The sequence below is a fragment of the Pigmentiphaga sp. GD03639 genome, from assembly GCF_029845405.1.
In the GTDB taxonomy this organism is placed as follows: Bacteria; Pseudomonadota; Gammaproteobacteria; order Burkholderiales; family Burkholderiaceae_B; genus Pigmentiphaga; species Pigmentiphaga daeguensis.
Map to the genome: position 1 here is coordinate 56,402 of NZ_JAOCLR010000009.1, position 55,164 is coordinate 111,565.

Consider the following 55,164-nt stretch of genomic DNA (forward strand, 5'->3'; position numbering starts at 1 on the left):
CCGGTGGCGGTCGAGAACAAGCCCGGCGCGGGCGGCATCATCGGCGCGGCGGCGGTAGCCCGTGCGGCGCCCGATGGCTACACCCTGCTGCTGTCCACCACCAGCACCCATTCCCTGGCCGCCGCCATCAAGTCCTCGCTGCCCTACGATCCCGAGAAGAGCTTCGCGCCCATCGTCGAGATCGCCAACGGCAAGAGCGTGCTGCTGGTATCCAGCGCTTCGGGCATCCAGGACGTGGCCTCGCTGGTCAAGCTGATGAAAAGCCGCGGCGCCGACAACAATTTCGGTTCGGCCGGCGTGGGCACCCTGGCGCACCTGAACGGCGAGGCCTTCAAGCGCGCCGCCGGCGTCGAGATGACGCACATTCCCTACAAGGGCATGTCGCTGGCCGTGCAGGACCTGATAGGCGGCCAGTTGACGATGATGTTCGACAGCGCCGTGTCCGCGCTGGCGGTGCTCAAGGGCGGACGCATCCGCGCGCTGGCCGTGGCCGGGCGCAAGCGCACGCCGGTGCTGCCGGAGGTGCCGACGCTGATCGAGGCCGGCGTGCCGGGCTTCGACATGGAAGCCTATTTCGGCCTGTGGGCGCCGGCGGGCACGCCCGCGCCCATCGTCGAGCGGCTCAACGGCGTGCTCAACGCCGCGATCGCGTCGCCCGACCTGCGCACCGAGATCACCAGCCTGGCGGCCGACCCCGCGGGCGGCACCAGCGCGGCCTTCGCCGAACGCGTCGCGCGCGACCGGCGCAAGTGGAAACAGATCATCACCGATGCGGGCATCACCCCCGAATGATGCACCGTCCCATTCTTTCTTTCAGGAGCTTCCGTTGAGCAACACCTCCCTCCATCCCATCGCACGCCGCCTCTACACGGCGCTGGTCCTGCCGCTGCGGGACGACCTCGGCATCGACGAGCCGGGCCTGCGCCGGCTGGTGCGCTATTACCTGCAACAACCGAGGTTCGCCGCCGAGGGCGGCCTCATCGCCAATCCCGAGGCGGGCGAAGCCTTCTACCTGACCCGCGAGGAAAAGCGGCGGGTGCTGGAAATCGTGATGGAGGAAGCCGCGGGCCGGATGCCGGTGCTGGCCGGCACCTTCGCCTGGACCACCGCGGAGACCGTGCAGACGGCGCTCGACGCGAAGGCGCTGGGTGCCCAGGGCATCTTCGTGGTGCCGCCGGCCGGTTCCATGGACGTGGCCATCGCCTGGGACTCGGTCCGCTATCCGGAGGTGTGGCTGGACCAGATCAAGGCGCAGGACGAGGCCGTGGACCTGCCCATCTTCACCCACCCCATCACCAACGCGTCGCAGCCCTGGGGACTGGGCCTGCCCCTGGAACCCACGCTGAAATTCTGCCGTGAGGTGCCCAACATCGTGGGCTGGAAGACGACCTACGCCTACCAGGGCCACCGCATCCTTGCGCGGGCCATGCGCGACCAGGCGCCCGGCGTCGCGCTGCTGTGCTCGAGCGCGCATTTCTTCCACGAGTACCTGGCCAGCGGCAATTTCGACGGCACCATCAGCGGCTCGTGGAACTATGCGCTGGAGCCCATGCTGGACCACATCGAGGCGATGCGCGCCAATGACCTCGTCGCCGCGCGCCGCATCTGGGACGCGGGCCTGGCGCGCCTGCACGAATACATCTACGCCGAGCCCGGCCGGCTGCACGTGCGCTACAAGATCGCGACCTGGCTGCGGGGCCTGATCGAGTCGCCGCGCATGCGTCCGCCCATGCCCGAGCCGCGCGTCGAAGAGATCCGCCGCATCGACCAGTTGCTGCGCGGGGCGGGCATCGAGGTGGTCCGGGAGCAGACCCGGATGGACGCCGCCGGGAGGCAGGCATGATGGGCGCGCGCCGCATCGCGGCGCTGGCGCTGGCCGCGTTGTTGCCGATGGCGGGTCTTCACGCCCAGGAATATCCGGCCAAGCCTGTCAAGATCGTGGTGCCCTTTCCGCCGGGTGGTTCGACCGACGTGGCGGCCCGCATTCTCGCGGCCAGGCTGGCCGACGAGTTCCGCCAGCCGGTCTATGTCGAGAACAAGCCCGGCGCCGGCACCACGATCGGCGCCGCCTACGTCGCTTCCTCCGCGCCCGACGGCTACACCTTGTACGTGACGGGGCCGATCACCCACGCCAGTTCGCAGGCGCTCTACAGGAAGCTGCCCTACGACGCGCTGCGCGGTTTCGCGCCGGTCGGCAACATGACCGTCTCGCCGTTCATCGTGGTGGTCCATCCCGCCTCGCCGGCGAAGTCGCTGAAGGACCTGCTGGAGGCGGCGCGCAGGCAGCCGGGGCGGCTGAGCTATGCCTCCAGCGGCAACGGCGCCGCGCCCCACCTGGTAACCGAAATCATCGCGCGCTCCGCCGGCGTGTCGTTCACGCACGTGCCGTTCAAGGGCGTGGGGCCGGCGGTGGTCGCGCTGTTGGGCAACCAGGTGGACTTCATGATCGCCGACGTCGCCGTCGTGCCGCAGATCCGCGAGGGCAAGCTGCGCGCGCTGGCGCTGACGACGGCGGCCGAGTCGGCGCTGGTGCCGGGCGTGCCGTCCATGGCGGAGGCCGGCATGCCGGGCGTCGACGTGCCGAGCGGCCTGGCCCTGTTCGCCCCGGCGGGGACGCCGGAGGCGACCGTCGCGCGCATCAATGCGGCGATGAACCGCGCGTTGCGGGATGCGGACGTCATGCAGAAATTCGCCATGCAGGGCTTCGAGATCCAGACCGGCACGCCGGCCGACCTGGCGGCCATGATGGCCCGGGAGGTCGAGCGCTACGGGCAGATCGTGCGGCAGACGGGCATCCGCATCGATTGATGCGGGCCGCGCCGGATCAGGGGCGGCGCAGGCAGGCCAGCGCCGCGGCCGACAAGAGCAGGGCGGCCCCGCCGTAGACCAGCACGGCGGGGGCGGCCGGCAGCAGCAGGCCGGCCAGCATCGGCCCCGTGCCTGCGCCGATGTCGCGCCAGACCGCGCGCGAGGCCAGTGCCTGGATGCGTTCGTTGCCGGGGTGGCGATGCGCGACGATGGGGGCCAGCAGCGGCAGTTGCAGGGCGCGCAGCACGACGATGAGGAAGGCGCAGGCCCACAGCCAGCCGGCGCCGAAACCCACCAGCGCGGCCGAGGTGGCCAGCGACAGGACCACCAGCATGCGTTCGGCGCCCAGGCGGTCGGCGATGCGCCCGCCCAGCGGGCTGAGCAGGATCTCCGACAGGTAGCGCAGCGCCATCAGCACGCCGGCCGCCAGCAGGGCCCAGTCGGGCAGTGCGTCCTGCGCGAGCAGCGACAGGCCGATGATGAACAGGCCGTCCAGCGTCAGCCCTTCCATGAAGGACCAGGCATCCAGGCTGCCTGGTGGCCGTATGCGGCGCGCGGGCTGCGGCGCGCTCCGGGGCCGGCGGTGGGCGGGCAGGCGGCGCGCTAGCGGCAGGGCCAGCAGGGCGAGGGCGGCCAGAATGAAGAAGATGAAGCGCGGTCCGGCCAGGTCCGCCAGCCATGCGCCCGCCGGCAGGGCCAGCATGGGGCCCGCGGCGATCAGGGCGCGCGAGCGGCCGGTGCGCTGCGCCGATCCGGACAGGCTGGCGGTGGCCAGCGCCAGGGTGGACAGGTTCAGCGCCGCGTAGGACAGGCCCCACAGCAGCCGGACGGCCAGCAGCAGCCAGAAGCCCGGGAACAGCGCATAGCCCAGCGCGCAGCAGGCCGAGGCCAGCGCCGCCAGCGTGCAGACGGCGCGATCGCCGCGCTCGGCGTACAGCCTGGCGACCCAGCCATAGCCGGCTATCCGGACCAGCCGATTGGCGGCCAGCAACACACCGGCCTGCGCCAGGCTTATGCCGAATTGGCCCGCGTGGACGGGAAGCAGCAGATAGAGGACGGTATCGGCGGGCAGGCACAGGCCCAGGACGATGGAGGCGTCGCGCGAATGGCGATCGGCGGTGGCGGTGTCGGGATCGGACATAGGCCGACATGGTGACGTTCGCGTGACAGGGCGACAAACGATTTAAACTGGCGCGACACGTGAGAAAATTGCACGCATGCTCCATCGTCCGCCGCCTCTCAATGCCGTCCGGGCCTTCGTCGCCGCCGCCCGCCACCTGAGTTTCACCCGCGCCGGGCAGGAACTGGGCGTGACCCATGGCGCGGTCAGCCGCCAGGTCCGCCAGTTGGAGGACTACCTGGGCGTGGAACTGTTCGAGCGCCGGACGCGGCAGATCGTGCTGACGGCGGCGGGCGCGCAGTTCCTGGCCGACACCGCGCCCGCGCTGGCCAGCATCTCGGCGGCCGCCGAAGTCTTCGTCGGGCGCGGCGCGCCGCGGGTGGTCCGGATCAACGTGCGTCCTAGCTTCGCCGTGCGCTGGCTGATTCCGCGCCTGCCGGATTTCGTGGCTCGCCATCCTCAGGTCAAGCCGGAAGTCGTGACCAGCACCCTGGCGCCGGAGAGGGCGCTCGAAAGCTTCGACGTGGCCATCCGGCGCGGCCGCCGCGGCTGGCCCCCGTCGATCGAGGCGCGCGCCTTCATGCAGGACGAAGGCCTGGTCGTGGCAGCGCCGGAGCTGTTGCGGGCACGGCCGATCGGGCGTCCCGCCGACCTGGCCGGACATGTCCTGCTGTATTCCCGTTCCCGCCGCGCGGACTGGGAGGCGTGGTTCACGCAGGTCGGCCGGCCGCGTGCGCGGCAGCAGCAGACGCTGCAGTTCGATCACCTGCATTTCGTGATGCAGGCGGCGCTGGATGGATTGGGGCTGGCGCTGGCTCCGGTGTCGCTGCTGGGCCACGACCTGGCCAGGGGCCGCCTGGCGGCGCCCCTGCCGGACCTGCGGCTGGCGCTGGACCGCTACTACTACGGCATCGCGCCCGACGCGGGGCCCGCCGCCCAGTCGTTCGTCGCCTGGCTGCAGGATGTGGCGCAGGCCGAGCAGCGGCAACTATTGAAGCGGGCGGGGATCGCCGCCAGTTGAGCCGGCCGGTCAGGCGCGCGCGACCTCGGTATCGATCTTGATCGTGGTGGTGGTCATCAGCTTGTGGACGGGGCAGCGGTCGGCCACGGCGTGCAGCTCGGCCACCTGTTCGTCGGTCAGGTCGCCGCTGAGCGCCAGGCGGGCGGTCAACCGGTATTCCCCGCGCCGCTCGTCCTTGTCGTCGCGCACGATTTCCACCTCGACGCCGTCCAGGGGGATGTTCTTGCCCTTGGCGTACACCATCAGCGTCAGCGCCTTGCAGCCGCCCAGCGCGGCGTCGAAGTAGTCGTGCGGGGACGGGCCTTCGCCCTTGGGGACCGGCATGTCCAGAGGCACGTCGTGGGCGCCCAGGGAGATGGTGTAGCGCATGCCGCCGGGCATGTTCGATTTGACGTGTACGCTCATGATTGCTCCGTGGCCGGGGAAGCGAGTGGGGATTCGGGCGTTTCGCGGTAGGCCCGCCAGGCATCGTGCCCGCCCAGCAGCGCCCAGGTATTGGTATAGCCCGCCGCGCGCAGCTTGGTCGCCAGCAAGGCCGCCGAGACTTCGTTGGGGCAGGCGCAGTACACCACGATGTCGGTGTCGTAGGGACCGAGCTGCAACTGGTCGAGGGGCGCGTGCACGTCGACGGCGATGGCGCCCGGCAGGGGATCTTCGGGCTGGGGCCGCACATCCAGCAGCACCGGCCGCCGGCCCTCGCGTTCCCAGGACGCGAGTTCGTCCACGGGCAGGCGGGGGACGGTGCGCAGGTACTTGATGACCCGCCACCGCTGGACCAGCCGATAGGCGATGTACAGCGCCAGCAGCGTGCCCAGGAACAGCAGGCCCATCTGGCCGTACTGGTCGATGGCCAGCAGGATGTCCGCCACCACGGGATGGAACAGCGCGCCCAGCAGCACCGCCGAGCCGCCCCAGATCAGCGTGCCGGCGATCTCGTAGCCGACGAAGGTGCGATAGGGCGCGCGGGTCAGGCCGGCCATCACGGTGCTCAGGGCGCCGGCGCCGGGCAGGAACTTGGCCACCAGCAGCAGGCGCGGCCCCACCTGCAGGTAGCGGCTCTGGGTCTGGCGTATGCAGGAGTCCTGCGACAGGGAGATGCGGCAGATGGTGCTGAGCAGCCGTGCGCCGTGGCGCTGGCCGGCCGCGTACCAGGCGCTGTCGGCGATCAGGCTGGCCGCCACGGTGCCGGCCAGGATCAGCGGCCACGAAAGCTGGTCCTGCGCGGCCAGCGCGCCGGCCACGACCAGCAGCGGATAGGCGGGTATGGGCAGCCCCGCCTGTTCCAGCAGCACGTTGAAGAAGACCAGCCATGCCCCGTAGAGCACGAGCAGCGTCTGTAGATCGGCCAAGTGGGCCTCCCGGATGATTCTCTAGGAGAGGATAGGGGCGTTCGCGGCCGAAACAAGCCCAAGGACCGTGGGGGATTTCGGCCCGCGCCGGCCCACCATACCACAGGCCACGGGCGGCATTCCCGGCCGCCCGGCGGTTCATTCGGCGGTGATGTTCGCCGCCTTCACCACGTCCGCCCAGCGCTGGGCATCCTTGGCGACGAGCTTGCCGAATTCGGCCGGCGAGGAGGTGGCCGGCACCATGCCCTGCGCCTCGAATGCCGAAGCGGTGGCGGGCGATTGCAGCGCCTGCGAGATCTCCTTGTTCATGCGGGCGATGATCTCGGGCGGCGTGCCCTTGGGCGCGAAGACGCCGTACCACATGTCCACGTTGCCGCCCTGGATGCCCGCTTCTTCCAGGGTGGGGACGCCGGGCAACTGGGCCAGGCGTTTCGCGCTGCCGGTGGCGATGGCCTTGAGCTTGCCGCCCTTGATCTGCGGCAGGGCCACGTGCACGGGCAGGAACATCGCGTCTATGCGTCCGCCCAGGATGTCGGTGACGGCGCCCGCCGTGCCCTTGTAGGGCACGTGCATCATCTGGGCGCCGGTCTGTTGCAGGAACAGCGCCATGGACAGGTGGTGGGGCGTGCCCACGCCGGGGGTCGCGTAGGTCAGCTTGCCGGGCTCGGCCTTGGCCGCGGCCACCAGTTCGGCCACGGTCGCGGGCTTGCGCGAGGCGGGCGACACCAGCAGCAGCGTGCCCCACGAGGTCAGCGCCACGGGGTCGAAGTCGGCCACCGGGTCGTAGGGCAGCGACTTGTACAGGCTGCGGTTCATGACCAGGGTATTGACCTGCACCATGAAGGTGTAGCCGTCGGGGGCGGCGCGGGCGGCGCGCTCGCTGCCGATGTTGCCGCTGGCGCCGGCCACGTTCTCGACCACGATGGGCTGGCCCAGGGTCTTGCCGAGCTGGGTGGAGAGCTGGCGGGCGACGAGGTCGATGCCGGTGGCGGGGGTGTAGGGGACGATGAAGGTGATGGGGCGGTCGGGCCAGGCGTAGGCGCTGGCGCACGAGCAGGCCAGGGCAAGGGCGCCCAGCGCGCGCAGGGGTCTCGGCATCTCGATGTCTCCTTGGTGTGGTCTCCTGGCAGTATGCGGAAAGCGATATGCTTTGGAAAATGAATTTTTATTCTCATCCATATCCAGCACGATATGGCTGAGGTGACGCTTTCGTTCCCGGTTTCCGCCCATGGATTGGACCCACCGCCTGCGGCTGCGCAATCTCCAGATGCTGCTCAGCCTTGCCCAGACCCGCAACATCAGCCATTCGGCCGCCGCGCTCAACACCACGCAGCCCGCGCTGTCGAAGTGGCTGCGCGAGCTGGAGGACGACATCGGGCTGCCGCTGTTCGAGCGGCATGCGCGCGGGCTGCGGCCCACGTCCTATGGCGAGGCGCTGATTGCCCATGCCCGGCGCATCGAGGCCCAGCTTGACCGTGCCCACAGTGACATGGAAGCCATGCGCGAAGGGGGGAGCGGGCAGGTGTTGATCGGCACCTCGGGCGCGGCGGCGCCGGACACGGTCCCCCTGGCGATGCTGGCGCTGCTGCGGCGCATGCCGCAGGCCCGGATACGCGTGGTGGAAAGCACCATGGACCAACTGATGGAGCAACTGGCGCGCGGCGACCTGGACATCGTGGTGGGGCGTTCGGCGCCCGAGCTGCACGATCCGGCGATCCGGTCGGAGGCGCTGTACCTGGAGCCCATCCATTTCGTGGTTCGGCCGCTGCATCCGTTGTTCGAGGCAAGCGAGCCGACCTGGGATGCGGTGGCGCGGTATCGGTGGATCCTGTGGCCCAGGGGCACGCCCATACGCAATGCGCTGGACGCGGCGCTGGCGGCGGCGGGACGCAGCCTGCCCGTCGATTACGTGGAGTCGAACTCGGCCACGTTGAACATGACGCTGCTGGCCCACAGCGACATGGTGGGGGTGGCGTCGCACCGGGCGGCGATGCGGCTGGTGACGATGAACGCGGTGCGGATCGTGCCGCTGCGCTTGTCGGGGTTCGGGTCGGTGGAGATGTATTGGCGCAACGACGGGTTGCGGCCGGCGGGAGTGGAAGCGGCGTTGGAATGCCTGAGGGAGGTGGTGCGGGGGCAGGGGAGTCCTTGATGGAACGCGGCCCCTCCAGGATGCGGTGGATCCGGCTCCGCCGGTCCACCCGCATCGCCCCCTGGGGGGCGCGCGTCAGCGCGTAGGGGGGGGCCCCTTCTTTTCTTTTTCTTCTTTCACGCGGTAGACCAGGACGGCGACGTGGGCCAGGGACAGGACCTTGGCGGTGACGCTGCCCAGCAGCAGGCGCGAGAGGCCGCTGCGGCCGTGGCTGCCGATGAAGATCAGGTCGCAGCCGGTTTCGGCGGCGGCCTGGACGATGCCGTCGGCGACGTTGAAGTTGGAGACGGACAGGGCGGTGCTCTTGACGCCGGCGGTGTCGGCGCGGCTGGTGACGGCATCCAGGTACTTGGCGGCCTGTTCGGCCGAGGCCTTCTCGTACGCGTCGTCGGTGATCGCGTAGGCGGCGGCCATGCCGTCGAAGCCGATGGTGGCGGCGAAGGGCTGGGTGACGTGCAGGGCGACGATTTCCGCGTTCACGGAGCGGGCGAAGCTGACGCCGGCGTTCGCGGCCTGGGCGGACAGCGGCGAGCCATCGGTGGGGATCAGGATTTTCTTGAACATGACGTTTTCTCCTTGAAGATCACGAAGATGACAGCTCGAGCGCCGATGTGGCGGCGCGGGCGTTTTCGTTACGCGCAGTACACCACATCTTGAGCGGCTATGTCTTGATCGGCGTCAAGCCAGTACCTTGCGCAGGAAGGCCGAGATGTCTCCGAGCTCCGGCGCACAGACCGAGTGGGGCATCGGGTAGGCATGCCATTCGACGTCGTAGCCTTCCTGCCGCAGCAGGTCGCGCGAGGCCGTGGCACGGTCGAGCATGACGATGGGGTCGGCCGTGCCGTGGCCCATGAAGATGGGCGTGCTGGCGTTGGCGGGGCTGCGTTCCGAGGCGAAGGTGGCGGCCAGGGGCAGGTAGCCGGACAGGGCCACCAGGCCGGCCAGTTTCTCGCGCAGGCGCAGGCCGGTGTGCAGGGTCATCGCGCAGCCCTGCGAGAAGCCGGCCAGCACGATGTGTTCGGTGGCGATGCCGCGCTGGTTCTCGCGCGCGATCAGGTTCTCGACCAGGCGCTGCGAGGCGCGGATGCCGGCATCGTCCTCGCGCCGGACGAGGTCGCTGACGATGATGTCGTACCAGGCGCGCATGGCCATGCCGCCGTTGATGGTCACGGGCTGCACGGTGGCGTGCGGGAAGACGAAGCGCACGGGTGGCAGGCCGTGCAGGTCCAGTTCGGGGACGATGGGCTCGAAATCGTGGCCGTCGGCGCCCAGGCCGTGCAGCCAGATCACGGCGCGGGTGGGGTTCGGGCCGGTCTCGGTCTGGACGCAGTCGAGCAGGGTATCGGTCATGGCATTCTCGATGATTGAGGGGCCGGCGCTAAGAGGCGGGACGGATCGCCGTCTTGGGGCGGAACGCCTTGCACACGGTTTCGTCGGTTTCGACGTAGGGGCCCTCGAGGAGCTGGATGCAGTAGGGCACGGCGGCGAAGATGCCGGGGACCACCAGCTTGCCGTCGGCTTCGCGCAGTCCTTCCAGGGTCTCGCGTATGGCCTTGGGCTGTCCGGGCAGGTTGATGATGAGGGCGGCGCCGTCCGCCGCCGACGTGCCGCGTTCGCGGATGACGGCGACCTGGCGCGACAGGATGGCGGTGGGTACGAAGCGCAGCGAGATCTGGCGCATCTGCTCGCCGAACCCGGGCATTTCCTTGGAGGCCACGGCCAGCGTGGCTTCGGGTGTGACATCGCGCCGCGCCGGGCCGGTGCCGCCGGTGGTCAGGATCAGGTCGCAGCCGAGTTCGTCGCACAGTTCCGTCAGCGTGGCCGAGATGGCCGGCGCGTCATCGGCGATCAGCCGCTCGACGTAGCGCACCGGCGTGCGCAGGGCGCCGTCGAGCCAGGCCTTGAGCGAGGGGATGCCCTCGTCGGCGTAGACCCCGCTGGAGGCGCGGTCGCTGACGGACACCAGGCCGCACAGCAGTTCGTCGGGATGGTTGCGCACGAGGCGCTTGGCGGAAGTCGTCATGGCGGCGGTGGGATCAGTTGTCGTCTTCGTCGTCGTCGGGGGACGGCGACCCGGCATCGGGAGCGGCCTGCAGCCGCTTGATTTCCTGGAACAGCGCGCGGTAGTGCTTGCGCTGCGGTTCGCGCCCGGGCAGCAGGGCGGCGTTGGCGGCCTGTTCCTTGCGGGCGGCGCGTATCAGTGCCCGCAGGGGCTGGGCCTGGGCGTGGGGGTACAGGTCCATGAAGCCCGTGAAGTGTTCGTCGCTGGCCAGCAGGCGGTCGCGCCACAGTTCGAGCTGGTGGAAGGCGGCGATCTGTTCCATGGATTCGCCGTCCCACTCGGCCAGCATGGCCTGGATGGGCTCGACGTGCGCCTCGCGCATCAGCTTGCCGACATACTGCAATTGCCGGCGCTTGCCTTCGTGGGAGGTGATGCGCTGCGCCTCGCGTATCGCGTCGTACAGGCGTTCGGCCAGGGGCAGTTGCCGCAGCTTGGCGTCGGGCAGCCCGACCAGGCGTTCCCCCAGGTCCTGCAGGGCGGCCATCTGCCGCTTGAGCTGCGACTTGCTGGGGGACTGGTATTCGCCGTCCGGATCGGCTTCTTGCGCCGGGACCAGGGGCGATGGACTACGTTTGGAGCGGGACATGGAAAATGACGTGCTTCGACGGTAAGAAGGCTGACACCAGCTATCATAAAGCCTTGCCTTCCCGCCCGGGCCGCCTTGCCCGCGTGCCCGGGCCGCCTCCTTCCCGAAGAAATTCCATGGCCACATCCCCGTCCCGCAAGAAAACGACCGCCGCGCCGGCCCGTCCCGCGCTCGATACCGATCCCGCCGCCTTCCGCCAGTTGATCCAACGGGTGCTGGACGAATCCAGGCGCGTCGGCGCCACCGACGCCGCGGCCGAGGTGTCCGAAAGCCAGGGGCTGGCCGTGTCGGTGCGCCGGGGCTCGCTGGAGACGGTCGAACAGACGCGCGACCGGTCCCTGGACATCACCGTGTACGTCGGGCAGCGCCGTGGCTCGGCCTCGACCTCGGATTTCTCGGACCAGGCGGTGCGCGACACCGTCCAGGCCGCCTTCCACATCGCCAGCCATACCGCCGAGGACCCGGCCGCGGGCCTGCCCGACGCCGACCTGCTGGCCACCGAATTCCCGGACCTGGATCTCTACCACCCGTGGGATCTGCCGGCCGAGGCCGCGGCCGAACTGGCGCTGCGGGCCGAGCGCGCGGCTCTGTCCACCGACCGGCGCATCACCAATTCCGACGGCGCGTCGGTGTCCTCGTACGAAGGACACTTCGTGATGGGGAACACCCGCGGTTTCCTGAACGGCTATCCGTACTCGCGCCATTCGCTGTCGGTATCGCCGATTGCGGGGCGGGGCAATAACATGCAGCGCGACGACTGGTACACCAGCGACCGCGACTGGGCCCGGCTGGCCGACCCGGCCAGCGTCGGCCGCTACGCGGCGGAACGGGCGCTGTCCCGGCTGTCCGCGCGTCGCATCCCCACCGGCAAATATCCCGTGCTGTTCGAGGCGCCCCTGGCCTGCGGCCTGCTGGGCTCGCTCACGCAGGCCCTGAGCGGCGGGGCGCTGTACCGCAAATCCAGCTTCCTGGTCGACAGCCTGGGCCGGCAGATCTTCCCGGGGCACATCGACGTGCTCGAGGATCCCGCCATCAAGGGCGCCCAGGGCAGTGCCGCGTTCGACGACGAAGGCGTGCGCACGCAGGCGCGCAAGGTCGTCGACGGCGGCGTGGTCCAGGGCTATTTCCTGTCCAGCTACACGGCCCGCAAGCTCGGCATGGTCACGACCGGCAACGCCGGCGGCTCGCACAACCTGGTGCTGGCCTCGCGCACGACGCGCCGGGGCGACGATTTCCGTGCCATGCTGCGCAAGCTGGGCACCGGCCTCCTGGTGACCGAGCTGATCGGACAAGGCATCAACTACGTGACCGGCGACTATTCCCGCGGCGCGTTCGGCTATTGGGTCGAGAACGGCGAGATCCAGCATGCCGTGCAGGAAATCACCATCGCCGGCAACCTCAAGGACATGTTCGGCAGCATTGCGGCCGTGGGGGCGGACACGCTCACGCGCGGCACCAAGACGACCGGGTCCATCCTGTTGCCGGAAATGTCGATCGCCGGACGCTAGGGCCTGCGCGGGGCTCCTTTTCGCGTGAACAGGCCCTGGTATCGGCCGGCGGGCACGCCGGGTGCTGAAAGATGTGCCGCCGGAGCGAATGGCCCGGCGTTCCATGCGTCACTCAGGAGAGCCTATGAACGCACGGCCTTTGCATCGCATCGTCATCGCCGGCGGCGGCGCGGGTGGACTCGAGCTGGCGGTACGCCTGGGGCGGCGCCATGGTCCCGAGCACGTCACGCTGATCGACGCCACGCCCTTCCACATCTGGAAGCCTTCGTTGCACGAGGTCGCCGCGGGCACGGTGGACATCCACCGCGACGGGCTTTCCTATGCGATGCTCGCGCACGACAACGGTTTCCGCTTCGTGCTGGGAGAAATCCAGGACGTCGACCGCCAGGCGCGCGACGTGCGGGTGGCGGCCCTGCGCGACGCCGACGGCACGGCCATCCTGCCCGAACGGAAGGTCCCCTACGACACGCTGGTGCTGGCCGTGGGCAGCCTGGGCAATTTCTTCAATACGCCCGGCGCCGACCAGTATGCGATCTCGCTGGACACCACTGACGCGGCCGAGCGTTTCCGGCTCGCGCTGCTCAAGGCCATGGCACGCGCCTCGGCCGGCATCGACGAGGCCACGCCGGGCGTCGTCAACGTCGTGATCGTGGGGGGCGGCGCCACCGGCGTGGAGCTGGCCGCCGAATTGCACGAGGCGGGCAATACGATCTCCGCCTACGGGCTGCCCGGCATGACGCGCCAGAACCTGCGCATCACGCTGATCGAGGGCGGTCCGCGCATACTCGGGCCGCTGCCCGAGCGCGTCGCCAAGGCGGCCGAGGAGCTGCTGGTGGAGCGGGGCGTGACGGTGGTGGCCGACTGCCGCGTCTCCGAGGTCACGCCGCATACCGTGGTGGCCCAGGACAAGGTGTTCGACGCCGACCTGTGCGTCTGGGCGGCGGGCATCAAGGCGCCGTCGCTGCTGTCCCGGCTGGGGCTGCCGCTGAACCCGATGCAGCAGGTGCAGGTGGACGAGACGCTGCGCACCCAGGACCCCGACATCTACGCCCTGGGCGATTGCGCCGCGGCGCCGTGGCGCGAGACCGGCAAGACCGTGCCCGCGCGGGCCCAGGCCGCGCACCAGCAGGCCTCGTATCTGCTGCCGCTGTTGTCCGCCCGCATACGCGGGGAGTCGGCCTTCGCGGCGCCGTTCCGCTTCCGCGACTTCGGCTCGTTGGTGTCAATCGGCCATGCCGAGGGGGTGGGCAGCCTGATGGGCAATCTTTCCGGCCGCAAGCTGCTGGTGGAAGGCTGGATCGCCCGCATGATGTATGCCGGCACGCATTGGTCGCACTACGCCGCGGTACTGGGGTGGTGGGGCGCCAGCGTGCGCTCGCTGAGCCGCTTCCTGAGCCGCCGCTCGCAGCCCCGGGTCAAGCTGCACTAGGCTGAATCGCCATGCATGGGGGGTGTCCTCAGTGGCGGGGATTGAGTTCTTGAACCGTCCTTGATCGGTGGGGCGGGGCGGCCCGCTCGGGGGGCGCAGCGAAGCCGGTCCCGCTGCGCGGGACTGCCCGGCGAGGGCAGGCTTGGCGGGGCGGGCGCAGAACTCGGGCGGGCACAGTCCCCCGGACTGTGCCTACTGCCGCCCTCAAACAGCTGCGCCCTTGCTTCCCCGCCAAGCCCACCCTCACCGGCGGCTCCGAATGCGCCCCCCGAGCGGGCCGCCCCGCCCCACCGACCAAGGACTACGGTGGTGATAAGTGACGATCGCAGATCAAGACATAGCGAGGGTTCCTTCTCCCGTTCAACAAGACCGGGTAAAGAACATGAATGTCGATTCCGCCTAGTCCCCGCCACGCGTCCTCCAGCCCAGGGTTTGTCCCTGTCCCAGGTTCCATTGACAGCCGAAATTTGCATGATAAAGTCATGTAAATCGTCATGACCTGCACAGCGGCCGGAGCGACATGAAACTCAGAATCGATGCCCATCCCGACCCCATGATGGGGCTGGTTCCCCTGTTCACCGCGATCGACGCCGGCCTGTTCGCCAAGCGCGGCATCGAACCCGTGTTCGTGCAGCGGTCGGCGGTGCAGGCCATCGAGGACATGCGCGCCGACCGCATGGACCTGACCTTCTCCGGCCCCACGCTTACCATCATGGCGCGCGAGCGGTTCGACCTGCCGTCCCGCTTCGTGTCGGCCGCCGCGCTGCGCGGCTCCTATGCCGGCCGCAGCGCCGACTTCATGAATCTCATCGCCCGCCACGGCGTGGCCATCGAACGGCCGTCGGACTTCGAAGGCAAGCGCCTGGGTGCCTTCGCGCTGGACGGCGGTATCACGCACTCGGCGCCGCTGCACCTGTTCAACCTGCACGGCGTCGACGTCTCGCGCGTGCAGTGGGTGCCGATGCCTTTCCACAAGATGCCGGACGCGCTGGCCGCGGGCGAGATCGACGTCGCCATCTGCGTCGAGCCGCTGGTCACCCTGATGCTGCGGCGCGGCCTGGGCCGCGCGGTGGACGAGGTGCTGGGCGAGGGCTCGCTGGCGATGGCCAGCACCGGCAATCCGTCGCTGGTGTCGAACTGGTGGACCACGCAGGCGGCCTACGCACGCGATCCCGGGCTGTTCGCCGCCACGGCCGATGCGCTGGCCGAAGCCGTGGGCGTCGTGTACGCCGATCCGTCGGCCGCGCTGGACGCGATGGCCCGCCATACCGGCCAGGACTCCGCGCTGCTGCGCGAGATCGGGTTCAAGACCACGCTCTTCCACCCCTTCGGCATGGACGATCCCGAGGTCAAGGCCATGTACCGCAGCTGGGTGACCGTGCTGCGCGGCGCCGGCCTGCTCGACCACGACATCGACGTGGAGCAGTTCTTCTGATTTCGAAGCCGCCGCGCGCGGATGGATGTTAGTCACTGTCGGGAGATCGTCATGAAGCAGTCCAGTTCCAGGGTTCGCCGCGCGCTCTTGTTCTGCGCGGCATTGGCCTGCGCGCAGCCGGGCCTTGCCGGCGCCCAGCCGTCCGGCGCCGCGCCGGAGAAAGCCGTGATGTTCATCGGCTGGCGAGCCGAGGCCGAGTGGGGCGGCTTCTTCCAGGCCGTGGCCAAGGGCTTCTATCGCAAGCACGGGCTGGACGTCGAGATCCGCCTGGGCAATCCGCAAAGCAATCCCACGCCCATGCTGCTGGCCGGGCGCGTGGATTTCACGGCGGGCAGCAGCGGCACCTCGCTCAACGCGGCGCGCGAAGGCGCTCCGCTGATGTCGGTGGCCGCGATCTTCCAGAAGGACCCGCGCGTGCTGATCGCCCATCCCAACCAGGGCGTGGACAGGATCGAGCAGATCAAGGACCGCACGGTGCTGGTGGGCGCGCTGGGCATGGCGACCTTCTGGCCCTACCTGCGCGGGCGCTTCGGCTTCACCGACGACCAGGTCAAGCCCTATACCTTCTCGCTGGCGCCTTTCCTGGCCGACAAGAAGGTGGTGCAGCAGGGGCTCATCACCAACGAACCGCTGGCGCTGAAGAAGGCCGGCGTCGAGAACCCGGTGTCCTTCCTGCTGGCCGACTACGGCTGGGATCCCTACATGACCACCATCGTCACCACGCGCGACAACGTCGAGAAGCGGCCGCAGTTCGTGCAGAAGTTCGTCGATGCGTCCATCGAGGGCTGGTACAGCTACCTGTACGACGACCCGTCGCCCGGCAATGAACTGATCAAGCGCAACAACCCCGAGATGACCGACGAGCAGATCGCCTTCGCGATCCAGGCCATGAAGGAGCGCGGCCTGATCGATTCCGGCGATGCGAAGCGCCTGGGCATCGGGGCGATGACCGACGCGCGCTGGGAGCATTTCTACCGGTCCATGGTGGACGTGGGCGTGCTGCCCTCCGGCCTGGACGTGCGCAAGGCCTACACGCTGAAGTTCGTCAACAAGAAGGTCGGCATGCGATGACTGGAACGGCCATGGATACCGGCCGCGTGCTGGAACTGCGGAACATTTCCAAGCGCTTCGGCAACGGCACGCTGGCGGTCGAGAACCTGAGCCTGTCGCTGGCGCGGGGAACCTTCGTCAGCCTGCTCGGACCCTCGGGCTGCGGCAAGAGCACGGTGCTGCGCATGATCGCCGGACTGTCCGAGCCGACCGCCGGCGATGTCGTGCGGCAGGGGGCCAAGGGGGCGGTCGGCTTCGTCTTCCAGGAGCCCACGCTGATGCCCTGGGAGACGGCGCTGTCCAACACCACGCTGCCGCTGGACCTGGCGGGCGTGCCGCGCGACGAGGCCCGGCGGCGCGCCGCCGAGGCGCTCGAGAAGGTCGGGCTGAAGGGATTCGAGCATGCCCTGCCGCGCGAGCTGTCCGGCGGCATGAAGATGCGCGTCTCCATCGCCCGGGCCATCGTGACCCGGCCGCAGGTCCTGCTGCTGGACGAACCCTTCGCGGCGCTGGACGAGATCACGCGCTTCAAGCTCAACAACGACCTGCTGCGGCTGTGGCAGGACCAGCGCTTCACCGCCGTGTTCGTCACGCACTCGGTGTTCGAGTCGGTGTACCTGTCCCAGCGGGTGATCGTCATGGCCGCGCGGCCGGGGCGGCTCCATGCCGATCTGTCCATTTCTCCCGACGCCGAACGCGGCGAATCGTTCCGCACCTCGGCCGAATACGCGCACCTGTGCAGGCAGGCCTCGGAAGCCCTCGAAAAGGCGATGAACGCATGAACCCCAAGCTCCGTACCGCGCGCATCGTCCTGCCCGTCGTCATGGGCGTTCTTTGCCTGCTGGCCTGGGAGGCGATCGTGCGCGGCCTGCGCATCTCGCCCCACATCCTGCCCGGCCCGGCCGACATCGGCCGGGCGCTGGTCGAGGACTGGCCGCTGCTGTCGGCGGCGCTGTGGGTCACGCTGAAGATCACCGCCTCGGCCTTCGTCAGCGCCGTGCTGGTGGGCGGCGCCATCGCGATCCTGTTCAGCCTGTCGAAGTGGATAGAGCTGACCTTCTTCCCCTATGCGGTCATCATGCAGGTCACGCCGGTGGTCGCCATCGCGCCCCTGCTGATCATCTGGGTGGACAACGTGCAGGCGGCCCTGCTGATCTGCGCGTGGCTGGTGGCCTTCTTTCCCATCCTGTCGAACACCATCGTCGGCCTGAACAGCGCCGACCACAACCTGCGCGACCTGTTCCGGCTCTACGGCGCCACGCCTGGCCAGACGCTGCGCCGGCTGCGCATTCCGTCGGCCATGCCGTACTTTCTGGCGGGCGTGCGCATCTCGGGCGGGCTGTCGTTGATCGGCGCGGTGGTCGCCGAGTTCGTCGCCGGGGCGGGCGGACAGGGCTCGGGCCTGGCCTATCGCATCCTCGAGGCCGGCTACCAGTTGAAGACGCCGCGCATGTTCGCGGCCCTGCTGATGATTTCCTGCACCGGGGTACTGATCTTCCTGGCGACCTCGTGGGTGTCGCAGCGCATCCTGCGGCGCTGGCACGAAAGCGCCATGGAGCGCGAATCTTGAAATCGCTGGCCGCGGAGCTCGAACGGGCGGCCGGCGCCTACGTCCTGCGCGGCGCGCGGGCGCCCGCGGCGCTGCTGCCCGCCGCCCTGGCCGGGTTGGCCGACGCCCAGGGCCTGGCGGACGTGGACCTGGCGGTCGAAGGAGGGCGCCTGGGCGCGGTCGCGCCCGCCGGGACGCTGCAAGGGGGCGCGGGGCCGGTCCTGGCCGGCCGGCAGGTCTGGCCGGCCTTCCATGACCTGCATACCCACCTGGACAAGACGCACACGCTGGCGCGCGCGCCCAATGACGACGGCACGCTGCTGGGGGCGGTCAAGGCCGTGATGGCCGATCATGCGCGCTGGCGGCCGGCCGAGCTCGAGGCGCGCGCCGACTTCGCCCTGCGCTGCGCCTGGGCGCACGGTACGGCCGGCCTGCGCACGCACCTGGATGCGGCCGGTCCGCAGGCGCGCATGGCATGGGACGTCATGCTGGGGCTGCGCGAGCGATGGAGGCACCGGGTGCGGGTGCAGATGGTGGCCATGGCGCCCATGGAAACCTATCTGGGCGACGGCGCCGAGGACTTCGTGCGCCGCGTGGCCGAGACCGGCGGCGTACTGGGCGGCGTGACGCGCGTGCCTGGGCTGGCGCCACCCGCCGCGCGGCAGCGCCTGGGGCTGGCCCTGGATGCGTTGTTCGACTGGGCCGTGCGCTATGGCCTGGACGTGGATCTGCACGTGGACGAATCCTGCGAACCCGAGGCCGATTCCCTGCTGGAGGTCGCGCGGCGCACCCAGGCGCGCGGCCTGGGCGGGCGGGTCGTATGCGGCCATTGCTGCAGCCTGGCCGTCCAGGAGGACGAGACCCGCGAGCGCGTGCTGGATGCCTGCCGCGACGCGGGCCTGGCCATCGTCAGCCTGCCGCTGGTCAACCTGTTCCTGCAGGACAGGAAGGCGGGCCGCACGCCCCGGCTGCGCGGGCTGCCGCCGTTGCAGGAAATCTCGGCCCGTGGCATTGCCGTGGCGTTATCGAGCGACAATTGCGCAGATGCATTCCACGCCTACGGAGACTACGACATGCTGGAGGTATTCCGCGAAGCCGTGCGCAACGGCCACCTGGACCGGCACGCCGGCCGCTGGTCCGCCAGCGTGACGGCGATCCCGGCGGCCCGGATGCGCCAGGCCGGATCGGGGCGGCTCGAACCTGGCGAGCCGGCGGATTTCGTGATTTTCGACGCCCGCGGCATTCCCCAGTTGCTGGCCCGGCCCCAGTCCGACCGCCTGGTCGTCCGCGACGGCCGGCTGCTGGCCGTGTCGCCGCCGTCCTTCGACGAACTCGACGCGGCGCTGGCGCGCGCGGGGCTGGAGTAGGCCATGGCACGATCTTCATCGGCGAATCCGCCGCGCCGGCCCGGGCACTCGCAGGCCTTCCCGGAAGGCGGCCTGCTGGCGCCCCGGGTCAGTACCTTGAGCAAGGCGCTGACCCGCAGCGCCGTCCAGTTCGCCAAGGCGCACTATGGCCTGTCCCAGGTGGAGTGGCAGGTCGTCACCCTGCTGGGCGTGTTCCAGCCGGTGTCCATACGCGAACTGGCCTATCACGCCATGCTCGATGCCGCCCAGATCAGCCGGGCGGTGTCCTCGCTGGTGGCGCGGGGCGACGTCAACCGCGCGCGCAGCGCGCGCGACAGCCGCGAGGCGGAGCTGTCGCTGACGCCGCAGGGACTGGCCATGCACGCGGAACTGACCGCCGCCGCCCAGGCCCGGAACCGGCACGTGCTGGACGGGCATTCCGCGGCCGACGTGGCCAGGTTCTTCACCATGCTGGACAGTTTCATCGCCCGGGCCAGGCAACTAAGCGACCAGGAATGAAGCGGGCGGGTGGCCGGCCCGCCGGCCGGTCCCTACAATAGCCCCCACTTCATTTCCCCGACGGAGTTCCAGCATGGACGCACGCGACGCAATGGCCGGCCGCCCGGGCGGGCGCAACCTGATCACCGACGTCGCCGGCCTGCGGGTGGGGCAGGCGCACGACGCCCGGGCCTGCACCGGCGTCACCGTGATCCTGCCGGACGAGCGGGCCATGGCCGCGGTGGACATCCGCGGCGGCGGGCCCGGCACGCGCGAGACCGACACCCTGGGCGCATCCAATCTCGTGCGTTCGGTCGATGCCATCGTGCTGTCCGGCGGTTCGGTCTACGGCCTGGCCAGCGGCGACGGCGTGGCCGCCTGGCTGGGGGCGCAGGGGCGCGGCTTCACGCTGCTGCACCAGCCCGGCGTGCCGCCTTCGCCCATCGTGCCGACCGCGGTGCTGTACGACCTCGCCAACGGCGGCGACAAGCAATGGGGCGAGGCCCCGCCCTATCGCGACCTGGCCTTGCGGGCCGCTCGCCAAGCCCAGCCCGGTTTCGACCTGGGCACGCACGGCGCGGGCTTCGGCGCCTCGGCGGGGGCGCTCAAGGGGGGATTGGGATCGGCATCCTACGTCACGCACGACGGCATGACCGTGGGCGCCATCGTGGCCTGCAATAGTTTCGGCTCGGTGGTGGCGCCGCAGGGGCGGCGCTTCTGGGCCGGGGCCTTCGAGATCGGCGACGAGTTCGGCGGCCTGGGCCCGGCGAATACCCGGGCAGAGGGCGAGAACTGGGAATACGCCAAGCTGGATCCCCGCCCCCGTGCCAACACCACCATCGCCTGCGTCGCCACCGACGTCGCGCTGTCGCCCGACGAGTTGCAGCGCGTGGCCACCATGGCGCAGGACGGCTTGGCCCGCGCCATCCGCCCCATCCATGCGCCGTTCGACGGCGATACCGTGTTCGCGATTTCGACGGGGCGGCGCGAGGCGCCGGCGATGGAAGGCCCGGTGGACCCGCGGCCCTTCATCGTCTGCCGGCTGGGCGCGCTGGCCGCCGACGTGCTGGCCCGCGCCGTCGCGCGCGGGGTGTACAGCGCCGTCACGCCCGAGGGGATGACGACGCCGGCGTGGTCGAGTTTCTGAGTCGTTCCGTCCGCCTGGGGGTGGAGTTTCACCCCTGTGACGCTGTCTTGCGTTTACCTTATCGATCAATGGGAGAAAAATTTTTCCGGCCAGGGTATTTATTCAGTATACTGAGTTATATTGATCAGTAAGCTGATTAATTGAGGCTTGTTCCTGCTTACCGAATGATTTTTTCAAAAGGGAATGTCGCGATGATCAAGCACGTAATACCCAGGTTTTTCCTATGTGGTCTGGTTGCAGTTGCTGCGGGTTGCGCCCAGCCGGGCATCCAGGTTGCCGACATGGGGGCGTTCTACGTATCGGGTAGGCAAGTCACCCTGAGCGGTTTGCCGAAGACCGACATCAGCACATCGCCCGGTATGGCGCCATTCCCCTATGATCCGAACGGCGAGTTTGAAACCGGTCAGATGTACGTCAACTACGTCAAGCTGGCTCAGCCTCGGGCCAAGTATCCCTTGATGATGTGGCACGGTGGGGGATTGACGGGAAACACTTGGCAAAGCACTCCCGACGGCCGTGCAGGTTGGGACCAGTTCTTCATGCGGGCTGGCTACGATGTCTATGTTTCCGATGCCGTCGAGCGTGGGCGTTCCGGGTGGTCCCGGTATCCGGAAATCTATACCTCGCCACCCGTCTACCGCGCGAAGAAAGAGAGCTGGGAGCTTTTCCGTATCGGACCGTCCTATGTGAACAGCCGGGAGAAGACGGCGTATCCGGACACGCAATTTCCTGTCGAGTCATTCGATAATTTCGCCAAATCGTCCGTTCCGCGCTGGCTTACCAACGATGCTGCCACACAGCAGGCCTATGATGCCTACGTACAGAAAGTCTGCCCTTGCGTGGTGATGGCGCACAGCCAGGGAAGCTCGTTCGCCGTCACGGCTGCGCTTCATGCTCCCGACAAGATCAAAGCCATCGTACTGGTCGAGGCCTCGTCGAGTCCCGACCCTGAAAAGGTGGCTTTGGCTTCGGTCAAGGGCATACCTGTCCTGTTCCTGTGGGGGGATTACATCAAGGATTCTCCCTTGTGGCCCCGTTTCCAGGCTGTCAGCCGTCGCTACTACGATGCACTGGCCAAGATCAACAAAGATGCGGACTGGGTCGAATTGCCTGCTCTGGGTATCAAGGGCAACGGCCACATGATGATGATGGATAAGAACTCCGATCAAGTCGCAGGCATCGTGCAGCAGTGGTTGAAAGCCAAAGGGATGAGCGATTGATCCGTGGCGCCGACTTCTTTGGGTCGGTCATCGCCATTTTGGAACTGGAGTTTGGCGTTCTGTAACAGGTCCAAGGGTCTCCTCAGAGGGCATTTGCTCCCGCAGTAGCTTGAATGGTATATTTTTTTGGTATATATCATTCTGGGAGATCTCCATGGATACTGCCAAGATCTTCTGGTCCGGCCGTTCGCAAGCGGTGCGGCTACCCAAGGAATACCGTTTCGACACTGAGGAGGTCCGCATTCGGCGTCAGGGGAATGCCGTCATCCTGGAACCGGTCGCACAGAACTGGGCCTGGCTCGATGCCGTCATAGGGCCGGTCGATGAAGATTTCGAACGGGCCGCCACAGAAGCGGCACGGGAGCAGGAGCGTCCCGAGCTGGACTACTTCAAGTGAAATACTTGCTTGACAGCAACGCCGTCATTGCGCTTCTGAAGGGCCATCCCGGATTCCTGGAGCGACTCCGGCGCCACAAACCCGCGGATTTCGCGCTCTCCGCTATCGTGGCCCACGAACTTTTTTATGGCGCGTACAAAGGACTGCGGACTACGCAGAACCTGGCGCGACTCGACGCCCTGCAATTCGAAGTTCTCGCCTTCGATCAGGAAGATGCGCGGCAGGCTGGCGAGCTGCGCGCGACGCTGAACGCTGCCGGAACGCCGATCGGCCCGTACGACGTGCTCATCGCCGGTCAGGCGCTGGCGCGTGGTCTGACGCTCATCACGCACAATGTACGCGAGTTCCCGCGCATACCCGCGTTGCGGGTCGAAGATTGGGAAGCATAGGCGGCCGGCTCAACCCTCTGCGCGCCACGTCCCCGACTTCCCGCCTTTCTTCTCCATCAGCCGCACGTCGGTCATGACCATGCCCCGGTCCGCCGCCTTGCACATGTCGTAGATCGTCAGCAGCGCGACGTTGACGGCGGTCAGCGCCTCCATCTCCACGCCGGTGCCGCCCACGGTCTCGGCGCGCACGGTGCAGTGCACGGCGCTCGCTTCCTCGTCCAGCAAGAAATCGCAGGCCACGTGCGTCAAGGGGATGGGATGGCACAGGGGGATCAGGTCCGAGGTCTTCTTGGCGGCCATGATGGCAGCGATGCGCGCGATGCCCAGCACGTCGCCCTTCTTGGCGTTGCCGTCGCGGACCAGGGCCAGCGTGGCCGGCTGCATGCGTATCGTGCCGGCCGCCACGGCCACGCGCGCGGTGGCCGGCTTGGCGCCGACGTCCACCATATGGGCCTGCCCGGCCGCGTCGAAATGGGTCAGGGGGGATTGCGCCATCATGCGTCTCCGGTGGCGATGGGCGAGCCGGGGCGGCTGCTCCATTCGCTCCACGAGCCGGGGTACAGCACCGCCCCGGTCAGGCCCGCCACTTCCATGGCAAGCAGGTTGTGGCAGGCGGTGACGCCGGAGCCGCACTGGCTGATGACCCGGTCGGCGGGCGTGCCGCCCAGCACGGCCTCGAACTCGGCCTGCAACTGCGCGGCGGGTTTGAAGCGTCCGTCGGGCTGGAGGTTGTCGCGCAGGAAGCGGTTGGCGGCGCCGGGGATGTGGCCGCCCACGGCATCCAGGGTCTCGTTCTGGCCGCGGAAGCGGTCGGGGGCGCGCGCATCGACGACCAGGCGCGCCCGCGTGTCCAGGTTGGCCCGCACGTCCTCGTAGGTCGCGGTCGCGACCAGCGGTGGCCGCAGCGTGAACGCGCCCGGGGCGGGCGCGGCGGGCTGGCCGGCCTCCAGCGGGTAGCCGGCCTCGCGCCAGGCCGCCAGCCCGCCGTCCAGCACCGCGACGGCCTCGTGGCCCGCCCAGCGCAGCAGCCACCAGAGGCGGGCGGCCATGGCGCCGCCGGCGGTGTCGTAGCACACCACCTGGGTGGCGTCGGAGACGCCCAGGCGGGCCATCAAGTCGGCGAAGTCCTCGCGCCGCGGCAAGGGGTGGCGGCCATTGCCGCCGGTCTTGGCGCCGCTCAGGTCGCGGTCCAGGTGGACGTAGCGGGCACCGGGGACATGCGCGGCCGCGTGGGCGCGCTCGCCCGCGCCGGTGTCCGCCAGGTCGAAGCTGCAATCGCACACGACGACCGGCGAGGGGGATTGCAGCAGCGCGTGCAGCGCCTGCGCGGAAATCAGGGTGCTGAGGCTCATGGCATGTCCTGTAGGCGTTGCCGTGCGGCCGGCCCGATACCGGCCGCCATAGGTAAATTTTTCACGTTTCGACAGGGGAGCGGGAACCCGTCGCCCAAGCTGGCTATCATACCGGTATGCCGAATTCCGAACGTTCCCCGTCGCTGCGCCGCAAGGCCGTCGCGCTGCTGCTGCCGGCCCTGTTGGCGGCGGCCGCGCCGGCGCTGGCGCCCGCCCAGCCGGTCGGGCTGCCCGACCTGGGGGACTCGGCGGCGCAGGAGCTCTCGCCGCGGCTGGAGCAGCGCCTGGGCGACGCCATCATGATGGAGTCACTGCGCGACCCGGCCTATATCGACGATCCGGACCTGCTCCAGTACCTGACCGGCATGGCGCGCCAGCTGTCGGCCCAGGCGCCCGCAGGCACGCCCAACATCAACGTGTTCGCGGTGCGCGATCCCAGCATCAACGCCTTCGCGATGCCGGGCGGCTACATAGGCGTGCACACCGGGCTGGTGGTGGCCGCGCAGTCTGAGTCCGAGCTGGCCGGCGTGCTGGCGCACGAAATCGGCCACGTGGTGCAGCGGCACATCGCCCGGGGTCTGGTGCAGCAGAAGCAGGACACGCTGATCATGGTGGCGGCCCTGCTGGCGGCGCTGGTGGCCGCGCGCGGCAACTCGCAGGCGCCCGAGGCGGCGATGGCCTTCGGCCAGGCCGCGGCGATCAACTCGCAACTGGGCTTCTCGCGCGAGGCCGAGCGCGAAGCCGACCGCACCGGCTTCCAGATGCTGGAGGCGGCCGGCTACAACGTCAACGGCATGGCCTCGTTCTTTGGCCGGCTGATGCAGGCGTCGGGGTTGAATGAAAGGACCGGCCAGGCCTTCACCCGCACCCACCCCCTGTCCATCGAGCGCATGTCCGACATGCAGAACCGGGCGCGCGGCGTGGTGATCCATGACCGCCCGAGTTCCTCGGATTTCTATTTCGTGCGCGCCAAGATGCGCATGCTGCAGGCAAACAGCGGCCAGGACACCATCGAGGCCATCCGCTATTTCCAGAACCGCAGCACCGAGGCCCAGGGCATCGAGCGTGCCGCGGCCTACTATGGCATGGCGCTGGGCTATGTGCGCCAGCGCGAATACGGCAAGGCCAACGACGCCTACCTGGCCGCCACGTCGGGCGCGCGCACCCATTTCATGCTCGAGCACCTGGCCATCGACCTGGCGCTGGCGCGCAACGACACGCAACAGGCCATGAGCCTGGCGCGTAGCGCCGTCGCGCGCTGGCCCGAGCAGCGCGGCCTGGCCATGGCAATGGCCGAGTCCCTGCAACGCGCCGGCCGCAACCAGGAGGCGGTCGATTTCCTGAAAGAGCAGATGCTCAAGTGGAGCGACGAGCCCCGCTTCTACCAGATGGCCGCGGTCAGCTATTCGCGGCTGGGCAGCACCGTGAACGAGCGCCGCAGCATGGCCGACTATTACGCGATGACCGGCGCCCTGCCGGCCGCGGTCGAGCAGTTGCAGCAGGCGCGCGCGGCTTCCAGGGATTTCTACGAGCAGTCGCAGATCGACGCGAAGGTGCGCGAATACCAGCGCCGGTTGAAGGAAGAGCGCGACCTGCTCAAGCGCTTCCAGAGCTGACGGGCTCGGGCCTGTCGACGAAGCCGAAGGCCTGGCCGGCCGGGCCGCGCAACGGGGCCAGCGGCGCGGCGGCGGCGCCAACCGGCGGATAGACCACGGACAGGGTCGCGGCCCCGGCCGGCGCCTGGCCGGTGTCGGCCAGCCAGCCCGGCGGGGCATCGAGCAGCGGCTGCCCCGATGCCAGCTTCATGCGTTCCAGCACGTCGGGCAGATGGCGATCCTCGACCATGGCGGGACCGTGTTCGGTCGCGGCGTAGAGCCTGCCCATGGCGTCCAGCGCCCAGCGATCCACGCGGGACACGGCATGGCCGGTATGGGTGGCCAGCGAACCGGCCGCATCCGCCTGGCGCAGGATCAGCGGCGCCGCGTCCAGCCTCACGAACACGCGTTGCGGACCGTTCTGGAAGAACCAGCGGCCCTGCTCGTCGTGCCCGTAGTTGCGTCCGATGAAGGCCAGGATCCCGGTGTTGGAAATGGAGACGCCCGGCCCTCCCGCCAGGGCGTCGCCGGCGGGATGCAGGCGCCAGCGGCCCCGGGCATCCAGCGACAACCAGCCATACGCGTCCGGCACGTCGGGCCAGCGCGCCATGGCGGCCAGGACATCGCTATCCATGCCCCGCCAGCCACGACTGCGGCGTGATTTGCCGGGGATCCGTGCGCAGTTCCAGCAGCGCCGGGCGGCCGGCCGCGCAGGCGCGCTCGAATGCGGCGGGGAAGGCTTCGGCGCTTTCCACCCGTTCGGCGTGGGCGCCGAACGACAGTGCCATCGCGACGAAATCGGGGTTGCGCAGGTCGGTGGCGCTGACCCGGCCCGGGAAGCGCTTTTCCTGGTGCATGCGAATGGTGCCGTACATGCCGTTGTTGACGACGATGACGACGACGGCGGAGCCGAATTGCAGCGCGGTGGCCAGTTCCTGGGGATACATCAGGAAGCAGCCGTCGCCGGACACGCAGACCACGGTGCGGTCGGGATGGCGCAGCTTGGCGGCTATCGCCGCGGGCAGGCCGTAGCCCATGGCGCCGCAGGTGGGGGCGAGTTCCGTGCGCGGCCGGCGGTAGCGGTAGAACCGGTGCAGCCACACCGCATAGTTGCCGGCGCCGTTGGCGACGATGGCGTCGTCGGGCAGGGCGCGGTCCAGATGGGCGACGACCCGGCCCAGGTCGACGCCGCGGGCCTCGGCATGCGGCGCGGGCACGACCTGGTAGCGCGCGTGCAGTTCGCCGGCGCGGCGGGTCCAGTCGTCCCAGGCGCGCGAGGCCGGGGCTTCCAGGCCGCGCAGCAGCGCGGCGGCCTTTGCCGGGGCGGACTGGATGGCCAGGTCGGGCTGGTAGACGCGGCCCAGTTCGGCCGCGTCGGCGTGCAGGTGGATCAGTTTCTGGGCCGGGCGGGGGGGCGTCAGCAGCGTGTAGCCGCCGGTGGCGATCTCGCCCAGCCGCGTGCCCACGGCCAGGACGAGGTCGGCGTCGCGCACCAGCTCGGCCAGTTCGGGGTTCATGCCCAGGCTGAGGTGGCCCGCGTACTGGGGCCGCCGGTTGTCGAAGATGTCCTGGCGGCGGAAGGCGCAGGCCACGGGCAGGTTCCATGCCTGGATGAAGGCCGAGAAGTCCGAGGCTGCGGGCTCGCTCCAGTTCGATCCGCCCAGGATGACCAGCGGACGGCGGGCCTGGGCCAGCATCTCGCGCAGGCGCGGGGCCGCGTCGGGATCGGGGCCGCCGGCGACTGCCGGGGCGACCGCGGCCGGCGCGGACGGGCAGGCGGCGCTCAATACGTCTTCGGGCAGGGCCAGCACCACCGGTCCGGGGCGGCCCGAGGTGGCGCAGGCGAAGGCCCGCGCCACGAGTTCGGGTATGCGCGCGGCGTCGTCGATGCTGACGACCCACTTGGCGATGCCGCCGAACATGGACTGGTAGTCGATTTCCTGGAAGGCTTCGCGGCCCAGCTCGCGGGTGGGCACCTGGCCGACGAACAGGATGAGCGGCGTCGAGTCCTGCTGCGCGATGTGCACGCCTATGCTGGCGTGGGTGGCGCCGGGGCCGCGCGTGACGAAGCAGATGCCCGGCCGCCCGGTCAGCTTGCCGTCGGCTTCGGCCATGTTGGCGGCGGCGCCTTCGTGCTTGGCGACGACGACGTCGATGTCGGCGTGGGCGTGCAGGGCATCCAGCACGTCCAGGTAGCTTTCGCCCGGGACGCAGAAGACGCGGTCGACGCCGTTGGCGGTCAGCGCGTCGACCAGGAGGCGGCCGCCGGTGGTGGCCGAGGCGTTGGATACCGTGGAAGTCGAGGCCATGGAAGCATCCGTGTGGTTTTCTCCATTGTCGAAGAAAACGCCGGGGATGTCAGCGGGGGCTTGCCCGATGCGGGGCCGGGCAGGGCTAGCGGCCGTTCCGGAAGAAGTCCGCCAGCCTGCGCGGCAGCCAGTTCAGGTTGCTCGGGAAGCTGCCCGTGGGGAAACCCGCGTGGCCGCCCTGTGCCGGCTGGTGCAGGACCACGTGGCTGGAGGCCTGCTCGGGAGTCGGCAGGTAGCGGCCGGGAAGGAACGGGTCATTGCGCGCGTTCAGCACCAGCGTCGGGATGGCGATGTCCATCAGCAGGGGCTTGCTGGAGGCGCGCGTCCAGTAGTCGTCGACGTCGCGGAAGCCGTGCGTGGGCGCGGTGTAGGCGTCGTCGAACTCGTACAGGTCGCGCGCGTTGGCCACGCGCAGCACGTCGATGGTGCCGGGGAAGCGCTGCGCCTTCTGCAGCGTCTTGGACTTCAGCGTGCGCAGGAACATGTGGGTGTAGATCCGGCGGTTGATCAGTCCGGTGCCCAGCGTGCGCCCGCCGGCCATGAGGTCGACCGGGGCCGAGACGCCCGCGGCGGCGGCGAGCCAGCCGGCGGTGGCGCCGGCCTCGCCCAGGTATTTCAGCAGCGCGTTGCCGCCCAGCGAGATGCCGGCGGCGTGCCAGTGCATCCGTGGCAGGCGCTGCCGCACCGCGTCCAGCATGAAGCCGACGTCGGCCGAGTCGCCCGAGTGGTAGGCGCGGGGCAGGCGGTTCGGCTCGCCCGAGCAGCCGCGGAAATGCGGGACGACGACGGTCCAGCCGCGCGCCCGGAAATACTGCGAGATGGCCTGCGCGTAGTGGCTGGCGCTGCTGCCTTCCAGACCATGGAACAGCACGAGCCCGTTGCGCGACGCGGCGGTGGTGCCGGCCGTCTCGGCCAGCCGCGCGAACAGCTCGGGGCCGACGACCGTATCGGGGCCGAGGCCCGGGGCGGTCCAGTCGAAGTCGATGAAATCGCCGTCGGGCGTGTCCACCCGTTCGCGCTGGAACGAGGCGTGATGGTGCGACGAGAGCTGCGACGCGAAGATGGTCTGGCTATGTCCTTCGGGCAACCATGCGGGAGTGGGGCAGGGTGTCGTGTCCAGGTAGGCGGGCATGCGAGATGGGCGGGCAACTCAATGCAATAGGTCGGGAACGTCCTGGAGCTCGGTCGGGCCGAGGTCGGCAGGGGCTTGCGACGAGTGGTGCAAGACCAGCCGCCAGCCTGTGGGACCCTTGTGGAAGACATTGGTTGCATAGCAGTTGACGAGCTGCTTGCCCTGGGAGGTGTCGACCATGAGTTGTTCGACCACGGTGTGGACCGAACTCATCATGCTTTGCACGGCGTGGACGCGCGTGGGCCGTATCGGCACCGGCGAACTGCCCAGGATCTCGCGCCACGATTCCATCACGGCGTCGTGCCCGATCAGCCGCGGCCCGCCCGGATGGATGCAGACGATGTCTTCGTCGTCGGCCCAGACGGCCATCAACTGCGCGAGATCGCCTTGTTCCAGCGCGTCGTAGAACGCCTGCTCGGCTTCTTCGGAGGTGGCGAACAGCGGAGCGCCGCGGGATTTGAGCACCATTTACGCGAACACGATCGTCTTGTGGCCGTTCAACAGGATGCGATGCTCGACGTGCCAGCGCACGGCGCGCGCCAGCACCAGGCATTCGACGTCGCGCCCGACCTGGGTCAGGGTTTCCGGCGACATGCTGTGGTCCACGCGGGCGATGTCCTGCTCGATGATGGGGCCTTCGTCCAGATCGGGCGTGACGTAGTGGGCGGTGGCGCCGATCAGCTTCACGCCGCGGTCGTGCGCCTGGTAGTACGGGCGCGCGCCCTTGAAGCTGGGCAGGAAGCTGTGGTGGATGTTGATGGCGCGGCCGGCCAGCGCCCGGCACATCTCGGGCGACAGGATCTGCATGTAGCGGGCCAGCACGACCAGGTCGACGTTCTCGCGCTCGGCGATCTGCAGTACCTGGCGCTCTTGCTGTTCCTTGCCGCCCTGCGCCACCGGCAGGTGGTAGAAGGGCACGCCGTACGACGCGGACAGCAGCGCGAAGTCGGGGTGGTTGGAGACCACGGCCGGAATGTCGATGGGCAGTTGCCCGCTCTTGGCGCGGAACAGCAGGTCGTTCAGGCAGTGGCCGTGCTTGCTGACCATCAGCAGCACGCGCGCGCGCCGGTGCGGGTCGCGGATCTGCCACTGCATGGAGAAGCGCTCGCCCACGGCGGCGAATTCCTTGCGCACGGTGTCGGCGTCCAGGCCGTCCGGCACCGAGAAGTGCACGCGCAGGAAGAACAGCTTGGTGTCCTCGTCCCCGAACTGCTGCGAGTCCAGGATGTTGCAGCCGCGCTCGAACAGGAATCCCGACACGTGGTACACGATGCCGGTCGTATCGGGGCAGGCGAGCGTCAGGATGTAATCGTTGTGCTGCACGGGGAGGTCCTGTGAATAAAAAGCAAACCCCGGCGGGCCGGGGCAGCGTCAGCCATGTCCCCCCCAGGGGCGCGCGAGCGCCCGGGGGGATTTAGTGATGATGTACCTTGGCGCCGTCCTTCAGACGGTATTCGGCGCCACAGTATGGGCACTTCGCTTCGCCGGTCGTCCCGATGTCCAGGAATACCTTGGGGTGCATGTTCCACAGCGGAGTATGCGGCCCCGGGCACGAAAGCGGAAGCGCATCGGCATCGACTTCGATGATGGCGTTGGCGGCTTCGGTGGTCATGGCCGTTCCTCCCGATCAGACGTGCGTGAGCCAGTGGCCGTACTTGGCGTTGCGGCCCGCGACCAGGTCGAAGAAGGCCTGCTGCAGGCGCGCCGTGATCGGACCGCACTGGCCGGCGCCGATCTTGCGGCGGTCCAGCTCGCGGATGGGCGTGACTTCCGCCGCCGTGCCGGTGAAGAAGGCTTCGTCGGCGATGTAGATGTCGTCGCGGGTCAGGCGCTTGGTGACGACCTTGATGCCCAGGTCGGCGGCCAGGCTGTGGATGGTCGAGCGCGTGATGCCGGTCAGGGCCGAGGCGATCTCGGGCTCGACCAGCACGCCGTCCTTGACGATGAAGACGTTCTCGCCCGAGCCCTCGGCCACGAAGCCTTCGGTGTCGAGCAGCAGGGCCTCGTCGTAGCCGTCCTCGGTGGCTTCCAGGTTCGCCAGGATGGAGTTGGCGTAGGTGGAGGCCAGCTTGGCGCGGGGCATGGTCACGTTGACGTGGTGGCGGGCATAGGACGAGGTCTTGACCCGGATGCCCTTCTGCAGGGCCTCGGCGCCCAGGTAGGCGCCCCATTCCCAGGCGGCGACCGCCACGTGGACCTTGGCGCCCTTGGGCGAGACGCCCATCTTTTCCGAACCGTAGAACGCGATGGGACGCAGGTAGCAGGATTCCAGCTTGTTGACGCGGACCACTTCCTTCTGCGCTTCCATCAGGACTTCCCGGCTGTACGGGATCTGCATCTGGTAGATGTGGGCCGAGTTGACCAGGCGGTCGGTGTGTTCCTTGAGCCGGAAGATCGAGGTTCCGATGTCGGTCTTGTACGCACGCACACCCTCGAATACCGCCAACCCGTAGTGCAGAGAGTGTGTGAGCACATGGGTGTTGGCTTCACGCCAGGGCACGAGCTTGCCGTCGTACCAGATGAAGCCGTCGCGGTCTGACATCGACATGATGGGGATCTCCGAAATGAACCAGATATTGTACCAATCTGCGACAGGATCCAGCGGCGAAGCGGGCGCGCAGGGGTCCACGCCCGCCGCTTCCCGGGAATCCAGGGAGATTCGGGTAATCACTTACAATAGCTGCGAGCCATAACTTTACTCCTTCCCGGCCGGCCTTCGCCGGGAGCCCGCCGCCGTTCCCCCCCGATCCCATGTCCGCCATGCGCCCGTCCGCCGCAGTGCCCGGTCTGTCCCCCCAGGAGCGCCGGGCGGCCGTCGTCGCGGGCCTGAAGGCGCTGGCCCCGACCACGATCGCGATCGGCGTCTGGGGCATGGTCAGCGGCGTGGCCATGGTCAAGATCGGCCTCAGCCAGACCTTGGCGCTGGCGATGACCTTCCTGGTGTACGCCGGCTCCGCGCAACTGGCCGCCCTGCCGCTGATCGTGGCGGGCGCCCCGGTCTGGCTGGTGTTCGCCGCGGGTTGCGTGGTCAACCTGAGATTCGTGATCTTCGCGGCGGCGCTGCACCCGTATTTCCGCCGCTACTCGCGCTGGCGCCGCCTGGGACTGGGCTTCCTGACGAGCGACATCGGCTTCGTGCTGTTCATGCCCCGCTACGGCGATGCCGCCGTCAAGGGCACGCCGGAGCAGACCTGGTTCTTCCTGGGATCGGCGGTGGGCAACTGGCTGACCTGGCAGGTGTGCTCGGTGGCCGGCATCCTGCTGGGCGCCGTGGTGCCGCAGTCGTGGTCGCTGGAGTTCGCCGCGGTGCTGGCGCTGATCGCGATCGTGGTGCCCATGGTCGCGAGCTGGCCTGTGGCCGCGGCGGTCGGGGCGGCATCCCTGGTGGGGTGGGCCGGCCAGCCGCTACCCTTGCGGCTGGGGCTGGTCCTGGCGGTCGTGGCGGGCGTCTGGGCCGGCGTGGCCACGGAGCGGGCGCTGGAGCGCCGCAAGGAGGCGGGGGCATGAGTCCGTCCACCCTGCCGCCGGTATCCGATTCCCTGTACGTCTGGCTGGTCATCATCGCGCTGGCGTTGTGCACCGTGCTCACGCGCGCCGGCTTCCTGCTGCTGGGCGACAACGTGCCCCTGCCCGAAGGCGTCAGGCGGGCGCTGCGCTATGCGCCCGCCGCGGCGCTGGCGGCCGTGATCGTGCCGGACCTGCTGCCATGGGCGCCGGGCGGCCTGCCGGTGTTCGACTGGCGCGCGCTGGCCGCCGTGATCGCGGTGGCGGTCATGGTGGCCACCCGCAACACGATCGCCATGATAGGCGCGGGCATGGTCACGCTGTGGCTGCTGAGGTGGCTGGCGGGCTGAGCGCCCGCGCCCCTTTCATTCGGCCTGGATGTTGCGCTGGACCACGACGGCGCGCAGCCGGCGGATGTCGTTCTCGACGCGGGCCTGGAATTCGTCGGGCGAGGAGGCCCGCGGCGAACCGCCCCAGTCGACCAGTTGCTGGTGCACGGCGGGCGTATCCAGCACCGCGCGCAATTCGCGGTTCAGGCGCGCGACCACGTCGGCGGGCGTGCCGGCGGGCGCGGCGATGCCCAGCCACGATTCGAAGACCACCGCCGGCAGCGTGTCGGCCACGCTCGGCACGCCGGGCAGCGCCTGCACGCCCTTGGGCGCGGTGGTCGCCAGCAGCCGCACGCGCTGCGACTTGAACAGCGGCGCGGTGTTGGTCATGGTGTCGATCATGACGTCCACGCGTCCGGCCAGCAGCTCGGTCATCGGGCCGGCGCCGCCCTTGAACGGCACGTGCAGCGCGCTGCCGCCGCTTTCGGCCATGATCCATTCGCCCACGAGATGCATGGCGGTACCCACGCCGACCGAGGTGTAGGTGTAGCGGTCTTTTTCGGTCTTGATGCGGCGGACGAAGTCGTCGAAGGACTTGATCGGCGAGGACGGCGCCACGGCCAGCGTCAACGGATACGTCGTGATCGTGGAGATCCAGCTGAAACCCTTGACCGGCTCGAAGGGCAGGTCCTTGCGCATGGCGGCATTGGTGCCGTGGCCGCTGGTCATCAGGACCAGCGTGTAGCCGTCGGGCTCGCTCTTGGCGACCTGGGCCGAGGCGATGTTGCCGCCGTCGCCGGCGCGGTTCTCGACGATGACGGGCTGGCCGACCCGCTCGGACAGCGCCTTGCCGACCAGCCGGGCCACGACGTCGCTGCCGCCTCCGGCCGCGAAGCCGACCAGCAGCTTGATCGGCCGGTTGGGGTAGGTGGTCTGCGCGTGCGCGGGGCCCGCCAATACCGCGGCCAGGATGCCGGCGGCGGCGAGGGCCTGGCGGCGGCCGGTGATCGTGTCATGCATGGTGGGTCTCCTCTTCGTCCCCGTTTTCGTGCGGCCCGTCGAGGCGCGCGTGTGGCCGCTCAGTCCGCCGCCTGCAGGCGGGCGGAGATCTCGCGGCTTTTCTGTTGCAGCACGGCCCCCAGGGCCGCGCCGTTGAGGAACTCCCCCCGCTGTTTCGAACAGACCAGCGAGATCGTTCCGATGACTTCATCCTCGGCCATCACGGGCACGCCGTAGCCGATGACGTCGGGATCGAGCCCGGCGTGGCTGATGGCGTATCCCGCCTTGCGTATGGCCTTCAGGCCGGCCCAGGTGGCGTTCCAGGCCTGCTCGCCGGCGTCCGGGTGGGTCTGCTCGAACAGGCTGCGTACCCGCGCCCGCGGCCAGAACGCCAGCACCGACAGCGAAGGCGCGCCGCGGAACCAGGGCAGGCTCTTGCCCCGCATGTAGGTCAATTCCAGCGGCTCGACGCCGGCTTCGTGCGCCACGTTCAGCAGGTGCTCGCCGTAGACGTTCGAAAGCAGCACGTGGCAGCCGGTTTCCTGCGCCAGGTCGCGCAGGATGGGCTGGGCGGCACGGGTGACCGGGTCGGTCTCGCGGATCAGGGCCTCGAGCTCGACCACGCGCGCGCCCACCACGTAGATGCCGCGCGGCAGCCGTATCAGCAAGCCCGCCGCGCACAATTCCTTGACGTAGCGGTAGGTGGACGAGGGGGTGAAGCCGAAGTGGCTGGCCAGGTCGTCCACCGTCCAGGCGTACCGGTCGTGCGTGTAGGCATCGAGCAGCATCAGCATGCGGCCCAGGCTGGATGCGCTTTCCGTCATGCGGGCGCCTGCTCCACGCCCATGCGCCGGGCCATGTCGGCCCGCCATTCCTGGCGGCTGCGGAAACCGGGCAGGGCGCGCGCGTGCTGCTCGGCCCAGGCCATGAGTTCGGCCGGCGGCAGCTCGATGGGCATGGGCACGCGCATGGGCTGCGACACGTACCAGGGCGTGTCGATGTACAGCTCGAGCCGGTTGCCTTCCGGGTCGCGGCAGTACAGCGACAGCGCGTTGCCGTGCGTGACGGGCGCCAGTTCTGCGACGCCCGCGCCGACCAGGCGGCGATGGTAGCGCTGCAGGGTTTCCAGCGAGTCGGCCATCAGCGACAACTGGTTGATGACGTTGAAGCGGAGATCGGCGGGCCGCCCGGACACCAGCACGATCTGGTGGTGGACGTCCGGATCGCGGCTGGTGAACACCAGTTCGATCGGGCCATGGGGGCCGTCGAGCATGCCACGGTCCGTGATCGTGAAATCCAGGACCTGCGAATAGAAATCGGCCATCCGCTGGATATCGGTGACGAAGATGCCGACGTGGCTGAAGGAAAGACCGGGTCTTTGGGGCATGATGGAAAATATAATCTGATATGTGGCGAATAATCGCCATTGAAATTCGAGTTTTTTGCATATTACGTAAAAAACTCAAAAATAAGACCTGTGTGAAACCCTAGGTAGGGTGGAGCAGCGGGCGAGCGGCCGCGTGCCGCTTCCGGCGGGAAGCGGCGGGAAGCGGCGGGAATCGGGGGAAGGGGAAGACGGGGGACGACGCCCCCGGGGATCTCAGGAACGGGGGCCCAGCACCTGTTCCCACAGTTCGATCACGGCGGCACGTTCCGCCGTCAGGGCCTCCTGCGGCACGCGAGCCTTTTCCACGTCCTGCAGGCGCAGCGCGTGCTGTTCCCGCCGCAGGGTACGGTAGGCATCGCCCACCCGCCGCGCCAGGTCGGCGGGGATCAGGCCGGCTTCGGCGGCCAGGCGCAGCAATGCGATGTTGCCGAGGTTCTGTACCAGGATCTCGTGCTCGCGGGCGTGCAGCAGGACCAGGTATTGGGTGACGAACTCGACGTCCACCATGCCGCCCGGATCGTGCTTGAGGTCGAAGTCCGGCGTGCGGTTGGGATGGCCTTCGCTGATCTTGCGGCGCATGGCGATGACTTCGTCGGCCAGTTGGCGGGCGTCGCGCGGCATCAGCAGCACCTCGCGCCGGATGCGTTCGAACTGCCTGCCCACCTCGGGATCCCCGGCGGCGAAGCGGGCGCGCGTGATGGCCTGGTGCTCCCAGGGCCAGGCGTGCTCCTTCTGGTAGCGCTCGAAGGCCTCGGTCGAGATCACCATCAGCCCGGCCTGGCCGTCGGGGCGCAGGCGCAGGTCCACTTCGTACAGGCGCCCCGAGGCGGTCATCGAGCCGAGCCATGACAGGATGCGCTGGCCGAAGCGGGCGTAGATCTCGCCGGCGTCCTCGCGCGGGTCGTCGAACAGGAACACCAGGTCGAGATCCGAGGCGTAGCCCAGCTCCTTGCCGCCGTGCTTGCCATAGGCGATGACCGCGAAATGCGCGGGCGTGCGGCCTTCGTCCCTGGACACGCTGTACCAGACGCGCTTGAGCGTTTCCTCGAGCATGATGTCGGCGACCATGGACAGGTAGTCGCCCAGCCGCTCGACCGTCAACTGGCCTTCCAGGTCCTGCGCCAGCAGGTGGAAGCCCCATTGGCGCTGCGTGTCGCGCATCAGGTTCATTTGCCGCTCGACGTCGGGCGCGCCGGTGCCGTCGATCACGCAGGCATCCAGTTCGTCGCTGAGCTTGCGGGCCATGGCGGGCAGGTCGGGCTCCACCATGAGCGTGCGCCAGTCCAGCAGCTCGTCCAGCAGCAGCGGATGCCGGGTCAGGTAGCCCGCGGCCCAGTCGCTGGCCGCGAAGATGCGGGCCACGCGCGCCAGCGTGTCGGGATACTCGGCCAGCAGCGCCATGTAGGCGCTGCGCTGGGCGATGTGCTCGATCAGCCCGAACATGCGGACCAGCGCGGCGGCGGGCGCCTTGGTGCCGGCGCAGGCGTCCACGGCGGCCGGCAGCAGGGCGGCCAGGCGCCGCCGGCTGTTGTCGGGCAGGCTGCGTATGCGAGGGCTGTCGAGCAGCGCCGAGGCGCGCGGCAGCAGGCTGTCGGCCTCGGCCGGCAGGGTCGCGCGTATGCGCGCGACCAGTTCGTCTTCGGGGTCGGCCGCGCCGCGGTCCCCCGGTGACTGATCGCCTTCGTTCTGGCCGAAGACGCCCCGGAAGGTGGTTTCGACGAATTCCCTGTGCGCGGTCAGCGTGCGCTCGAAGCCGGCGGGATCGTCGAAGCCCAGCGCGCGGGCCAGTTCGGCGCGCCGTTCGTCGTCCTGGGGCAGAAGGTGGGTCTGCTGGTCCTCGCGGTATTGCAGGGCATGCTCGACCCGCCGCAGGAAGCGGTAGGCGGCCTCCAGGCGCCCGGCATCCTCCGGCTGGACCAGGCCGGCCTCGCGCTCGGCATGCAGCGCGGCCAGCAGGCCGCGCTCCTGCAGCGTCGGCGTGCGGCCGCCGCGTATCAGTTGCGAGAGCTGGACCACGAATTCGATCTCGCGGATGCCGCCTTCGCCCAGTTTGACGTTGTCGGCCTGCGTGGCCTGGCTGCCCGTGCCGTTGTACGAGCGGCGGTTCCAGTCCTCGCGTATGCGCTCGCGCAGCGCGCGCAGCGCCGCCAGCGCATCGAAGTCGAAATACTTGCGGTAGACGAAAGGCCGCCGCAGCGCCTCCAGTTGCGCCGCCTGGCTGGCGGGGTCGCTGCCCTCGAACGCCTGGGCCTCGATGCGCCGCGCCTTCAGCCAGGCATAGCGTTCCCATTCCCGTCCCTGCGAGACCAGGTAGTTCTCGAAGGCGTCCAGGCTCCAGGCCAGCGGCCCGGCATCGCCGTCGGGCCGCAGCCGCAGGTCGGTGCGGAACACGTGGCCGTCGGCGTCGATCTCGGAGATGACCGGCATCATGCGCCGCGTCAGCCTGCCGTAGAACTCGTGATGGGAGATGGGCCTGCGCCCGTCGGTCTCGCCCTCGTCGCCGTACAGCATGACCAGGTCGATGTCGGACGAGACGTTCAGTTCTTCGCCGCCCAGCTTGCCCATGCCCACGATCAGCATTTCCTGCGGCAGGCCGGAGGCGGCCTCGCGCGGGATCCCGTGCACCTCGGCCAGTTCGGCCGCCACGCTGCGGTAGGCCTGCTCGATGGCCAGGTCCGCCAGGCGGGTCATGGCGCCCACGACCTCCTCCAGCGGCGCCAGGCCGGCCAGGTCGCGGGCCATGACGGTGCAGAACACGCGCTCGCGCAGCCTGCGCAGCACCGCGCGGCAGTCCGCCACCGGGAGGGGGCCGGCCGCGGCCACGCCCCGGGCCGTGCACAATTCGTCGAACCAGGCGGCCAGGGCCTGGACGTCGACCGGCCGGGTCATCGCGTCGGCCAGCCACCGTCCGTAGTCGGGCTGGGCGTCTATGCGTCGGCGCAGGTGGCCCGACCAGGAAAGCGCGGGGGTGAGCAGCGAAGTGTCTGTCATGGCGAAAGTTGTGGCAGTACGTTACAGAATTGTGCGCCACGAAGAAGTTTTGCGCATAAGCCAGCATAAGACATGCGGGGCGGTATAAGCTTTCATTTTCCCGATTCATCCATCCAGGCCACAGCGGCCGCTTCGACGGAACGACTGCGTTCCGCCGTTTCTTCGTGCATATCGACCTAGCCTATCTCTATCGCCTCGTGGTGCGGCCCCTGGTCTGGGTGATCCTGGCCGCCTATTTCCTGTTCGCGGTTGCCCTGGTGGTCGTGCGCTACGCCGTGCTGCCCGCTATCGACGACTACCGGCCGGGCATCGAGCGCATGGTCGGCCGCGCGATCGGGGCCTCGGTCACCATAGGCCGGATCGATGCCGAATGGCTGGGCCTGCATCCTAGCTTCGAACTGTCCTCCGTCCAGGTGTCGGATGCCTCCGGGCAGTCCGGGCTGGTCCTGCCTCGCGTGTCGGCCATCCTGTCGTGGCGCAGCCTGCTGGTGCTGGAGCCGCGCCTGCTGCGCCTGCAGCTCGACGCGCCCGAACTCGAGGCGCGCCGCGATGGGCAGGGGCGCTACTGGATCGCCGGCTGGGAAGTCGATCCCCAGGCCCGGGGCGGATCGCGCGAAGGCCTGGACTGGCTGCTGTCCCAGCGCGAGGTCGTGGTACGCGGCGCCCGCCTGCGGTGGAACGATGCCCGGCGGGAGGCGCCGCCGCTGGAGATCGGCAACGTGGCCTTCGTGATGCGCAACACCGGGCGCCACCACCGTGCCGCGCTCAGGGCCGAGCCGCCCGCCGCGCTGGGGTCCATGCTGGACGTGCGCGCGGACTTCACGCATGGCTGGTTCACGCTGGACGCCTCCGATCCGCAGCAATGGCGGGGGTCGCTGTACGCGGCGCTGGACGGCGTCGACCTGGCGGGATGGCGGCCCTGGCTGGACCTGCCGGGCGAGCCTCGGCAGGGCGCGGGCAACCTGCGGGCCTGGATGGATTACGACCGTGGACGAATCCGCTCCGGCAGCGCGCGCCTGGCCTTGCGCGACCTGAGCGTGCAGCTCGGGCCGGACCTGCCGCCGCTGGACATCGCCAGGCTGGCGGGCCGGGCCGAGCTGTCCCCGGTGGCCGGCGGCGGCTACCAGCTGGACCTGGCCGGGCTGGACGCGGCGACCGCCGATGGCCTGGCGCTGCATCCCCAGCGGCTGGCCGCCACCTGGACTCCGGGGCGTCAGGGCACGCCGCCCGCCACGCAGCTCGAGGTGGACGGATTCGATCTCGCGACCGGCCTGCATCTGGCGGACCGCCTGCCCCTGCCAGCGGCGGCGCGCGAGAAGCTGGCCGAGCTGCGGCCCGAGGGCCGGATCGACGAACTGCGGTTGGGCTGGCAGGGGGCGCCCGCGCAGCCCACCGGGGTGTCGGGGCGCGCGGCGTTCTCGGGGCTGTCGATCGCGGCGGCGCCGGAACCGGCGGTCAACGATGGCCACCATCCGCAACGGCCGGGGTTCTCCAACCTGCGGGGCAGCATCGAGGTGGACGCGCAGGGCGGACGCGTCGACGTCCACGCGCGCGACGCCGTGCTGCGTTTTCCGGGCGTGTTCGCCGAGCCCGACCTGCCCATGGATGTCTTCGATGTCCGGGCCGCGGCCCGCAAGGGGGCCGACGGCGCCTGGACGGTCGACGTCGAGCGCCTGGATTTCAGCCGCCGCGGCGTGGAGGGCAGTTTCAGCGGCAACTGGAGCAGCCAGGGCCGCGGGCCCGCCGGCACCCTGGACCTGCGGGGCACGCTGGCGCGCGCCGACGTGCGCGAGGTCCATCGCTACATCCCCATCGTGGTCGGCGCGGACGTCCGGACCTGGCTCCAGCATGCGCTGGTCTCGGGACAGGCCGAGAACGTGGCCGTGCGCCTGCGCGGCGACCTGGACACCTTTCCCTACGGCGCGGACAAGTCCGGGGAGTTCCGGGTGGCAGGCAAGGTCAGCGGCGTGACCCTGGACTACCTGCCCGAACCCCTGGCGCGAGGCGAGTTCTGGCCCCGGCTGGAAGACCTCGCGGGGGATCTCGTGTTCGACCGGGTGTCGATGGGCGTGGACGTCCGCTCAGGCCGCGTGCGGGTGGACCGCGCGACGACCGTGGCCATGGGGCGCACGCGCGCGGCCATCGCCAACCTCGAGCATGGGCCGCTGCTGGAGATCGATGGCGAGACGCGCGGGGCGGCGCCGGCGTTCCTGGCCTTCGTCAAGCGCTCGCCGGTGGGACACATGATAGGCGGCGCGCTGGACGACGCCTCCGCCAGCGGCAACTTCGTGGTGCCCCTGTCCCTGCGCATTCCGCTCGACCACCATGACGCGGATCCCGGCCATGCCGAGGTGCAGGTCAAGGGCGAGGTCCGGCTGTCGGGCAACGATTTCTCCCTGGCGCCCGCCGTGCCGCCTTTCTCGCGGCTGACCGGGACGGTGGCCTTCGACCAGCATGGCATCGCCCTGCGCAACGTGGCGGGCATGGCTCTGGACGGCCCGCTGAAGCTGTCCGGCGGCCCGCAGCCGGACGGCACGGACCTGCTGCGGGCCGAGGGCTCCGCATCGGCCGCGGCGCTGGGCTTCTGGTGGAAGGCCCCCGGCATGGCGCGGCTGTCCGGCCGCACGGCCTACAAGGCCTCGGTGCGGATCCCGCCCGGCAAGACGCCCACCGTGCTGGTGGAGTCCGACCTGGTGGGGTTGGCGGCCGACCTGCCCGCGCCGCTGGGCAAGACCGCGCAAGAGGCGCGCCCGTCGCGGCTGGAATGGAGCGGAAACGCCGCCACGGCGGACAAGCCCCGGATGGACTGGTTCGCCGGCAGCCTGGGGCCCGCCGTCAACCTGCACGTCGAACGCGACTACGCGTCCGCCGGCACCGTGGCCGCCGTGCGGGGGGCCATCGGCATCAACCGCGCGGCCACGATCGGGGGTCCGGGGCTGAGCGTGAGCGCTTCCCTGCCCGAGGTCGACGTGGACGCACTGCGCAAGGTGGCCGCGGAGTTCGAGCCGCCCAGGGATCCGGCGGCGGGGGCCGGCCAGGGCGGGGGCGCGGACATTCCCCTGAACCGCATCAGCCTGTCGACCCCGGTGTTGCGCGTGCATGGCCGCCAGCTCGACAAGGTCACGCTGTACGCCGTGCGGCAGGAGACAGGCGGCAACGCCAACTGGCGTGCCGACGTCGAGTCGGCCCAGCTGGCCGGCCGCCTGTCATGGGCCGAAACCCGCGGCGGCGAAGGGCCCAACCGCCTGAGCGCGCGGCTGTCGCGGCTGGTGGTCGACAGCGAGACCGAGGACGCGGATCGCGGCGGCGCGCTGGACGAGCCCGCCGCCGACGACCAGGACGTGCCGGAAATCGATCTCGTGGCCGAGCACTTCGAACTGTTCGGCAAGGCGCTGGGACGGCTGGAGGTGCTGGCCCAGAGTTCCGACCGGGGCCGCGAATGGCGGCTGCGCCGGTTGAACGTGAAAAACCCGGACGCCGAGCTGGACGGTTCGGGCGTCTGGAAGCTGGAAACCGGCGCCCGCCCCGGAGGCCGGCGCGCGATGTCGCTCGACGCGGTGCTCAAGCTGGCCGACACCGGCAAGTTCCTCGAGCGCATGGGCGTGCACGGCGCCATGGCGGGCGGGACGGGGAGCATGTCGGCGCAGGTATCGTGGCGGGGCCTGCCTTACACGCTGGACCTGGCGAGCCTGTCCGGCAAGGTCGAGCTGTCGCTGGACAAGGGGCAGTTCCTCAAGGCCGAGCCGGGCATCGCCAAGCTGCTGGGCGTGCTGTCGCTGCAATCGCTGCCGCGCCGGGTGACGCTGGATTTCCGCGATATCTTCAGCGAAGGCTTCGCCTACGACACGATACGGGCGCACGCGGCCATCGCCAACGGCGTGGCCCATACCGACGATTTCAAGATGAACGGCGTGAACGCCACCGTCGTCATCGCCGGCGATGCCGACCTGGCGCACGAGACCCAGCGCCTGCAGGTGGTGGTGGTGCCCAAGCTAGATGCCGGCGCCGCCTCGCTGCTGTACGGGCTGGCGGTCAACCCCGCGGTGGGGCTGAGCGTGTTCCTGGCCCAGTTGCTGCTGAAGGATCCGCTGTCCAAGGTCCTGGCCTACCAGTACGAGGTCACCGGCACCTGGACCGACCCCCAGGTGGCCAAGGTCGGCAGCACCAAGGTCGATGCGGCGGGCAAGGAAACGGCACCGCCCGTGGCCGAGCCGGCGGCACCACCGCCGTGATTCTGCGCGACAATAGCCGCATGCCCGTGCAACACACAGCCAGGAACCCCCGCCCATGACAGCTTCCGACCCCGCCGTGCGCGTGGCGGCCATCCAGATGGTTTCGACCCCCGACGTGGCGCGCAACCTCGCCGACGCCGAAGCCCTGATCGCCGAAGCCGCCGGCCGGGGCGCCAACCTGGTGGCCCTGCCCGAGTATTTCTGTTTCATGGGCCGCAGCGACCGCGAGAAAGTGGCCATCCGCGAACGCGAGGGACACGGCCAGGTCCAGGCGTTCCTGGCCGCCCAGGCGCGCCGGCACGGCATCTACCTGGCGGGGGGAACCCTGCCGCTGGAGTGTCCGGATCCGGACCGGGTCTACAACACCGCGTTCGTCTACGGCCCCGACGGCCGCACGCTCGCGCGCTACGACAAGATCCACCTGTTCAACTTCCGCCGCGGCGCCGAGTCCTACGACGAGGCGCAGAGCATCCGCCCCGGTGCCGCGCCGGTGGGCTTCGACGCGGCCTGGGGCCGGGTGGGCCTGTCCACCTGCTACGACCTGCGGTTTCCCGAGCTGTACCGGGCGCTGGGCCAGGTGGACTTGATTTTGGTGCCGGCCGCCTTCACCTACACCACAGGCCAGGCGCATTGGGAAATCCTGCTGCGCGCCCGCGCGATAGAAAACCAGTGCTACGTCCTGGCGCCGGCGCAGGGCGGCACGCACCCCAACGGGCGCCGGACCTGGGGCCACGCGATGCTGGTCGATCCCTGGGGAACGGTGCAGTCCGTGCTGCCCGAGGGCCCCGGCGTGGTCGACGGCCTGCTGGATCCCGCCCGCATCGCCGAGGTGCGCGCCGCGCTGCCCGCGCTGCGCCATCGTGTACTGTAGACCCCGTGGCGCCCGCCGCGTTTCGCAACGATTTCCTTATCACCCATCCATGCAACTCGTAGAACCGAACATCCAGTCCCTGGCCATCGCCAAATCCCTGCTTCTCGACCCCTGGGGCCTGGACGAGGCGGATCTCTCCCGCGCGCTGGGCGAAATCTTCACCCACAAGGTCGACTATGCCGACCTGTACTTCCAGTACACCCGCAGCGAAGGCTGGAGCCTGGAGGAAGGCATCGTCAAGACCGGCAGCTTCTCCATCGAGCAGGGCGTGGGCGTGCGCGCGCTCAGCGGCGAGAAAACCGCATTCGCCTATTCGGATTCCTTGTCCCAGGATGCCTTGCTGTCGTCGGCCCGCGCGGTGCGCACCATCGCGCGCCAGGGCGCCGGCCGGGCCAAGGTGGCCAGCGGCTATCGGCCCACCGAGGGGCGTTCGCTCTACCTGCCGCAGGATCCGCTGGTCTCGCTGCCGGCTCCCGACAAGGTCGCGCTGCTCGAGCGGGTGGAGCGCATGGCGCGGGCCAAGGATCCGCGGGTGGTGCAGGTGATGGCCGGCCTGGGGGCCGAATACGACGTCGTCCTGGTGGCCGGCAGCGACGGCCGCCTGGCCGCCGACGTGCGGCCGCTGGTGCGGCTGTCCCTGACCGTGATCGCCGAGCAGGACGGGCGGCGCGAAGTGGGCCACGGCGGCGGCGGCGGGCGTACCGGCTTCGATTATTTCAGCGACGAGCTGCTGCAGCAGTACGTGGACCATGCCGTGCACGAGGCGCTCGTCAACCTCGAGGCGCGTCCGGCGCCGGCGGGCGAGATGACCGTGGTGCTGGGCTCGGGCTGGCCGGGCATCCTGCTGCACGAGGCCGTGGGCCACGGGCTGGAAGGCGACTTCAACCGCAAGGGGTCGAGCGTGTTCTCCGGCCGCGTCGGCGAGCGCGTGGCGTCCAAGGGCGTGACCGTGGTCGACGACGGCACCATCCCCGGCCGCCGGGGTTCGCTCAACATCGACGACGAAGGCAACGTCTCGCAGCGCAACGTGCTGATCGAGGACGGCATTCTGCGCGGCTACATGCAGGACTCGCTGAACGCGCGGCTGATGAAGACGGCGGTGACCGGCAACGGCCGGCGCGAATCGTTCGCCCACCTGCCCATGCCGCGCATGACCAACACCTACATGCTGGCCGGCGACAAGGATCCCGAGGAAATCGTGCGCTCGGTCAAGCGCGGCCTGTATGCCGTCAACTTCGGCGGCGGACAGGTGGACATCACCAACGGCAAGTTCGTCTTCTCGACCTCCGAGGCCTACATGATCGAGGACGGCCGGATCACCTATCCGGTCAAGGGCGCGACGCTGATCGGCAACGGCCCGGATGCCATGACCCGGGTCGGCATGATCGGCAACGACATGAAGCTCGATTCCGGCGTGGGTACCTGCGGCAAGGATGGACAGAGCGTGCCGGTGGGGGTGGGGCAGCCCACGCTGCGGATGGAAGGGTTGACGGTGGGCGGCACCGCCTGAGCGGCCGCGCCTGGGGAAGGCCCGGCGGCGGCCGAGCTTTCCACTGGGAGAAAAGTCGGGAAATGTCGATGGACAGCGTGCCGCGCGGGTTCGTATATTTTTCGCGAACCGCACGCGGCGGACCGTCGCCGCTGCGCCCGTCACCCGCTACCCCCATCCCGCCGCCATGTTTCTCGATCCCGAGACCGCACCCGGTTTCAAGCGCAGCCTGTTCAACGCCATCGTCGCGCCGCGGCCGATAGGCTGGATCAGCTCCCTCAGCGCCACGGGCGTGGCCAACCTCGCCCCGTTCTCGCATTTCAATCTCGTCTCCACCGCGCCGCCGGTGCTGATCTTCTCGTGCAACGCCGCGGGCGACCGCCCGGAGAAGGACACGCTGGCCAACGTCCGCGCCACCGGGGAATTCGTCGCCAACCTGGTCACCTGGGACCTGCGCGAGGCGATGAACCAGACTTCGCTGAACGTGCCGCACGGCACCGACGAGTTCGCGCTGGCGGGGCTGGAGAAGCTCGCCAGCGTCAAGGTTCGCCCGCCGCGCGTGGGCGCCTCGCCCGCCCATCTCGAATGCACGCTGCTGCGCATCGTCGAGATCGAGCCCGAGCGGCCCGGCGAGACTCGCAGCTCGGTGGTATTCGGCCGCATCGTCGGCGTGCACCTGGACGAGGCGTTCATGACGGCACAGGGCCATTTCGACGTCGCCCGCACGCGTCCGCTGACCCGTCTGGGCGGCTCGCAGTATTCCTCCGTCGGCGAACTCGTCGAGCTGTCCCGCCCCAACCCTCCGCTCAACTGAACGACACGCTACGAATCCAGCCATGGCAAGCGACAACGACTCCACGGTGCTGCGCGACGCAGACCTGATCGACCTGGACAACCCGCTGACGGCCGGTGGCCGGCGCATCGGCCGTGCCCAGAATTTCTCGGTCGAATGGATAGACAGCACCCAGCCCCATGCGGCGCGCAGCGAGCACGAACTGCTGCTGTTGCTGCCGGGCGCGGGCGCGCACATCGAGTACGAAGGGGGACGGGCCGATGCGCCCGGCCGTTCGCTGTGCATCGTGCCGGCCGGGCGCTGCACGGTCACGCTGGATGCGCCGGGTCCGGGCATTCTGATCGCCAGTTCGCGCCCGGACCTGGCGGAGCAGGATTACCTGAATGCCGTGGAGCACGATCCGCGCGTCGTCGCCTCGACCCCGGCGTTCCGCCGCGTGCGCAAGGCCGGCGAGCTGGTCGTGATTCCCGTCGACGATATCATTGCGCCACCCGACAAGAAGCGCCTGAAGATGCTGCAGACCGATACCCTGAGCATCAACTGGGTCGAATACGACGGTCCGCGCGACCGCACGCAGCTCAGCCCCCACAGCCACGCGCGCTTCGAGCAAGGCTCGCTGGCCATCGAGGGCGAGTTCGTGCACCACCTGCGCACGCCTTGGGGCAACGACGCGACGCGCTGGCGCGACGACCTGCATGTGCAGGCCGATCCGCGCACGTTGCTGGTGATCCCGGTCAATCTGGTCCACACCACGGAGGGCGTCGGACCGGGCTACCACCTGCTGATCGACGTGTTTTCACCGCCACGGCGCGATTTCATCGCGCACCATTGGATCTGCAACTCGGCCGACTACGAGGATCCGGCCGCCGGCGCCTGAGGCGCGCCACCCATAACGATTCATTCCTGGAGACATCATGTACCGTTCCGAGCTTTCGGCGGCGCGCGCTTGCCCACGCGCCGTCCGTACCGCCGCGCGCCTGCTGGGCGCCGTTTTCGCGCTGCTGGCCGCCGCGCCGTCGCAGGCCCAGGGGCCGTATCCCACCCAGCCCGTGACCATGCTGATCGGTTATCCGCCCGGCGCCATCGTCGATACCGTCGCGCGCCAGTTGGCGACCGTGTTGGCCCCCATGCTGGGCCAGGCCGTCGTGCCCGAGAACAAGGGTGGGGCGGCGGGCCTGGTCGGCGCCAACCTCGCCTCCAAGGCCAAACCCGACGGCCATACCATCCTCTTCACCGCCTACACCTCGTTGCAGATCGCCGCGGCCACCAACCAGGGACTCAGCTTCGATCCGGTCAACGGCCTGCTCCCGGTGGCCTCGGTGGGGCGGCCGACCACGCTGTTGCTGGTTGGCGCCGATTTTCCGGCCAAGACCTTCGAGGAGTTCGTGGCGCTGGTCAAGAGCCGGCCGGGCATCTACAACTTCGGCACCAGCGGCATCGGTTCGCCCAACCATTTCGCGCTGGAGCACCTGAACGCGGCCTTTGGCCTGAAGATGACCGCGGTGCCGTACAAGGGCGCGGCCCAGATGCTGACCGACATGCTGGGCGGCCGGGTGCAGGCCATCTTCGGTTCCTCGTCGCTGGCCGCCGGCCATCTGCAAAGCGGCACCGTTCGGGCGCTGGCCATCGGTTCGCCCGATCCCAGCCCCGCCTTTCCCAGGCTGCCGGTGATCGCCCGCAGCGGCGCGCCGGGCTTCAATGCCAGCGGCGCGCTGGGCGTGTTCGCCCCGCCCTCCACGCCGCCCGAGGTGGTCGAGCGCCTCAATACGGCCATCAATGCCGCACTCAGGGATCCCGCCGTCCAGAGCAAGCTGGGCGAAGAGGGGATCATCCTGGACGTGCAGAGCGCCGCGGATTTCGGCAAGAAGTATCGTGGCGAGGCGCGGGACATCGCAGGTTTCATCCAGCGCCATCAGTTGCGCATCCAGTAAGCCAGGGGGACAGACATGCCGCATCTGTGGATGGAGTATTCCGACAACCTGGAGTCGCACGTCGATGTCGACGCGCTGCTCGATGACATACACCGCGAGGTGGCGGTCGACGGTGTCTTTCCGCTGGCCGGGCTGCGTACCCGCGCGGTGCCGGTCCGGCGCTACCGCATCGCCGACGCCCACCCCGACAACGTCTTCGTGCATCTTGTCCTGCGCACGCTGCCTGGCCGGGATCCGCAGGTAAAGAAGGCGTCGACCGACCGCTTGTTCGCTGCCATCCTCGCACGATTCAAGCCCTTGTCCGACCGTTTGCCCATTGCTATCTCCATGCATGTGGAAGAGGCTTCGCCCGATCTTGGCTACCGCCTCAGCACCTATCGCCAGCACATGGCGGCGCGCGCCGCGGCCGGTGCCGCCGAGGCGCAGCCGGCATGACCCGGCCGCATCCGGACGCGCCGGACGAACGCGCCCGCGGCGGCATCCGCAGCGTGGAGCGGGCGATCGAGCTGTTGCAGGCCCTGAACCGGCAGTCGGTATCGAGCATCGACGATCTGCACCGGCGCACCGGCATACCCAAGTCCACGATCGCACGGCTGCTGCGCACGTTCGAAGCCAAGGGGCTGGTGGCGCAATCGGTGCGGTTCGGCGCGTACTACCTCGCCTCGGGCGTGGCGTCGCTGTGCTGCGGCTACAACCACCAGCCGCAGGTGATCGAGGTGGCTACGCCCGTGTGCGACGCGCTGACGCGCGAATTCAAGTGGCCGGTCACGCTGGCGCTGCTGGACATCGACGCGATGGTGGTGCGCTACAGCACCATTCCGCAGTCGCCGCTGTCGCTGCTGCATTCGTCGATCAACCTTCGGCGCAGCCTGGTGGGGCGGGCGCTGGGCCTGGCCTACCTTGCATTCTGCGATCCGCAGGAGCGCGAGTTCATCCTGGACGTGGTGCGCCGCACGGGCCGCGAGGAAGACGCGCTGGCGCATGACCCCGAGGGGCTGGAGCGCCTGCTGGAGGAGACCCGGCGGCAGGGGTATGCCCTGCGCGTGCCCGAACTCAGCCAGCAGTCCTGCACGCTGGCTGTTCCGGTTTTCCACCATGGCGGCGTCGCCGCCACGCTGGGCCTGACCTGGTTTTCGTCGGTGATGACATCGGTCGAGGCGGTGGATCGCTATCTGGCCAGGCTGGTCGAGTCGGCCGATCAGGTTTCCAGGGGGCTGGGCCGGTTCAAGCCCGAGTCTTCCCGGGAGCCCTAGGATTGGGGCCGCCGTCTCAGGCCACGCCCGAAGCCGGCAGCCGCTCGGGCCGCCGGTCATCGGGCCGCTCGCGCAGCATGTCCAGCAGTTCCCGCCGCCGGCCCGCGTAGCCAGGGTCGTCGAACAGGTTGTCCATCTCGTCCGGATCGTCGGCCAGGTTGTACATCTCGCCCGCGCCGCTGCCCTGTTCGTGCGTGAGTTTCCAGTCCCGGGTGCGTACCGTGCGCAGCTTCAGTTCCACGCCGCAGCGCGAGGCCGCTACGTCCCATTCGCTCAGGGCATAGTCCCGGCCGGCGTCCGCGCCTTCCAGCAGCGGCCGCAAGCTCCGGCCGTGCTGCGGCCCCAGCGCGGCGGTGTTCGCGTAGTCGAACATCGTGGCCGCGAGGTCCAGGGTCGAGACCGGATCGCGCACCTGCACGCCGGCTTGCACGCCCGGCCCGCGCGCCACCATGGCCACGCGCAGCAGGCCTTCGTAGGCCATGGGTCCCTTGAGCATCAGGCCGTGGTCGCCCAGCCATTCGCCGTGGTCCGAGGTGAAGACGACCAGCGTGTCGCCGTCCAGTCCGTACTCGTGCAAGGCCTTGAGGATGCGGCCTACCTGGTGGTCCACCAGCGAGATCATTCCGTAGTAGTTGGCGATGATGTTGCGCAGCTGGGCATCGGGCTGGGTGGGGATGCGCGAGAAGTTCTGTCGCAATGCCTGGACCTCGGCGCTGCCCACCGGCCGGCTTTCCATGGCGGCGCGATGCCACCAGGGGCGCCGATCGTAGTCGGTGGAACGGTGGCGGGGCAGGTCCACGTCGTCCGGATGATGCAGCCGGGACCAGGGTTCGGGGCAGTCGAAGGGATGGTGCGGATCCGGGAACGAGGCCCACAGGCAGAAGGGCTCGTCGCGATGCGCGCGCAGGTATTCGATGGTCCGGTCGCCGATCCAGGTCGAGTTGTGCCAGGCCACGGGCAGGGCCGAGTTGAAGGTTTGCGGCGCGCCGCTGGGTGGTCCCAGGTCGGTCTGGTAGAGGCGGTTGCGCATGTCCCCCAGCCCGTCGCCGTAGTACCAGCGAGAATGGTGCAGGCCGCCGGGCAGCGGCGTGGGCAGCCAGTAGTTGTGGCCTTCGACGACCAGTTCCACGTGGCCGAAGCCCATGTAGGGACCCGACCAGTCGGGCCCCAGTTCGGCCTCGGTGTGCTGGCACTCGGGCCGGCCGGTGCGGGCGAATGTGTGGTGCGTGGAGAAATGTGCCTTGCCGATGAAGCTGGTGGCGTATCCCGCCGCGGCCAGGCTGCCGGCGAAGCCGGCTTCGCCCGTGCGCTCGTCCAGGTCGATGCCGTTGTCGCAGACGCCGTGGGTCAGCGGCAGCAGGCCGGTCAGTATCGATGCCCGTGATGGCTGGCATACCAGGTTGGGCGTGATGCACGACGAGAAGTGCGTGCCGGTGCGAGCCAGCTCGTCGATGTGCGGCGTCTTCACGCGCCGTCCGGCAAAGCCCAGGCAGTCGCCCCGGTGCTGGTCGGTGGTGATGAGCAGGATGTTGGGGCGCTTCATGGCTTGCTTTGCTGGCTCTTGATCTTGGCGATGACGGGGACGAGGCGGCGAGTGTCCGCGGCGATGCGCTCGCGCAGCTCGCGCGGGCCGCCTTCGCCCGCCGCCAGGCCCTGGGCCTGCAGCTTGTCGCGCACCTGCGGATTGCGCAGCACCGCCTGGACGGACGCGGTCAGCTTGTCGATCACCGCCGCCGGCGTGCCGGCCGGCGCGAACAGGCCGAACCAGCTGTCGAAGGTGAAGCCCTTCACCTTGTCCTTGAGCATGGGCAGGTCAGGCAGGTCGGGGATGGGCGTGGCCGCCGTGTTGGCCAGCCCCTGGACCTTGCCGCCCCGGACCGGCTGGATGGCCGTGCTGGCGGCCAGGAACATCATGTCGATGTGGCCGCCCATCACGTCCACGAAGCCCTGGGGCGCCGCCTTGTACGGCACGTGCTTGAACGACACGCCGGCCTCCTGTTCGAACAGCGCCATGCCCAGGTGGTGGGTGGAGCCCTCGCCGCCGCTGGCGTAGGTGATCGTGTCGGGGCGGGCGCGCGCCTGCTCCAGCAGTTGTTCGACCGATTTGAACGGCGCCGTGGGCGAGGCGACCAGCACGTAGCGCAGGGTGGACAGCGTGGCGACCGGTTCCAGGTCCTTCTGCGGCTGGTACGGCATTTTCTCCATCAGGAAGGGCACCGCGGCGAAGGAGGCGTCGATGCCCAGCAGCAGGGTATAGCCGTCGGGCGCGGCCTTGATCACCGCCTGGGTGCCGATGATGGTGGCGCCGCCGGGCTTGTTCTCGACGATGATGGGTACGTTCCACTGCTTGCCGAGCTGTTCGGCGACCAGCCGGCCCACCATGTCGGCGGCGCCGCCGGGAACCGAGGGCACGACCAGCGTGACGGGGCGGTCGGGATAGGCGGCCTGGGCACCGGCCGCGAAGGCGAGGGCGGCCACGAGGCCGGTGGCGGAATTCAGCATGATCGTCTCCTTCGATGCGTCCGTTCCTGGTGGCGGACGCTTCATCTGCGGCAGATGATGGCCGATCTCGATCATTGCGGTCCAATGATATATTTGGCCATCAACATATCAAAATTGGTATGTAATGCCCGATGCTTCCGAGACCGCGCTGCGCGCGGACTGGTACCTGCGCGGCCGGCTCCGGCTGCGCCACCTGCGCCTGATGGTGGTGATGGACGACGTGCGCAACGTGGGCGAGGCCGCGCGCCGCATGGCCACGACCCAGCCGGCGGTCTCCAGGATGTTGGCCGAGCTCGAGGGCATGGTCGGGGCCAGGTTGTTCGAGCGCACCTCGAAAGGGACCTTCCCGACGCTGCACGGCGCCTCGATGATCCGGCACGCGCGCTGGGTGCTGGGCGACCTCGAACGCATGGGACGGGAATGGTCCGAGCCCGGCGGCCTGGGCGTCGAGACCCTGAGCGTGGGCATCAACTCGTCCTCCGCCGCCTTCCTGGTCCCGCGCACGCTGTTGCGGCTCGAGCGCCGGACGGCGGGGGTCAACGTGCTGGTGCGAGAAGGTTCGATCGAGGCGCTGCTGCCCGATCTCCAGACCCGCAAGCTGGACCTGGTGGTGGCGCGGCTGGGGGCGGGCACGGCCGGTGCCGGACTCTCCACGCGCATCCTGGGTGAAGAGCCGATGTGCGTATGCGGGTCGGCCAGCCACCCGCTGGCATCCAGGAAACGGCCGTCCTGGAAGGACCTGGCGGCCTACCCGTGGATCCTGCCGCCGCGCGGCAGCCCGGTGCGCGCGGGGCTGGACATGCTGTTCCAGCGCGAGGACGTCCGTCCGGCCTCGCGGGTGGAATCGGCCTCGGTGCTGAACAACATGGTCCTGATGGACAACAGCCAGGCCTTGTCGGTGATGCCGCGCGCGGTGGCCGCCTATCATGCGCGCCGGCATGCGCTGGCGATTCTGGCGGTGGAGTTGCCGCCGGTGTTCGGCCCCATCGGGGTGATACGCCATGACAGCCTGGAACCGTCGCCCGCCATGCTGGCCCTGGTCGAATGCCTGGAGGAAGAGGCCCGGGCCCTGTCCCAGGCGCCGTGAGGCGATGCGCGGCCGCGGCAATCTGCGATATCATGGCGCAGGCATATACATACAGTCTTGTCTGTAAGTGTCTTCTTGCCCAATCCGCCCGCGGCGGAAGCGGACAGCCCTCTTCATGTCCAACTATTCCGATCCTCGCGCCGACACGTCGCTGAAGCTGTGCGAACACTGCGATGCCGTGTTCCGCCGGATCCGGCTCGACCCGGGCGAGCGGGCCTATTGCCCACGTTGCGGGTCCGAGCTCTACCGGAACAACGACCGGCGCTACGGAGCCCTGCTGCCGGTGGTGCTGGCCAGCCTCATCGTCTTCGTCTGCTGCAACGCCTTCCCCATCGTCACGATGGAGATCCAGGGCCTGAGCACGCGCACCACCGTCTGGGGCGCGGTCCGGGTACTGGCGCGGGAGGACATGCTGTCGGTCTCGACCCTGGTATTCGTCACGACCATCCTGATGCCGCTGGTCGAACTGGGCCTGCTGGCCTACCTGCTGGTGCCGCTGTGGCTGGGCCGGATCCCGGCCGGCTTCGGCCCGGTGGTGCGCCTTGTCCGGCTGGGGCGGCCGTGGGGCATGATCGAGGTCTTCATGCTGGGCATCGTGGCATCGCTGGTGAAATTGTCCGCGATGGCGATCGTGATCCCCGGCGTGGCGCTGTGGGCGTTCGGGGCGCTGACGGTGCTGCTGGCGATCGTGGTCAGCTTCGATCCGGCCGACCTGTGGGAGCATGCCGAGGCCATCGAGGCCGGCCATCCGTCTCCCGCGGAGCACCGGCCATGAGCCCGGTGCGCACCGCGGCACAGGCGGGCGTGATGGAGTGCCCGCAGTGCTCGGCCATCCATCCCCGCCGGCGCGGCGGCTTCGCGTGCGACCGCTGCGGTGCGGCGCTGCACCTGCGCAAGCCCGACAGCCTGCGCCGCACCTGGGCCTTCCTGCTGGCCGCCATGGCCCTGTACCTGCCGGCCAACATCCTGCCCATCATGACCACCGGCACGCTGCTGGGCTCGCAGACCAACACCATCCTGAGCGGCGTCGTCTACCTGTGGCAGGACGGCTCCTATTTCGTCGCCGCCGTGGTTTTCTGCGCCAGCATCGTCATCCCCATCTTCAAGCTCATCGTATTGCTGATGCTCGTCATCACGGCCCAGGCGCGTTCGACCTGGCGGCCGGTCGAACGCACCCGGCTGTACGGCATGGTCGAGGCCGTGGGGCGCTGGTCCATGGTGGACGTGTTCGTCGTCGCGCTGCTGGCTTCGCTGGTGCGCCTGGATGCGCTGGCCACCGTCCGGCCCGAGCCCGGCGCGATCGCGTTCGGTGCCGTGGTCGTGCTGACCATGCTCGCTTCGATGAGCTTCGATCCTCGCCTTATCTGGGACCCCATAGACGCCCATGACAACCAAGCCTGATACTCCCGCCGACGCCACGCCGGGCGAGCCGGCGCGCCGCCGGCCCAACCGGTGGCTGCCGTCGCTGGTCTGGCTGATTCCCATCGTCGCGGCCATCGCCGGCCTTTCGTTCGCGGTCAACAGCTGGTATGCCCGCGGGCCGACCATCGACATCACCTTCCGCTCGGCCGAAGGCATCGAGGCGGGCAAGACCAAGGTCCGCTACAAGGACGTGGACATCGGCCAGGTGAAATCCATCCGCCTGGCCGAAGACCGGTCGCACGTCATCGTCGAGGTCGAGCTGACCTCCGATGCCGCCAACTTCGCCGTCGAGGACAGCCGCTTCTGGGTGGTCAAGCCGCGCATCGCCGCCAGCGGCGTCAGCGGCCTGGGCACGCTGCTGTCGGGCGCCTACATAGGCGTGGACGCCGGACGTTCGCAGGAGCGCGAGGACTCGTTCACGGGCCTGGAAGTGCCGCCCATCGTGACGGCCGACACGCCGGGCAAGCAGTTCGTCCTGCACGCCGGCGACCTGGGCTCGCTCGACATCGGTTCGCCGGTGTACTTCCGCCGCGTCAACGTGGGCCAGGTCGTGGCCTATGACCTGGACCAGAACGGCAAGGGCGTGACCGTGCGGGTATTCGTCCGGTCGCCCTACGACAGCTTCGTCACCACCAGTTCCCGCTTCTGGCATTCCAGCGGCGTCAACCTCAAGCTGGACGCCGACGGCCTGAAGCTGCAGACCGAATCGATCTCCACCGTGCTGCTGGGCGGGGTCTCGTTCATCGACTCGCCCCACCTGCCGCCGGGGCAGCCGGCGCAGGACGATGCCGTGTTCCAGCTTGCCGGCAACCAGGACGACGCGCTCAAGGTCGACGACGGTCCGGCGACCAGCGTGGTGATGTACTTCGAGCAATCGGTCCGGGGCCTGTCGCCCGGCGCGCCGGTCGACTTCCGCGGGG

55 protein-coding genes (2 of these 55 only partly in view) are annotated in these 55,164 nt (G+C 69.3%); 32 read left to right on the top strand and 23 right to left on the bottom strand.

Going from position 1 to position 55,164, the window contains the following annotated elements:
* The 3 genes in view from N5K27_RS12020 to N5K27_RS12030 are tightly spaced (at most 34 nt apart) and all read left to right on the top strand, a layout consistent with a single transcriptional unit that may run on beyond the window.
* Positions 1-792, top strand: partial view of a tripartite tricarboxylate transporter substrate binding protein gene (locus N5K27_RS12020; RefSeq protein ID WP_087837131.1) — the 3' portion only. Its footprint begins 177 nt before the window's first position; 792 of the gene's 969 nt are visible here — the last part of the coding sequence; its start codon lies off the left edge, out of view; its stop codon occupies positions 790-792.
* Between the two features lie 34 nt (positions 793-826).
* The gene (locus N5K27_RS12025; RefSeq protein ID WP_243724403.1) at positions 827-1,843 is read left to right on the top strand and encodes a dihydrodipicolinate synthase family protein; all 1,017 of its coding nucleotides are present in this window, start codon (positions 827-829) and stop codon (positions 1,841-1,843) included.
* Positions 1,840-2,808 carry a tripartite tricarboxylate transporter substrate binding protein gene (locus N5K27_RS12030; protein WP_087837129.1) on the top strand — a complete coding sequence of 323 codons (969 nt, stop codon included), beginning with the start codon at positions 1,840-1,842 and terminating at the stop codon, positions 2,806-2,808. The genes N5K27_RS12025 and N5K27_RS12030 overlap by 4 nt, the downstream gene beginning before the upstream one ends.
* 16 nt (positions 2,809-2,824) lie before the next feature.
* Here the strand turns inward: N5K27_RS12030 and N5K27_RS12035 are convergent, their stop codons facing one another.
* Entirely contained in the window at positions 2,825-3,949 is a 1,125-nt protein-coding gene (locus N5K27_RS12035; protein WP_087837128.1) for an MFS transporter, read from the bottom strand.
* Positions 3,950-4,025: 76 nt separating this feature from the next.
* Between N5K27_RS12035 and N5K27_RS12040 the strand changes: the two genes are divergently transcribed.
* Entirely contained in the window at positions 4,026-4,949 is a 924-nt protein-coding gene (locus N5K27_RS12040; protein ID WP_279816660.1) for a LysR substrate-binding domain-containing protein, read from the top strand.
* A gap of 9 nt (positions 4,950-4,958) precedes the next feature.
* Here N5K27_RS12040 and N5K27_RS12045 read toward each other — a convergent pair whose 3' ends face one another.
* From N5K27_RS12045 to N5K27_RS12055, 3 genes are all read right to left on the bottom strand, one after another.
* Positions 4,959-5,354, bottom strand: coding sequence for an OsmC family protein (locus N5K27_RS12045; protein WP_087837126.1), 396 nt, complete (start codon positions 5,352-5,354; stop codon positions 4,959-4,961).
* Positions 5,351-6,298, bottom strand: a complete 948-nt coding sequence (locus N5K27_RS12050; RefSeq protein ID WP_087837125.1) for a DedA family protein/thiosulfate sulfurtransferase GlpE — start codon at positions 6,296-6,298, stop codon at positions 5,351-5,353. The genes N5K27_RS12045 and N5K27_RS12050 overlap by 4 nt, the downstream gene beginning before the upstream one ends.
* 138 nt (positions 6,299-6,436) lie before the next feature.
* Positions 6,437-7,396, bottom strand: a complete 960-nt coding sequence (locus tag N5K27_RS12055; RefSeq protein ID WP_279816662.1) for a tripartite tricarboxylate transporter substrate binding protein — start codon at positions 7,394-7,396, stop codon at positions 6,437-6,439.
* Between the two features lie 130 nt (positions 7,397-7,526).
* On the opposite strand from N5K27_RS12055, the gene N5K27_RS12060 reads away from it, so the two are divergent.
* Positions 7,527-8,450 (top strand): LysR substrate-binding domain-containing protein, encoded by a 924-nt coding sequence (locus tag N5K27_RS12060; RefSeq protein ID WP_279816663.1) that lies wholly within the window; start codon positions 7,527-7,529, stop codon positions 8,448-8,450.
* Positions 8,451-8,525: 75 nt separating this feature from the next.
* On the opposite strand, the gene N5K27_RS12065 is transcribed toward N5K27_RS12060, so the two are convergent.
* The 4 genes from N5K27_RS12065 to yjgA all read right to left on the bottom strand — a co-directional run bounded on the left by N5K27_RS12065 (position 8,526) and on the right by yjgA (position 11,098).
* Positions 8,526-9,014, bottom strand: coding sequence for a universal stress protein (locus N5K27_RS12065; RefSeq protein ID WP_087837122.1), 489 nt, complete (start codon positions 9,012-9,014; stop codon positions 8,526-8,528).
* 114 nt (positions 9,015-9,128) lie between these two features.
* Complete coding sequence (locus tag N5K27_RS12070; RefSeq protein WP_279816666.1) at positions 9,129-9,800, bottom strand: dienelactone hydrolase family protein; 672 nt, start codon at positions 9,798-9,800, stop codon at positions 9,129-9,131.
* Positions 9,801-9,828: 28 nt separating this feature from the next.
* Entirely contained in the window at positions 9,829-10,473 is a 645-nt protein-coding gene (gene mog, locus N5K27_RS12075; RefSeq protein ID WP_087837120.1) for a molybdopterin adenylyltransferase, read from the bottom strand.
* A gap of 13 nt (positions 10,474-10,486) precedes the next feature.
* A complete protein-coding gene (gene yjgA, locus N5K27_RS12080) occupies positions 10,487-11,098 on the bottom strand; it encodes a ribosome biogenesis factor YjgA (RefSeq protein ID WP_087837119.1) in 612 nt (203 codons plus the stop codon).
* Positions 11,099-11,214: 116 nt separating this feature from the next.
* Here yjgA and pmbA point away from each other — a divergent pair, with 116 nt between their 5' ends.
* The 12 genes from pmbA to N5K27_RS12140 all read left to right on the top strand — a co-directional run bounded on the left by pmbA (position 11,215) and on the right by N5K27_RS12140 (position 23,066).
* The gene (gene pmbA / locus N5K27_RS12085) at positions 11,215-12,606 is read left to right on the top strand and encodes a metalloprotease PmbA (RefSeq protein WP_087837118.1); all 1,392 of its coding nucleotides are present in this window, start codon (positions 11,215-11,217) and stop codon (positions 12,604-12,606) included.
* A gap of 124 nt (positions 12,607-12,730) precedes the next feature.
* Positions 12,731-14,035, top strand: a complete 1,305-nt coding sequence (locus tag N5K27_RS12090) for an FAD-dependent oxidoreductase (RefSeq protein WP_132979171.1) — start codon at positions 12,731-12,733, stop codon at positions 14,033-14,035.
* A gap of 520 nt (positions 14,036-14,555) precedes the next feature.
* Positions 14,556-15,470 carry an ABC transporter substrate-binding protein gene (locus N5K27_RS12095; protein ID WP_087837116.1) on the top strand — a complete coding sequence of 305 codons (915 nt, stop codon included), beginning with the start codon at positions 14,556-14,558 and terminating at the stop codon, positions 15,468-15,470.
* A gap of 51 nt (positions 15,471-15,521) precedes the next feature.
* Entirely contained in the window at positions 15,522-16,541 is a 1,020-nt protein-coding gene (locus N5K27_RS12100) for an ABC transporter substrate-binding protein (RefSeq protein ID WP_279816667.1), read from the top strand.
* Between the two features lie 11 nt (positions 16,542-16,552).
* Complete coding sequence (locus N5K27_RS12105) at positions 16,553-17,302, top strand: ABC transporter ATP-binding protein (RefSeq protein ID WP_243724404.1); 750 nt, start codon at positions 16,553-16,555, stop codon at positions 17,300-17,302.
* Positions 17,299-18,090, top strand: a complete 792-nt coding sequence (locus N5K27_RS12110; protein WP_087837113.1) for an ABC transporter permease — start codon at positions 17,299-17,301, stop codon at positions 18,088-18,090. Before N5K27_RS12105 ends, N5K27_RS12110 begins: the two co-directional genes overlap by 4 nt.
* Positions 18,087-19,436 carry a cytosine deaminase gene (locus N5K27_RS12115; protein WP_279816674.1) on the top strand — a complete coding sequence of 450 codons (1,350 nt, stop codon included), beginning with the start codon at positions 18,087-18,089 and terminating at the stop codon, positions 19,434-19,436. The genes N5K27_RS12110 and N5K27_RS12115 overlap by 4 nt, the downstream gene beginning before the upstream one ends.
* Before the next feature lie 3 nt (positions 19,437-19,439).
* Positions 19,440-19,934, top strand: coding sequence for a MarR family winged helix-turn-helix transcriptional regulator (locus tag N5K27_RS12120; RefSeq protein ID WP_087837111.1), 495 nt, complete (start codon positions 19,440-19,442; stop codon positions 19,932-19,934).
* Between the two features lie 73 nt (positions 19,935-20,007).
* Positions 20,008-21,060, top strand: coding sequence for a P1 family peptidase (locus tag N5K27_RS12125; protein ID WP_279816677.1), 1,053 nt, complete (start codon positions 20,008-20,010; stop codon positions 21,058-21,060).
* Between the two features lie 191 nt (positions 21,061-21,251).
* Positions 21,252-22,280, top strand: coding sequence for an esterase (locus N5K27_RS12130; RefSeq protein ID WP_279816679.1), 1,029 nt, complete (start codon positions 21,252-21,254; stop codon positions 22,278-22,280).
* Positions 22,281-22,434: 154 nt separating this feature from the next.
* Positions 22,435-22,677, top strand: a complete 243-nt coding sequence (gene vapB, locus N5K27_RS12135) for a type II toxin-antitoxin system VapB family antitoxin (RefSeq protein WP_087837110.1) — start codon at positions 22,435-22,437, stop codon at positions 22,675-22,677.
* The gene (locus N5K27_RS12140) at positions 22,674-23,066 is read left to right on the top strand and encodes a type II toxin-antitoxin system VapC family toxin (RefSeq protein WP_087837109.1); all 393 of its coding nucleotides are present in this window, start codon (positions 22,674-22,676) and stop codon (positions 23,064-23,066) included. The genes vapB and N5K27_RS12140 overlap by 4 nt, the downstream gene beginning before the upstream one ends.
* 9 nt (positions 23,067-23,075) lie before the next feature.
* Here the strand turns inward: N5K27_RS12140 and moaC are convergent, their stop codons facing one another.
* Together moaC and N5K27_RS12150 are read right to left on the bottom strand one after the other, a co-directional pair.
* On the bottom strand, positions 23,076-23,564 hold the full coding sequence (gene moaC / locus N5K27_RS12145; protein ID WP_279816683.1) for a cyclic pyranopterin monophosphate synthase MoaC: 489 nt from the start codon (positions 23,562-23,564) through the stop codon (positions 23,076-23,078).
* Positions 23,561-24,418: a sulfurtransferase gene (locus tag N5K27_RS12150; protein ID WP_087837107.1), complete on the bottom strand. Its 858-nt coding sequence runs from the start codon at positions 24,416-24,418 to the stop codon at positions 23,561-23,563. Before N5K27_RS12150 ends, moaC begins: the two co-directional genes overlap by 4 nt.
* A gap of 116 nt (positions 24,419-24,534) precedes the next feature.
* Between N5K27_RS12150 and N5K27_RS12155 the strand changes: the two genes are divergently transcribed.
* Positions 24,535-26,034: a M48 family metalloprotease gene (locus tag N5K27_RS12155; RefSeq protein WP_087837106.1), complete on the top strand. Its 1,500-nt coding sequence runs from the start codon at positions 24,535-24,537 to the stop codon at positions 26,032-26,034.
* Here N5K27_RS12155 and N5K27_RS12160 read toward each other — a convergent pair.
* The 7 genes from N5K27_RS12160 to N5K27_RS12190 all read right to left on the bottom strand — a co-directional run bounded on the left by N5K27_RS12160 (position 26,015) and on the right by N5K27_RS12190 (position 32,002).
* Positions 26,015-26,647, bottom strand: a complete 633-nt coding sequence (locus N5K27_RS12160; RefSeq protein WP_087837105.1) for a DUF2946 family protein — start codon at positions 26,645-26,647, stop codon at positions 26,015-26,017. The two genes, N5K27_RS12155 and N5K27_RS12160, sit on opposite strands and share 20 nt — an antisense overlap.
* Complete coding sequence (locus N5K27_RS12165; protein ID WP_279816690.1) at positions 26,640-28,322, bottom strand: thiamine pyrophosphate-binding protein; 1,683 nt, start codon at positions 28,320-28,322, stop codon at positions 26,640-26,642. The genes N5K27_RS12160 and N5K27_RS12165 overlap by 8 nt, the downstream gene beginning before the upstream one ends.
* Before the next feature lie 85 nt (positions 28,323-28,407).
* Positions 28,408-29,454: an alpha/beta fold hydrolase gene (locus N5K27_RS12170; RefSeq protein WP_087837103.1), complete on the bottom strand. Its 1,047-nt coding sequence runs from the start codon at positions 29,452-29,454 to the stop codon at positions 28,408-28,410.
* Positions 29,455-29,472: 18 nt separating this feature from the next.
* Positions 29,473-29,895: a nuclear transport factor 2 family protein gene (locus N5K27_RS12175; RefSeq protein ID WP_087837283.1), complete on the bottom strand. Its 423-nt coding sequence runs from the start codon at positions 29,893-29,895 to the stop codon at positions 29,473-29,475.
* A gap of 27 nt (positions 29,896-29,922) precedes the next feature.
* A complete protein-coding gene (gene purU, locus N5K27_RS12180; protein ID WP_087837102.1) occupies positions 29,923-30,777 on the bottom strand; it encodes a formyltetrahydrofolate deformylase in 855 nt (284 codons plus the stop codon).
* A gap of 91 nt (positions 30,778-30,868) precedes the next feature.
* Positions 30,869-31,066, bottom strand: coding sequence for a zinc-finger domain-containing protein (locus N5K27_RS12185; protein ID WP_087837101.1), 198 nt, complete (start codon positions 31,064-31,066; stop codon positions 30,869-30,871).
* Positions 31,067-31,081: 15 nt separating this feature from the next.
* On the bottom strand, positions 31,082-32,002 hold the full coding sequence (locus N5K27_RS12190; RefSeq protein ID WP_087837282.1) for a branched-chain amino acid transaminase: 921 nt from the start codon (positions 32,000-32,002) through the stop codon (positions 31,082-31,084).
* A 203-nt stretch (positions 32,003-32,205) separates the two neighbouring features.
* On the opposite strand from N5K27_RS12190, the gene N5K27_RS12195 reads away from it, so the two are divergent.
* Together N5K27_RS12195 and N5K27_RS12200 are read left to right on the top strand one after the other, a co-directional pair.
* On the top strand, positions 32,206-32,961 hold the full coding sequence (locus N5K27_RS12195; protein ID WP_243724405.1) for an AzlC family ABC transporter permease: 756 nt from the start codon (positions 32,206-32,208) through the stop codon (positions 32,959-32,961).
* Positions 32,958-33,308, top strand: coding sequence for an AzlD domain-containing protein (locus N5K27_RS12200; RefSeq protein ID WP_087837100.1), 351 nt, complete (start codon positions 32,958-32,960; stop codon positions 33,306-33,308). The genes N5K27_RS12195 and N5K27_RS12200 overlap by 4 nt, the downstream gene beginning before the upstream one ends.
* 15 nt (positions 33,309-33,323) lie before the next feature.
* On the opposite strand, the gene N5K27_RS12205 is transcribed toward N5K27_RS12200, so the two are convergent.
* The 4 genes from N5K27_RS12205 to glnE all read right to left on the bottom strand — a co-directional run bounded on the left by N5K27_RS12205 (position 33,324) and on the right by glnE (position 38,664).
* Complete coding sequence (locus N5K27_RS12205; RefSeq protein WP_087837099.1) at positions 33,324-34,307, bottom strand: tripartite tricarboxylate transporter substrate binding protein; 984 nt, start codon at positions 34,305-34,307, stop codon at positions 33,324-33,326.
* 59 nt (positions 34,308-34,366) lie between these two features.
* Entirely contained in the window at positions 34,367-35,110 is a 744-nt protein-coding gene (locus tag N5K27_RS12210) for a helix-turn-helix domain-containing protein (protein ID WP_087837098.1), read from the bottom strand.
* Complete coding sequence (locus tag N5K27_RS12215; RefSeq protein ID WP_279816696.1) at positions 35,107-35,673, bottom strand: VOC family protein; 567 nt, start codon at positions 35,671-35,673, stop codon at positions 35,107-35,109. Before N5K27_RS12215 ends, N5K27_RS12210 begins: the two co-directional genes overlap by 4 nt.
* A 213-nt stretch (positions 35,674-35,886) precedes the next feature.
* Positions 35,887-38,664 (bottom strand): bifunctional [glutamate--ammonia ligase]-adenylyl-L-tyrosine phosphorylase/[glutamate--ammonia-ligase] adenylyltransferase, encoded by a 2,778-nt coding sequence (glnE, locus tag N5K27_RS12220; RefSeq protein WP_279816698.1) that lies wholly within the window; start codon positions 38,662-38,664, stop codon positions 35,887-35,889.
* A gap of 164 nt (positions 38,665-38,828) precedes the next feature.
* Here glnE and N5K27_RS12225 point away from each other — a divergent pair, with 164 nt between their 5' ends.
* From N5K27_RS12225 to N5K27_RS12260, 8 genes are all read left to right on the top strand, one after another.
* On the top strand, positions 38,829-42,896 hold the full coding sequence (locus N5K27_RS12225) for a YhdP family protein (RefSeq protein WP_279816701.1): 4,068 nt from the start codon (positions 38,829-38,831) through the stop codon (positions 42,894-42,896).
* A 55-nt stretch (positions 42,897-42,951) separates the two neighbouring features.
* The gene (locus tag N5K27_RS12230; RefSeq protein WP_279816704.1) at positions 42,952-43,767 is read left to right on the top strand and encodes a carbon-nitrogen hydrolase family protein; all 816 of its coding nucleotides are present in this window, start codon (positions 42,952-42,954) and stop codon (positions 43,765-43,767) included.
* Positions 43,768-43,816: 49 nt separating this feature from the next.
* Positions 43,817-45,277, top strand: a complete 1,461-nt coding sequence (tldD, locus tag N5K27_RS12235) for a metalloprotease TldD (RefSeq protein ID WP_087837093.1) — start codon at positions 43,817-43,819, stop codon at positions 45,275-45,277.
* A gap of 166 nt (positions 45,278-45,443) precedes the next feature.
* Positions 45,444-46,070: a flavin reductase family protein gene (locus N5K27_RS12240; RefSeq protein ID WP_087837092.1), complete on the top strand. Its 627-nt coding sequence runs from the start codon at positions 45,444-45,446 to the stop codon at positions 46,068-46,070.
* Positions 46,071-46,092: 22 nt separating this feature from the next.
* On the top strand, positions 46,093-46,926 hold the full coding sequence (locus tag N5K27_RS12245) for a hypothetical protein (protein ID WP_087837091.1): 834 nt from the start codon (positions 46,093-46,095) through the stop codon (positions 46,924-46,926).
* Positions 46,927-46,963: 37 nt separating this feature from the next.
* Positions 46,964-47,980: a tripartite tricarboxylate transporter substrate binding protein gene (locus N5K27_RS12250; protein WP_279816710.1), complete on the top strand. Its 1,017-nt coding sequence runs from the start codon at positions 46,964-46,966 to the stop codon at positions 47,978-47,980.
* A gap of 15 nt (positions 47,981-47,995) precedes the next feature.
* Positions 47,996-48,415, top strand: a complete 420-nt coding sequence (locus N5K27_RS12255; RefSeq protein ID WP_279816712.1) for a 5-carboxymethyl-2-hydroxymuconate isomerase — start codon at positions 47,996-47,998, stop codon at positions 48,413-48,415.
* Positions 48,412-49,233: a DNA-binding transcriptional regulator gene (locus N5K27_RS12260; RefSeq protein ID WP_087837088.1), complete on the top strand. Its 822-nt coding sequence runs from the start codon at positions 48,412-48,414 to the stop codon at positions 49,231-49,233. The genes N5K27_RS12255 and N5K27_RS12260 overlap by 4 nt, the downstream gene beginning before the upstream one ends.
* A 16-nt stretch (positions 49,234-49,249) precedes the next feature.
* Here N5K27_RS12260 and N5K27_RS12265 read toward each other — a convergent pair whose 3' ends face one another.
* Together N5K27_RS12265 and N5K27_RS12270 are read right to left on the bottom strand one after the other, a co-directional pair.
* Positions 49,250-50,776 carry a sulfatase-like hydrolase/transferase gene (locus tag N5K27_RS12265; protein WP_279816714.1) on the bottom strand — a complete coding sequence of 509 codons (1,527 nt, stop codon included), beginning with the start codon at positions 50,774-50,776 and terminating at the stop codon, positions 49,250-49,252.
* Positions 50,773-51,735: a tripartite tricarboxylate transporter substrate binding protein gene (locus N5K27_RS12270; protein ID WP_279816717.1), complete on the bottom strand. Its 963-nt coding sequence runs from the start codon at positions 51,733-51,735 to the stop codon at positions 50,773-50,775. Before N5K27_RS12270 ends, N5K27_RS12265 begins: the two co-directional genes overlap by 4 nt.
* A 124-nt stretch (positions 51,736-51,859) precedes the next feature.
* Between N5K27_RS12270 and N5K27_RS12275 the strand changes: the two genes are divergently transcribed.
* From N5K27_RS12275 to N5K27_RS12290, 4 genes are all read left to right on the top strand, one after another.
* Positions 51,860-52,822 carry a LysR family transcriptional regulator gene (locus N5K27_RS12275; RefSeq protein WP_279816719.1) on the top strand — a complete coding sequence of 321 codons (963 nt, stop codon included), beginning with the start codon at positions 51,860-51,862 and terminating at the stop codon, positions 52,820-52,822.
* A gap of 115 nt (positions 52,823-52,937) precedes the next feature.
* On the top strand, positions 52,938-53,597 hold the full coding sequence (locus N5K27_RS12280; RefSeq protein WP_132979179.1) for a paraquat-inducible protein A: 660 nt from the start codon (positions 52,938-52,940) through the stop codon (positions 53,595-53,597).
* Positions 53,594-54,223: a paraquat-inducible protein A gene (locus N5K27_RS12285; protein ID WP_132979180.1), complete on the top strand. Its 630-nt coding sequence runs from the start codon at positions 53,594-53,596 to the stop codon at positions 54,221-54,223. The genes N5K27_RS12280 and N5K27_RS12285 overlap by 4 nt, the downstream gene beginning before the upstream one ends.
* Positions 54,207-55,164, top strand: partial view of an MlaD family protein gene (locus N5K27_RS12290; protein WP_279816724.1) — the 5' portion only. It continues 683 nt past the right edge of the window; 958 of the gene's 1,641 nt are visible here — the first part of the coding sequence; its start codon is at positions 54,207-54,209; the stop codon falls past the right edge of the window. Before N5K27_RS12285 ends, N5K27_RS12290 begins: the two co-directional genes overlap by 17 nt.

Excerpts from the sequence above, each read along its gene's own strand:
- N5K27_RS12030 (WP_087837129.1), top strand. The coding sequence starts at position 1,840 with ATGATGGGCGCGCGCCGCATCGCGGCGCTGGCGCTGGCCGCGTTGTTG.
- N5K27_RS12035 (WP_087837128.1), bottom strand. The coding sequence starts at position 3,949 with ATGTCCGATCCCGACACCGCCACCGCCGATCGCCATTCGCGCGACGCC.
- N5K27_RS12040 (WP_279816660.1), top strand. The coding sequence starts at position 4,026 with ATGCTCCATCGTCCGCCGCCTCTCAATGCCGTCCGGGCCTTCGTCGCC.
- N5K27_RS12045 (WP_087837126.1), bottom strand. The coding sequence starts at position 5,354 with ATGAGCGTACACGTCAAATCGAACATGCCCGGCGGCATGCGCTACACC.
- N5K27_RS12055 (WP_279816662.1), bottom strand. The coding sequence starts at position 7,396 with ATGCCGAGACCCCTGCGCGCGCTGGGCGCCCTTGCCCTGGCCTGCTCG.
- N5K27_RS12060 (WP_279816663.1), top strand. The coding sequence starts at position 7,527 with ATGGATTGGACCCACCGCCTGCGGCTGCGCAATCTCCAGATGCTGCTC.
- N5K27_RS12065 (WP_087837122.1), bottom strand. The coding sequence starts at position 9,014 with ATGTTCAAGAAAATCCTGATCCCCACCGATGGCTCGCCGCTGTCCGCC.
- N5K27_RS12070 (WP_279816666.1), bottom strand. The coding sequence starts at position 9,800 with ATGACCGATACCCTGCTCGACTGCGTCCAGACCGAGACCGGCCCGAAC.
- mog (WP_087837120.1), bottom strand. The coding sequence starts at position 10,473 with ATGACGACTTCCGCCAAGCGCCTCGTGCGCAACCATCCCGACGAACTG.
- yjgA (WP_087837119.1), bottom strand. The coding sequence starts at position 11,098 with ATGTCCCGCTCCAAACGTAGTCCATCGCCCCTGGTCCCGGCGCAAGAA.
- pmbA (WP_087837118.1), top strand. The coding sequence starts at position 11,215 with ATGGCCACATCCCCGTCCCGCAAGAAAACGACCGCCGCGCCGGCCCGT.
- N5K27_RS12090 (WP_132979171.1), top strand. The coding sequence starts at position 12,731 with ATGAACGCACGGCCTTTGCATCGCATCGTCATCGCCGGCGGCGGCGCG.
- N5K27_RS12095 (WP_087837116.1), top strand. The coding sequence starts at position 14,556 with ATGAAACTCAGAATCGATGCCCATCCCGACCCCATGATGGGGCTGGTT.
- N5K27_RS12100 (WP_279816667.1), top strand. The coding sequence starts at position 15,522 with ATGAAGCAGTCCAGTTCCAGGGTTCGCCGCGCGCTCTTGTTCTGCGCG.
- N5K27_RS12105 (WP_243724404.1), top strand. The coding sequence starts at position 16,553 with ATGGATACCGGCCGCGTGCTGGAACTGCGGAACATTTCCAAGCGCTTC.
- N5K27_RS12110 (WP_087837113.1), top strand. The coding sequence starts at position 17,299 with ATGAACCCCAAGCTCCGTACCGCGCGCATCGTCCTGCCCGTCGTCATG.
- N5K27_RS12120 (WP_087837111.1), top strand. The coding sequence starts at position 19,440 with ATGGCACGATCTTCATCGGCGAATCCGCCGCGCCGGCCCGGGCACTCG.
- N5K27_RS12125 (WP_279816677.1), top strand. The coding sequence starts at position 20,008 with ATGGACGCACGCGACGCAATGGCCGGCCGCCCGGGCGGGCGCAACCTG.
- N5K27_RS12130 (WP_279816679.1), top strand. The coding sequence starts at position 21,252 with ATGATCAAGCACGTAATACCCAGGTTTTTCCTATGTGGTCTGGTTGCA.
- vapB (WP_087837110.1), top strand. The coding sequence starts at position 22,435 with ATGGATACTGCCAAGATCTTCTGGTCCGGCCGTTCGCAAGCGGTGCGG.
- moaC (WP_279816683.1), bottom strand. The coding sequence starts at position 23,564 with ATGATGGCGCAATCCCCCCTGACCCATTTCGACGCGGCCGGGCAGGCC.
- N5K27_RS12150 (WP_087837107.1), bottom strand. The coding sequence starts at position 24,418 with ATGAGCCTCAGCACCCTGATTTCCGCGCAGGCGCTGCACGCGCTGCTG.
- N5K27_RS12155 (WP_087837106.1), top strand. The coding sequence starts at position 24,535 with ATGCCGAATTCCGAACGTTCCCCGTCGCTGCGCCGCAAGGCCGTCGCG.
- N5K27_RS12160 (WP_087837105.1), bottom strand. The coding sequence starts at position 26,647 with ATGGATAGCGATGTCCTGGCCGCCATGGCGCGCTGGCCCGACGTGCCG.
- N5K27_RS12165 (WP_279816690.1), bottom strand. The coding sequence starts at position 28,322 with ATGGCCTCGACTTCCACGGTATCCAACGCCTCGGCCACCACCGGCGGC.
- N5K27_RS12170 (WP_087837103.1), bottom strand. The coding sequence starts at position 29,454 with ATGCCCGCCTACCTGGACACGACACCCTGCCCCACTCCCGCATGGTTG.
- N5K27_RS12185 (WP_087837101.1), bottom strand. The coding sequence starts at position 31,066 with ATGACCACCGAAGCCGCCAACGCCATCATCGAAGTCGATGCCGATGCG.
- N5K27_RS12190 (WP_087837282.1), bottom strand. The coding sequence starts at position 32,002 with ATGTCGATGTCAGACCGCGACGGCTTCATCTGGTACGACGGCAAGCTC.
- N5K27_RS12195 (WP_243724405.1), top strand. The coding sequence starts at position 32,206 with ATGTCCGCCATGCGCCCGTCCGCCGCAGTGCCCGGTCTGTCCCCCCAG.
- N5K27_RS12200 (WP_087837100.1), top strand. The coding sequence starts at position 32,958 with ATGAGTCCGTCCACCCTGCCGCCGGTATCCGATTCCCTGTACGTCTGG.
- N5K27_RS12205 (WP_087837099.1), bottom strand. The coding sequence starts at position 34,307 with ATGCATGACACGATCACCGGCCGCCGCCAGGCCCTCGCCGCCGCCGGC.
- N5K27_RS12210 (WP_087837098.1), bottom strand. The coding sequence starts at position 35,110 with ATGACGGAAAGCGCATCCAGCCTGGGCCGCATGCTGATGCTGCTCGAT.
- N5K27_RS12215 (WP_279816696.1), bottom strand. The coding sequence starts at position 35,673 with ATGCCCCAAAGACCCGGTCTTTCCTTCAGCCACGTCGGCATCTTCGTC.
- glnE (WP_279816698.1), bottom strand. The coding sequence starts at position 38,664 with ATGACAGACACTTCGCTGCTCACCCCCGCGCTTTCCTGGTCGGGCCAC.
- N5K27_RS12230 (WP_279816704.1), top strand. The coding sequence starts at position 42,952 with ATGACAGCTTCCGACCCCGCCGTGCGCGTGGCGGCCATCCAGATGGTT.
- tldD (WP_087837093.1), top strand. The coding sequence starts at position 43,817 with ATGCAACTCGTAGAACCGAACATCCAGTCCCTGGCCATCGCCAAATCC.
- N5K27_RS12240 (WP_087837092.1), top strand. The coding sequence starts at position 45,444 with ATGTTTCTCGATCCCGAGACCGCACCCGGTTTCAAGCGCAGCCTGTTC.
- N5K27_RS12245 (WP_087837091.1), top strand. The coding sequence starts at position 46,093 with ATGGCAAGCGACAACGACTCCACGGTGCTGCGCGACGCAGACCTGATC.
- N5K27_RS12250 (WP_279816710.1), top strand. The coding sequence starts at position 46,964 with ATGTACCGTTCCGAGCTTTCGGCGGCGCGCGCTTGCCCACGCGCCGTC.
- N5K27_RS12255 (WP_279816712.1), top strand. The coding sequence starts at position 47,996 with ATGCCGCATCTGTGGATGGAGTATTCCGACAACCTGGAGTCGCACGTC.
- N5K27_RS12260 (WP_087837088.1), top strand. The coding sequence starts at position 48,412 with ATGACCCGGCCGCATCCGGACGCGCCGGACGAACGCGCCCGCGGCGGC.
- N5K27_RS12265 (WP_279816714.1), bottom strand. The coding sequence starts at position 50,776 with ATGAAGCGCCCCAACATCCTGCTCATCACCACCGACCAGCACCGGGGC.
- N5K27_RS12270 (WP_279816717.1), bottom strand. The coding sequence starts at position 51,735 with ATGCTGAATTCCGCCACCGGCCTCGTGGCCGCCCTCGCCTTCGCGGCC.
- N5K27_RS12275 (WP_279816719.1), top strand. The coding sequence starts at position 51,860 with ATGCCCGATGCTTCCGAGACCGCGCTGCGCGCGGACTGGTACCTGCGC.
- N5K27_RS12280 (WP_132979179.1), top strand. The coding sequence starts at position 52,938 with ATGTCCAACTATTCCGATCCTCGCGCCGACACGTCGCTGAAGCTGTGC.
- N5K27_RS12285 (WP_132979180.1), top strand. The coding sequence starts at position 53,594 with ATGAGCCCGGTGCGCACCGCGGCACAGGCGGGCGTGATGGAGTGCCCG.